This is a genomic window from Aquimarina algiphila (assembly GCF_007489275.1).
GTDB classification, from domain to species: domain Bacteria; phylum Bacteroidota; class Bacteroidia; order Flavobacteriales; family Flavobacteriaceae; genus Aquimarina; species Aquimarina algiphila.
Window position 1 is genome coordinate 1 of sequence record NZ_VLNR01000051.1, and the last position, 46,613, is coordinate 46,613.

Consider the following 46,613-nt stretch of genomic DNA (forward strand, 5'->3'; position numbering starts at 1 on the left):
TTTTAAAACCTTGAGTATTTTATCGTAATTTGCTTGAAAGTTGTGCATATGAATTATAGTGTCGTAACTACAATTTACTGCCTTTTAGCAGTTTGCGCAACTTTTTCTAAATGCACAACGGGTTAAATATTCTAATTTTTTATAAATACTTAAAACCTTGTTAATCTAGATTAGCAAGGTTTTTCTTTTTATATTTTTGCCAAAAATCAATCAGAATGAAAAATATACTTGTATTGGGATTGTTAATTTTGTTTTTATCCTCTTGTAAAACAGAAGTCAAAAAAGAAAAATCTTATGATGATAACGTAGAAGTAAGAGATCCAGAATTGGCAAAAGAAAGTGATAGAGAAAAAATTCGTACAACAGCAGAGGCCATTGCTGATGCTAATGGTCTACAAAAATGGAACAAAGTAAAAGAACTAAAATTTACTTTTAACATCGATCGTGATAGTAGCCATTATGCACGTTCATGGAGTTGGAAACCAAAAAATGATATGGTGACTTTAACTTCTGCTCAAGATACCATTACATATAACAGAACTCAGTTAGATAGCACTTCTATAAAGGCAGATCAAGGATTTATAAATGATAAATATTGGTTATTAGCCCCTTATAATTTGGTATGGGATGCTGCTAGCTTTACCTCAAAACACGAAGTAAAAGCAATTGCTCCTATCAGCAACACCGAAATGCAAAAGTTAACCATTGTATATAAAGATAAAGGAGGATATACACCTGGTGATGCCTATGACTTTTATTTTAAAGGAGATTTTATTATTAAAGAATGGGTCTTCAGACAAGGAAATACAGCAGAACCTTCTCTGATTACTTCATGGGAAGATTATCAAAATTTTAATGGAATTAAAATTGCTAAAACTCATAATCGTAAAGATGGAAATTGGAAACTTTACTTTACAGATGTAGCAGTTATTATGGAATAAAGCAACAACATAAAATTTATTAAAACCTCTCAAGTTATGACGTACTTGAGAGGTTTCTTTTATATGAACAATTACTATCTACTTTTTCAAAAACTTAATATTTTGAACTGTTGATGCTCCATAAAACTTTAAGAAATACAAACCTGTTTCATATGAACTCATATCTAGGTTTATACTTAAATCTTTTATAGAAATTGGCTGATCAACAATGGTTTTTCCTTGCATATCAAAAATTCTCATTTGATAATAATCATGTGTGTGTGATAACTTTATTTGCATCGTATTTAATACTGGATTTGGAAATACTAATATTTCACTTTCTAAATTATCACCCCCAAAATTTGTTAATCGAGACGTATTGCAATTACCGACAGTAAAGTTATGCTTGGCAGTTGCGGTATTATTCTCTCCTCCTGTCGGCAAGCTATACGTGTAGTAGAAATAAATCTGTTCTCCTTGATTAGCATTGATTTGAAAAGGAACATTAGGAGTAACTATGTACCCAGGGTATGGCCCAGTTTCTGAAGTACTATAATATAAAATACATACGGTAGATCCCATTCCTGTTATTTCGGGAACAAAAGTAAGCGTTGGGTTTACAGTTTCAACTGAAACTTCATAAGCATAATCGCCATTATCTGCACTACCTGAACAACCAGTTCCTCCTCCTGTTGTGTCTGAAGAAGCTTTAAATTCAGTATAGTTTATATTTAACCCTGCAGCATCAAATACAATTCGCAGTTCGTGTATTCCTGAACTAATTAAAATGTTATTTATCGTTATTGTTTCATAATTCTGCCATCCGTTTGTATTAGGTACAGATATAACTTCCGTAATGGAAACCCCATCTAGTTCTAGATGAAATTTACCATTGCCATTGGGGGAGGCAATACGGAAGTTAACATCATAAACATCTGAAGAAGCTGAAGCATCAATAGTATATGCTAGCCACTCTCCTGATTCGACCCATCCAACATTATACATTCCTGTTGTATCTCCAGTATTCTCTATATCTACATCTTCCTGTCTATAGGCTCCGCCAGTATTTCCTGTACTCGTATCATAATATCCCACACCTGCTCCGCCTTCTTTATAATCTTCTGCTTCTATAACACCGGGTATTGTTACATAAGATCCTGTGTTTTCATTTACACTAATAGATGTAGAACCAGAAACAGAACCACTAGTAGCAATAATGGTATGTATTCCCGTAGTTGATCCTGTATATATACCATTACTATCTATTGATCCTCCTGTAGTAGTCCAAGTAAAACTGGTCTCATAAGTATCTCCATTTTGATCAAATCCCTGCGCATCAAATTGTTCCGTTTGTCCCTGGTTTATTATTACGTTCTGGGGATTAACAACTATAGAAGTCAAAATTGGTGTTTGAGAAGCTATTTCTTTTGTCAATGATCTTAAATTATCTATATAAAAAACGTCTCCACTACTAGTATTAGGTCCAAACAAAAACACAACAGTATCTATCTGTGCATCTGTAACGATTAGATCTGGAGTGCTGGTTAATACGAACTCTAAACTATGCCAGCTATTTTGTTCTTTTACAGCAGCCTGATATACACTATGTCTACCAGCTGGATAGTTTGAAGGATTTGACAAATAGCTGGCTTCTAATTGCCAACTAATAATAGTTCCAACAGGGGCACTTGTATATACATCCATGGCAAACCTCTTTTCTTCAGAAACATATGCGCTTGCATCATTAATAAAATTCGTATCAAAAAATAATACATCATACAATTCAGAAGAATCTCTCTCATAACGACCTGCTTGAGAAGATCCATTAATTGTATTAGCTTCTGGATTCCCTATATTAGCAGTATAAGCACCTGTAGTGGTTGAATTAAGGGCTAGGTTGTCACTACCATTATAATCCTGAATCATCTCAGAGAATTTATAGGAAGGTGGTAATTTGGTTATACCATATCTAAAGTTATCGAAGTAATATGTCTCACTTGTATTCGAACCTGGATCAAAAAGTATCGAGATTTCGTTAATAGAAAAATTAGACGTTCCTGCATCTGGGGCTGAAGAATAACTAAATGCTATTGTATGCCATGTATTTTGTTCTTTAACAACTCCACTAAATTGACTATTTCTCCCTGCAGGAAAATCATTTTCAGAATTTGCCTGGTTTTCTAAGCTTAGAGAAATTTCAGTTCCGGCAGGAGCAGCTGTATACACATCCATAAAGAAAATATGTTCTCCTCTTATAAAAGGACCACTATTCTCAATCGCTGCTGTATTAAAACTTACCACGTCATAGGTTTCTGTCGAACCTCTAACATATTTTGCTGCATTTGTACTATTATTAATGCTATTGCTTCCTGGGTTTGTTACATTTTCTGTATACACTCCATTTTGAAAAAAATTCGTCAATTGATTTATGCCATCATAATTTGCTATAATAACTTCTTCTAACAACACCGCATCAGGTGCATCCATTTTTCTTATGTTATCAATATAAACGGTATGTCCTGTATAGCTATCGGGATCTATTAATAGCACAAGTTGATCTACTTCTAATGCTCCAACACTAGTATCTGGTCTATCAACCAATTCAAATTCTAGCGTTTCCCATTGATTTTTAGTAGTTGTCTTTGCTCTATATCTACTATGTCTCCCAGAGGGCCAATCTCCAGCAGAAAGTGTCCCGTTTTCTATTTGTAACATAAACTCTGTTCCGATTGGGGCATCGCTATACACATCCATCCAAATAGTTTTTTCTTTGGAAGTATATTCTAAAGCATTCCCTATATCTGAAGTAGTCATATATACCCCATCATACTGAGCTCCTGTAGCTCTCACATATTTACCCACGGTTGAAGAATTATTTACTGAATTTGGTTCTGGGTTGGCTACTGATTGGGTTAGTATTCCATCTGTTTTTGAGGTATATGTTAATTTTCGATTTCCCTCGAAATCATCATACACAAATTCTAAAATTTGTTCTGGATTTACAGAGACACTCATTTTATATTCGTTCTCTCCACAATTCGGAACATTTACATTGACTTTGACATCTCCTCCTGTAGTTCCCCAGTTCACCAAAATAGAGTTAGTACCCTGTCCTGAAATAATTGAAGCTCCGTTAGGCACTGACCAATTATATGATGCTCCGTTTGTTGCTGTTATACTATATGTTTTGTTAATTTCACCTTCATAAACTCTATTATCTCCTGTAAGTTGAGTATTAAAAGCTCCAGAATATACACGTACATAATCGACTTCCATCTGTGTAGGGTAATCTGCTGGAATGGGTGGAATATTACCTGTAAAAGGTGTTCCTACTCCTCCTACTGCTACATTTAGAATAATATACCAATCTCCATCTGCAAAAGGCCATGGATCTACTGTATTCGCAGGAGTAACCGTATGATATAACTGATCATCTACATACCATCTTATTTCATTAGGTTCCCACTCTACTGCGTATTCATGAAATCCTGCAGAAAGATCTAAGCCTGCATTATATTCTCTACCATTGTATTGCCATTCTCCATTAGAGTAGTGTACTGTTCCTCCTATGGTCGTAGGATTTTTATGTTCGGCTTCCATAATATCAATCTCGCCAGTAAATGGCCAATTACTTTGCTCGGGAAGCATCCAAAATGCTGGCCATATTCCACCTGCAGAAGGCAACTTAATGCTTGCTTCATACCTTCCATATTTAGAATTAAACTTACCTGAAGTAATTAGTTTTGAAGAAGTATATTGTTTTCCTCCAAAGGCTTCATTTTTTGTAGTAATTACCAAATTACCATTCTGAACAGTTGTATTTTCGGGTCTATACCATTGTTCTTCTGCATTTCCCCAACCACAAAGAGTAGGACATCCATCTCCATTATCAAAACTCCATTTACTAAGATCTACAGAATTACCAGAGAATTCATCACTAAATATAAGCTCTGAGCATTGCGTATATGTTTTACTCGTGAAAAAGATCAGAGTAATTAAGGTTATCATTGTTTTAAAAAAAGTGTTTCTTTTCATAATTGGATTTGTTTGTGTGTATTATTAAGTTTAATTCGTTCAAATTTTGACATGAAAACCTCTTTCTCATATAGAAAAGATATGTTCATGTTTAAGCCTATGATATCATCAATCATAGATATCATAAATTAATTGTATTGAAACCTTTTTTGTTTATCCCCTCAAAAAAGTTGCCCCGTATTTACACTTGTAAAAAGCATATGTCCTTGATGTAACTTAAGCCATATATGACGTTTCATATATTTTTATTAAATCACGATGTAGAGTTATTTTATATTTATTCTCACTTTAGTGTTATTTCCAGATTTTGATATAATCAATCTCAAATTGTTTTGGAAATATTGTATCGTCTACTTCTGGTCCTCCAAAATTTCCACCAATCGCAAGGTTTACTGGTAAATAAAAAGGTTTATTAAAAGGCCATGTTTTGTCATTTTTTATTTCTGGCGAAAATGTATAAACCAGTTTACTATCGATATAAAATTGAATTTCATCTTCTGTCCAAATCGATTTATAAACATGAAAACCTTCTTCTATAGTCTTATGTATTGTTTTTTTAGAATTAATAGTATTACCAAAACTTTCTTTTGTGTGTAATGAGGTATAAATTGTATGAGGTTCTTTACCCACATATTCCATAATATCTATTTCACCACAATTGGGCCATCCTTTTTCATCTATATCAGATCCTAACATCCATATTGCTGGCCATAGACCATGCCCCGTTGGTAATTTGGCCCTTACCTCAATAGTTCCGTATTGAAATTCTATCTTATCTTTGGTAGTTATCCTTCCTGATTGGTATATTTTTTTATCTTTTGTTGCTGTAATAATTAGATTACCATCATGAATTTTTATATTTTCTTGTGTATAAATTTGTCTTTCATTATTTCCCCAACCACAAAGGTTTGGACATCCATCTCCTAATTCATAATTCCAATAGGATTCATCCAATTGTTCCCCATCAAAATTTTCTTCCCAAATAATCGTATCAGAATTTCCACAGGAAATAAAAATTAAGAACAATATATACATGAGTTTTTTCATAAATTCTATCGTATTTCAAAATTAGTTTTAATGGTCTTATCAGAACTTCCTCCAACAAACACTTCGAATTCACCAGGTTCTACAACCCACTGATTGCTATTGTCATAAAATCCTAAATTTGTATTATCCAAAACAAAATTTACTGTTTTGGTTTCTCCGGGTTGTAGAGAAGTTATTTTAAAATCTTTTAATTCTTTTACAGGTCTGGTTATACTGGCAAAAAGATCTCTTATGTACAATTGTATTACTTCTTTACCCTCAATATCTCCTGAATTTGTTATGTCTACAGAAACTTCGATTTTTGGGGCTCCATGTGACGGGTTTACTTCATTTATTTTTAGATTTTCATATTTGAAAGTAGTATAACTTAGTCCATGACCAAAAGCATATAATGGTGTATTCTTCTGATCTGAGTAGTGTGACCAAAATACAATATCCGGATCTGGTTCAGTTGGTCTTCCTGTATTCTTATGATTATAATATATTGGGATTTGTCCAACATTTCTAGGAAAAGACATTGGTAATTTTCCACTTGGATTATAATCCCCATATAAAACTTGGGCGATTGCATTACCGCTTTGTGTTCCTAAATGCCAAGCTTCTACAATAGCAGGGATATGTTTATCTGCCCAAGTAATTGTTAATGGACGACCATTATTTAATACTAAAACGATATTCTTATTTACTTTAAAAACTTCTTCTAAAAGTTCTTGTTGAACACCTGGTAAACCTAACTCTGACCTACTTCTTCCTTCTCCGCTCTGAAATCCAATTTCACCTAAAACCATGACTACAACATCTGCTTGCTGTGCTACTTTTAGCGCTTCCCCAAACTCGCTTTTATCTGTAGTATTTATTTTTGTCTCGGTCACAAATGTTGTTTTTCCCATAGAAACATCAGCTCCTTTGGCATATACCACTGTATTCCCTTTATACTGATGCATTCCTTCTATTACAGATACTGCTGTATTATCATCTGCCGCAATTCTCCAACTTCCTAAAGGGCTATTTTTATCGCTGGCTAATGCTCCAATCAAAGCTATTTTTTGTCCTTCCTTTTTTAGAGGAAGTAATTGTTTATCATTCTTTAGAAGAACAATAGATTTCTTAGCCACATCCAAAACTGCTTCTTGGTTAGATATACTACCAATAACCTTTTTTTCTCTATCTTCATTACAGTATCTGTAAGGATCTTCAAATAACCCTAATTCATATTTTACTCTTAGAATTCTTCTAGCTGCATCACTTATCAACTCCTCTTTAACTTTACCTTCTTTTACCAGATTTGCTAAATGTTCTACATACAGATAAGATTCCATATCCATATCCGATCCCGCATTAGCTGCTATTTCTGTGGCATTTTTTCCATCTTTTGCATATCCATGTGCTATCATCTCTGTAATCGATCCCCAATCAGAAACTATAAATCCATTAAATTTCCAATCGTTTTTTAAGATATCCCGTTGTAGCATTTTATTTCCTGTTGCAGGAACTCCGTTAAGCTCATTAAAGGAATTCATAAATGTTCGTACTCCGGCCTCTTTTGCTGCTCTAAATGGTGGAAAAATAATATTATTCAATGTAGATGTTCCCACATCTACAGTATTATAATCTCTTCCTGATTCTGAGAATCCATATCCTGCAAAGTGTTTTGCGCAAGCAATGATTGTATGTTCTGCAGAAAGGTCTTCTCCTTGAAAGCCTCTTATTCTCGCCTCTGCAATTTTAGAACCCAAAAAAGGATCTTCTCCTGCTCCTTCCATTACACGCCCCCATCTTGCATCTCTAGAGATATCAACCATTGGTGCGAATGTCCAATTTATTCCTGCTGCAGAAGCTTCTTTTGCAGCTATTTCTGCTGATTTCCTAATCGCATCCATATCCCAACTTGCTGATTCTGCAAGTGGAATAGGACTCATTGTTTTATATCCATGAATTACGTCAAAACCAATAATCAAAGGAATTCCTAACCTTGATTCTTCCACGGCAATTTTCTGAACGGCTTTAACATCTTTAACTCCTCTTACATTAAGCATAGAACCGACCCAGCCTTTACGAAGATGTTCATATTTTTTTGCAGCAACTCCTTCTTCTGGTCTTGGTCCAGTGAGATCCCAAAAACCATTATATTGATTCATCTGCCCTATTTTTTCTTCTAAAGTCATGATAGAAAGTAGAGAATCTACTTTACTTTCAATAGTACTATCGATGACATCAGACTGAACATTAGAAGCTAAGATATCTGAACCTACTGTCGTTTGCTTGCAGCTGGTTAGAAACATAAAGGATACAATTCCTATAAAAAAAATAATATGGTCATTTTTCATTTCTGAAGCTAAAATTTTGATCTGATAACAAATTTTATGGGAAGGCTATCTGTGGTAAATAGCCTCCCAATCTTAAAACAATTAAAAAACAAAGTGTACATCAATACATTATTGATATACTCTTACATAATCTATTTCCATAGTTGATGAAGTAAATGCAGGATCTATAGTCCCTCCAAAATTTCCTCCCATGGCAACATTTAGAATTAAAAAGAAGTCCTTATTAAAAGGTAATCCGCTATTATTTGTAAACGTGTGAAAAAGTTGATCATCGACGTAAAACTTAATTTCTGTCGAAGACCATTCTACGCTATACTTGTGAAAAACACTGGAAGCATCACTAATTATCGTATTTTGAGTTATTGCATTTCCTCCAGAATTCCCGGGAAAATGCAGTGATGAAAATACTGTGTTTTGCTGATTCCCAACATGTTCCATAATATCGATCTCACCAGCTGCGGGCCATATATTAGTTTCGAAATCTGCACCTAACATCCATATTGCAGGCCATGTCCCTCCCCCAGAAGGCAATTTTGCACTTACTTCTACTTTACCATAGGTAAACTCAAATAAATCCTGAGATTTAATCCTCGCAGAAGTAAATGCTCCACCTCCCTCTGCTTTGGCAGTAATTTTAAGTACTCCTCCTTCTACAATGACATTACCGGGGTCATTAGTATATGATTGTGATTCATTATTTCCCCAACCATTATCTCCTGTGCCCAAATCATAAGACCAATTTGTAGCACTCGGGGCTCCATCTGTATTGAATTCATCTGACCAAACCAGAGTATCAAAAGGTGGTTCTGTAACATCTCCAGATGTTTCTGGAACAAAAGTATGGTACCATGCTAATTGACCTCCACCAAAATCTGCTGGTACATCCTGGATTCCACGAACTGTTAATTTATCTGAAGAAAGTTCTATGATCTCGTATTCCTCTACTCCTGACCAATAGGACAATGTACTATTTTCTACAGTCATTACTCTTTTTCCCTCATCATTTTCAAAAATCACAAAACTTGAGTTAGTGGCAATCTGATCAGTAATATCCCTGCACTCATCAACAAACTCTGCAGGAGTAGCACTAGGAAAAAACCCAGTGACTTCTGTCCAGTTAATAAACGTTTCATTATTATTCCCTGTGATTAATTCAAACCCATACATATCATTTGCATCATAACTAAATACCAATACGTCATCATACAAACAAGGGTTTAATGCGTTTGGTGATGCACTAAAAAATTCGGGGAAATCATTTGTTGTTGGTCCCACTCCAAAATGTCCGCCGACACCGCTATCCCAAATCCATCGTTTACTGCCATCACCGCCAATCATCTCTAGTGTTTCCTGATCTATAAACAGCCTTACATCCAAATCCAATTCTATCGTTTGTGAGGAAGAAGTTCCACCTGTACCAAAAGCAACCACTGTAATTAAAACAGTATATTGCCCAGATTGTGTAAATCTAAATGTTTGAGATTCGCCCGGCGTTGCTACTATTGGGTCACTATTTTGAGTAAAGAAAATATGGAAATTTAGTGCATTATCAGCTTGAGGAGTAATTGTAACATTACCGGTTTGCCCATCTTCTATTACGGCTTCAATTTGCAAATTAGAAGGAGAAACAATTGCTGTTAATACTGCATCATCATCCTGACAACCCATACATATCAAAAGGGCAATAACTGAGAATATATTTTTAAACTTATTCATACAATACAATTGTTAATTAATCTATCTGTTTTAAATCATCTATATAAAAGACTCCTGAAGTCGTACCTGGCCCATCTACAAAAATTACCATTGTAGCATATTGACCAGTTGGCACAAAAGGTTCTCCTACTCCTTGGCTTCCGTCAATAAAACTTTTTGTAGCATCTGTGGCAAAATCAAAACTTAATTCTTCCCAGCCTGTTCCTCCGTGATTAGCAATTACTTCATTTTGGCGTTCTCCACTAACTCCTCCCTCAAATTTTAGTAGGATCGGAACTGCAACATTTGCCCAAAATTTTATAGTAATCGTCTTATTGGTTCCACCAAAATCCACCGGAGTCTCTAAATTAAAGGCTCCTCCTTCAAAATTTACTCCAGCATTGGTGATTGCCCCTACTTTTGAAGCTTGGCTATTAACTCCAGAGAGGTCAGGGTTATCCAATACTTCATAACTGGCTCCATTAAAAGTTCCAAAATCATAAGTTACCAAACTACTATCAAATGTAATTGGAAGTTCTAGCAATGTTTGTTCACCTCCCGGTTGTTCTATATCATCTATATAAAAAGTCCCTGAAGTCGTACCTGGCCCATCTACAAAAATTACCATTGTAGCATATTGACCAGTTGGCACAAAAGGCTCTCCTACTCCTTGGCTTCCGTCAATAAAACTTTTTGTAGCATCTGTGGCAAAATCAAAACTTAATTCTTCCCAGCCTGTTCCTCCATGGTTAGCTACAACTTCATTTTGACGCTCTCCACTAACTCCTCCTTCAAATTTTAATAAAATCGGAACAGTAACATTTGACCAAAACTTCATAGTAATTGTCTTATTGGTCCCGCTAAAATCTACTGGAGTTCCTAAATTAAAAGATCCTCCCTCAAAATTCACTCCTGCATTAGTGATTGCTCCTACTTTTGATGCTTGGCTATTAACTCCTGAGAGTTCTGGATTATCCAATACTTCGAAACTAGCTCCATTAAAGGTTACAAATTGATAATTAACAGTAGGGCTATCAAATGTAATTGGAAGTACAATAGGATCGTTAGCTATTGGCACTGTAACTACTTGTGTTGACTCAATCGTAGCTATTCCTCCTCCTCTAGCAATTACTCTCACAGTGTAATCTCCAGGAGATTGATAAGTATGTTCTACAGTCTCTCCTGGCATTATTATAGTTGGGGTTTCATCGACCACATCACCAAAATACACATCAAATAAAGTGGCAAAATCTGCGCTAGCTCCAACAGTTATTATAGCTGGGTTTATAACACTTTGATCTATAGTTACAAGAAGATTTTCTGGTGCTCTAAAAGAAACTGTTACTTCCTGTAAAAACTCACTAATAAGACCTGTTGTCCCTACTCCAACAACTTTCACAGTATATGTTCCTTCAGAATATATATGCTCAGCAGTACCTCCTGGAAGTATTATAGTTGGTTCTTCATTTTCGACATCTCCAAAATAAATCTGAAATGACGATACCGACACCCCACTTGGAGTGATGGTCACAAGACCTGTATCATCTTGCGTTACATTAAAATTCGCAGTTACTTCAGTTGGTGGTGCTATTTCCTGAAAAACGATAGGGTCTTCATCCTCATTACATCCACTAAATATAAATGTTGCTACAATTACAAACACTAATGATTTTATAATTTTCATTGTCTTATTTTTTTGTTTAATACCCTGGATTTTGATTCCATCTATTTCCTGCCAATTGAATTTCTATCAATGGTATCGGAAAAACTTCATGTTTTCCTGTAGTAAACCCTTCTATTTCCTGTGCTGCACGACCTGTTCTTACTAAGTCAAAGAAATGATGTCCTTCTCCTACTAATTCTACTCTTCTCTCATTGTAAATTGCATCAGTTAATGCAGCACCTGTAGCAGTAATATCTGCTAACTGAGCTCTTGTTCTTACTCTATTAAGATATATCTGTGCCTGTATATCATCAGGTGTTGATTTTCGATTATGAGCTTCTGCTGCCATTAATAATACATCGGCAAATCGAATTGCTCTGTAGTTATTAGGATTGGTAAGATTAGCATCACCAGTATTTAGATCTCCTTGGCGCGCAATATATTTTCTATTATAATACCCTGTGTGTTCAAAACCTGTAGAAAAAGTGGCTCCTGTAGTTGCTGCCCAGGCATCGATATCTAAAATAGCAACATCTCTACGAATATCTCCAGCTTCAAAAGCATTAAAAACTTCTTCAGTTGGCACATTAAAACTAAAACCAGAGTCAAATACCGTTCCTGAATAGTTTCGTATCCCATTAAAACCTACAGCTACATTCCCTTCGCTACATTGCAGACAATCAAATCCTGCCCCTTCTTCGTCTGTATATTGCACTTCGAAAACAGATTCTATATTGTTTTCTCCTTCTTGTTCGAAAATAGAATTATAATCTACTACTAAATCATATGGTCCTGCTATTACTTGATCTAAAATTACTGCTGCTTCTGTAAATTTATCTTGAAACAAATATACTTTTCCTAATAATGCACGAGCAGCTCCCTGAGTTATACGACCAGCTTCTGCCTGAGTAACAGGTAAGTTATCTGAAGCAAATAAAAGATCTTCCTCTATCAATGCGTATACTTCTGCTTTTGGTGTTCTATCTATATCAAATTGTTCTCCGAATTGAATTCTCTTATCTATTGCTAAAGGAACGTCTCCAAACCATTTTACCAGTTCAAAATAATAATATGCTCTTAGAAAACGAGTCTGGGCAATTACTCCTTCTTTTCCAGAAAAATCAGTTTTATCCTGAAATTCCATAATATAATTTGTTCGGTTAACACCTGCATACATCCAACTCCAGATATCTCTTAACTGTTGATTGACTGGTGTGTGTATCATATCATCAATTTCTTGAATTCCTGGAGAATCTGTTGCACTTTCACCGCCCGCTAATGTGTTATCTGATGCAATCTCTCCTAGCATTACATTTAGATAAGTAGATTGTAATAAATCATATGCTGCTATTAAAGCATCTTGATATTCTTCTTCTGTATTGAAAAAATCTTCTGAGTTTGGGTCTTCAGAATCTACATCAACAAAATCATCACTGCATGAAATCATCAGTCCTAGTACTACAAAAAAGAGTATTGATTTTATATTTTTTTTCATGTTTTAAAATTTAAGATTTACACCTAACAAATATGTTCTTGGTACGGGATAGAACCCTTGATCTATTCCTCCTCCAATAGGTTCTCCTGATGAAGCTGAAGGGTCAAAACCTTTATATTCTGTAAAAGTATACAGGTTATTTATTGATGTATAGATCCTTAATTTATCCACTCCTATTGCATCCATAACTTCATCAGTAAATGTGTATCCGAATTGTATATTTTGGATTCTGAGATATGAACCATCTTCTACATAAAAACTTGAAAATAAAGTATTAGAGTTAGCACCTGTATTCACTCTAGGAAAAGTATTGGTAGTTCCTTCTCCTGTCCATCGATCCAAAAAACCATTCCTTCTATTTGTTAATGGTTGATCACGTTCATAATTTCGAACAATATCATTACCCAAAGAAGCAAATGCATAAGAAGAGAAATCAAAATTCTTATAGTTAAATCCTATATTTATTCCCATTGTTACGTCTGGTATAGGGTCTCCTATATCTGTTCTATCATCAGAATTAATTTGTCCATCTTCATTAACATCTACATACCTTAAATCTCCTGGAGCAGCATTTGGTTGTGTTGCATGAGCATCTACCTCGGCTTGATTTTGAAAAATACCATTGGTCTGTAATCCATAGAAATATCCAATAGGTTTTCCAACCTCCATTCTTGCCGGGAAATCCTGGCCCACCCCAAAAGATCCTCCTGGAATAAATCCATTTTGACTATCAACAAAAATTACTTCGTTTTGTAGTGTGGTAAAATTATAGCTGATATCAAATCTAAAATTATCAGATAGTTTATCATTATAGCTAATTCTAAATTCAAAACCCTGATTTTCTACTATACCTGCATTGATTACCGGAGGTTCTGATCCCGGAGCAGACGCTCCCAGAATACCTGATACCGGAGATACTACCAATAAATCTTCTGTACGTTTTTTAAAATAGTCGAAAGTAATGTCTATTTTATTTTTCCAAAACCGCGTATCGAGGCCAACATCTAATGTCTTTTGTTTTTCCCATTTAATTTCTGGGTTAGAAAGTGCTCCTATAGCTTCTCCAAAAACTAATTCATCATTAATCACATATGTTCCTTCCCCATCAAGAGTAGAAATAAATCTAAAGTCTGCTATCCTATCATTACCGATTATACCATAACTAGCTCTTAATTTCAGGAAATCTAACCAAGTATTATTCTCTAAAAAAGATTCATCAGAGATTACCCATCCCAATGAAGCCGACGGGAAATATCCAAATTTATTCTCTGGACCAAATTTAGTAGAACCATCTCGTCTGATTACAGCTGACAATAGATATTTGCCTTTAAAGTCATATTGTAGTCTAGAAAAATATGATAATAATCTAGCATCAAATGTATCCACTCCATTTACAAAATTATCTACAACATCAGATGCTTGTGAAATATTGGCATTAAAAAAAGAATTATCCGGTATGTCAAAACCTGTCAAACTTGTAAAATTTCCTGTGGTCTTAAACACAGACATTCCTAAAAGTATTTTCATATTATGATCTTCTAAAAATGTCTTGTCGTATGTTATAAAATTATCCCAGGTAAAATCTCTGAAAATATCTTCATCTTCTGTAACACTGCTTCGATCAACGTTAAATACTTTACCCGAGCCATAGAAAACTTCTGGAGAAAATCTTTTTTCTGATACTTCAGAATAGTTAAATTGAAATCTTGACTCTGCTTTAAAATTTTTCAAAAAATTATAGCTTAACCCTATCACACCACTAATTTTGTTTACTCGGGTTGTATTAAAGTTATTTGCTATTTGAGCTACAGGATTAATAACTTCATTCCCTAACCCTTCTGCTAATGTAAAATCTCCATTTCCATCTCTAACCGTTAAATTAGGTGCCATATTTAATGCATTAAATAATACAGAACCTAATGCATTTTCTGACAATGCTTTTCTATTGGTTTTTGTATAGATTGCGGAAGTAGATAATTTAAAATTTTTAAGAAATTCTAAATTATAATTTATCCTTCCTGTAAAACGATTAAAATTGGCCTCGTTTCTGCCAACAATTCCATCTTGTGTTAAATAAGATGTTCCTGCAGAATATGTAGAATTTTCTCCACCTCCTGAGGCATTAAAATTAACATTAGAAATTACTGCTGTTCTAAAAATCTCATCCTGCCAATCTGTTCCTTCACCTAAGTTTGATAAATTCGAAAATGGCGGTGTATTTCCTCCTGCAGCAAATGCTTCATTAACAATAGCTCCATATTCTGTTGCATTAAGTACTGGTATTTTTCTTGTAGTTTCCTGAAAACCGGTATAAGAATCAAATTCAAATTTTAATTCTTGATTTTTTCTTCCGGTTTTTGTTGTAATTAGAATTACTCCATTTGCTGCCCTAACACCATAAATACCAGCTGTAGCATCTTTTAAGACATTAATACTTTCTATATCATTAGGATTGATAACACTCAAATCTTCGATTACATTTCCATCCACTAAGATTAGTGGTCTACTATCTCCATTGGTACTTATTCCACGAATAGCAATTGTAGAATTACTTCCTGGTGCACCAGATTCTGATGTTATATTTACTCCCGCTACTTGACCTTGTAGTGCTTGCTCTACTCTAACTATATTAAGTTCTTCAATTGTTTCTGATCCTATAATAGAAACTGCTCCTGTAATTTCTTTTTTAGTTTGTGTTCCATAACCGATAACGACAACCTGTTCTAATGATTGGCTATCTTCTTCCATTACAATATTAATGACAGCCTCTTGTTTGACAGTTATCTCCTGTACTGAGAATCCGACATAAGAAAATACAATAACACTACCTACTGCAACATTGCTTAAAGAGTAATCTCCATTAAAATCTGTTACTGCTCCATTTGTTGTATTTTTTACAATGACATTAACCCCTGGTAATTCCAATCCATTAGGATCTTTTACTTTTCCCCTAATTTGAATTTCTTGTGCGTGAGTAACCGAAGTTAAAAACACAGCAATTAAGAAATATGCAATTTTCATAAATGTTTTTGTTTGATTTACTCAAATCTAAAGACAAACATTAAGAAAACGTTAATTCGCAACCACAACAAAAAACATACAGAAATCAATAAAGTTTAAAGAATTATGACAAATTTTAAAGAAAACCCTTGTAATAACAGGATATATTAACGATTTAACCTCTAGCAAATCGTTTAAAAAAAACTTAATTTTAATGTAACGCAAACGTTAGAGTATAGGTAATGTTGTGGTGATTTTAAGGAATGTTGTAGTGTTAAATCTCAAGGATGTAATTGACCAAACTCTCTTCATGTTGTAAATGAAGCTTTTTTCTAAGTCTATATCTCTTTATCTCTACACTTCTTACAGAAATATTTAATAATGGTGCTATTTCTTTAGAGGATAAATTAAGTCTTAAATAGGTACAAAATCTTAAATCGTGCGGAGTTAAATCCTTATGTTTAGCTTTGAGTTTCTTTAAAAAATCTTTATCCACATTATTGAAAGCCTCTTCAAAATGCTTCCAATCATCTTTATTATTTAAATTCCGATCTATAATCCTTTCTACATTTTTAAGCCCTCCATTTCCTGTTTCTGATTTCTGGAGTTCTTTTTTAATCGTATTTAAGATTTCATTCTTTTTGATAATACTCATAGTAGATGAAGCAAGTTCGCGGTTCTTACTTTCTATATCCTGAATAAGTTTTTCGTTATTCAACTTCATTATTTCTCCTTCACTCTCTAATTCTTTAAGCTCAAGTTGCTTTTTATTTTCTTCGACTAATTTCTGTTTCTGTTTGGTATAATAATGTTTGTATGCCCTATGCATTAATAACAACATAATTATTAAAAGCAAAGAGTAAATTACAATCGCCGATGTTGAAAAATACCAGGGTCTATCAATAATGAACTTATACTCCGCTACATTTACAGTTAATTCATTACCTGTTTTAGCTCTAACCATGAAAGTATAACTGCCAAATGGTAAATTCTCAAAAATAACACTCGAATTAGTGGTCCAATTATTCCAATCTTCGTAAAATCCGTCTAACTTATATTGGAATTTGGAAATTAAATATTTGTCATACTCTGGAATAGCATAAGCAAAAGAAATTGTATTTAGATTAGATTTAAAAACAGGTTGTTGTTCTAATAAGGATACATCACTAAATTCTTCTCCTTTGTATTTTACAGACACTTTATCTAATAAAATACGATGTTCTTTAAAATTGATTTTAGACAAATCTAAAATCATATACCCATTGGTTGTTCCTAACAAATATTTATCATTGTTGATATGTGTTATATTTTCAAATCCATACATTTCTTTTCGTAAAGATCTTGGAATTGGTATTTCGGTAATTCTTAAATCATCTGAAAACTGACTCTGAGAAATGTAACCAATATTATCTTGAGAAAAACTCCATAAACCCTGTGCATTATCTTTTATAAGTTTACCCGTATTGTCATTTTCACTACCTGAAATCTGGCTTACAATATTTTCTTTCTCAAATGTTTTTATATGTTTATCAAATGTAAAAACGCCTTGCTCATGTGCATATAGAATATCTCCTTTATATTTAATCACATTGGAATTTTTTCCTCTTTCTATTAAAGTATCTTTATTAATATTTAATATTTTGGAGAATTGCTCATCCATTTTTACTCTAAAAAGGCCTTTATATTCATGATTTATCCAAACCTCTTTATCATGTATTTCTACAAATCTGGCTGAATAGTCAAAGCCCTTTATCTTATGCTTAAAACTCCAACTATTATTTTTCTTCTCTAATAAACTGAGACCATTATACATACCTTGTAATAACCAATCCTGATGCCCAGAGATTGTTTTAAAATTCCAGGCTCCTGCCATCGAAGAAATTAATGTAGACGTATTATTATTTATAAGATAAGTTCCTGAGTCATGACCACAAAAAAGAGCATTGTCATATACAAAAAGACACCAAACTTGTCCATTTGTACCTTCAACAAATTTAAATTGTTCATCTGCACCTAATTTTTTATAGAACAATCCCTGATTGGTTCCCAAATAGAGAAAATCTTCAAAAACTACAGAGGTGTATACAGTACCAATCTCTCCTTTATCATCATTAAACCGACGTATTGGAGATTTTATATTTACGCAGTTAATGCCATTATCAAGTCCTAACCATATGTTTTCATCACTATCTTCAAACAATGATAAAACAGTGTTATTACTTAACCCTTTAGTTTGATTTATCTGATGTATTACTTCTCCTGTTGAAGAGAGATAAATAATACCTTTAGATATTGTTCCTAAAACAAAACTTTTATCTTTTAAACGTGTACCGCTATATACTTTTGAATTTTTTAATACCTCATATGCTGGGATATTCCATTTAGATATACTACCATAAGAATATTTATAAAAACCATTAGTACTCGTAAGCATTAGAATTCCGTCTGGAGTATCTGAAATATTAACTACTTTATCATTTCCAGAGATAGAAAAATCTGTTATAAGCTTCGGTTTTCCTTTCTCTATTTTAAAAATCCCTTGAGTCGTATCTTGATAATAAATTACTCCATTAACATTAAATAGATTAAGGATACCGACTTCTGATTCTATAATACTGATCTCCTCATTATCAGAATTATATAAATAAATCCTATTGAGTGATTGAAACAATACCCAATTTTCTTGATTTACTATATTCCAAAATTGTTCATCTTCGATCAAACGTTCTTTAATAGCATCGCTTAAGGAGGTATATTCTAATCCGCCAAAGTTATTTTTTTTCCAATACCCAAAATTCATATAAAAACCTGTATATATGCGATCATTGATCACATTTACAGACCTCATAACAGTTTCATTAGGGGTTGGGTACAAAGTCCAGCTCGAACCATTAAACTCTAACAAACCATTGTTATTACCTACATAAATGTATTTATTATCAGACTGAGAGACAGACCAATTCTGAGTTCCTCCACCATAAGTTTCTGGTAAATATTTTTCTATTGGCGGTAATTCTTGTGCAGATATTAGCGCTGAAAATAAAACTAAAAAGAATAAAAATATATTTTTCTGGTATTCCAAGTTACCTAAAATAGATATAAGTAGATATTACGATTAAGCATACAATCACACCTACTATCTTAGTATATCTCCAGGGAGTAATATCTACCTCCTTAGTATACTCTTGTTTATATGCCTCTTCTCTCGGATACAATTTACCAATTATTAACATTATAATTACATTTAGAATAAAAAGAATAGCCATTACATGAAGGAAGTGTGGAAAATCATCTTTCATTATTGTACTATTCAATATGATAAAAGTTATATAGAGTAGTGCTCCTAATACTATAGCAACGTTAGCTGCTATTGCGGGAACTTTTTTAGTTAAATACCCTACAACAATTATGGAAAGAATAGGAATACTATAACAACCATTTACTTGTTGTAAGTATTCGAAGATACTTCCTGCTTGAGCTAAAAAAGGTGCTACGAACATTGCTAAAACAGCTAGTAGAATTCCGAAGCTTTTTCCTGCTTTTACTATTTGTTTTTCATTAGCTTCTTTATTAAAATATTCTTTATAGATATCTATACCAAATAATGTTACAGAACTATTTAATGCACTATTAAACGAACTTAATATAGCTCCAAACAATACTGCAGCAAAGAAACCTACAAGTGAAAGAGGAAGTACTTTGCTTACTAATTTTGGATAAGCTTCATCTGCTGTAGCTAATTCTCCTTCAAAAAGATGAAAAGCAATAATCCCAGGTAACACAACAATAATTGGTCCTAATATCTTAATGAAAGAGCCCAATAATAAACCTTTTTGTCCCTCTTTAAGATTTTTAGCTCCTAATGCTCTCTGAATAATTGCTTGATTAGTTCCCCAATAAAATAATTGCACAAGCATCATTCCTGTAAATATAGTAGCAAAAGGAACAGAAGCATCTTTATTACCTATAACTTTAAATTTATCTGGATTTGTTGTTATCAAAGTACTAATCCCATCAAATACACTCCCTTCTCCTATCTCGATTAACCCAAAAACAGGAATCATAATACCCCCAACAAGTAGTCCAACCGCATTAATTGTATCAGAGACTGCAACTGCCTTTAATCCTCCAAAGATTGCATAAATCGCACCTATAATACCTATTCCAAATACACAAATCCAAATAGAAGCAGTTTTTGAAACTCCTAATATCGTTGGTACATCAAACATAGTTGTTATCGCAAGTGATCCCGTATATAGCACTACTGGCAAAAATACCACAACATATCCTGTTAAAAATAACCCTGATGTTAGCGCCTTTGTTGTTGTGTTATATCGTTGCTCAAGAAATTGCGGAACAGTGGTAATTCCTCCTTTTAGATATTTTGGCAACAGGAATACCGCTGTTATTACCATTGCGATAGCCGCCAGGGTTTCCCACGCCATTACAAGAATACCTTCTGTAAATGCTTGCCCGTTAAGTCCTACTATTTGTTCTGTCGATAGATTGGTGAGTAATAATGATCCAGCAATTACTGTTGCAGTAAGGCTACGCCCTCCCAGGAAATACCCATCTGATGATGTTTCATCGGTTTTTCTGGTAGCTATGTATGATACAATTGCAACTAACAGTGTAAATCCTACAAACGAAATAATACCCATATCAAAATTTTAGCGATTAGTTAATCGATAAAACTATTGGATATTACTTAAAAACTATTATGAATTAAATCAAAAAACGACGTTGTATAGTTTTTGTATAGGTATTTCGTTTTATTGATCATCTCTATACGATCCTATTCCACATAAATCTAGAAATAATCTAATCATAAAACACACTATCATTGGATTTTGTTTAAGCAACTATAATCTTTTGAATTAGAAAAACTAAACAAATTCTAATAGCAAACCTCTCTCCTTATTCTCTTTTATTTCTGTTTAGAAAAAATGTGATAATCATTGCAATGACGGCTGCCATTAACAATACTATAAAACTAAGCCGTAAGCTTTCTATTTTTGATAAGAATCCCAAAATAGGAGGACTAAGCAAAAAACCTAAATAACCAAAACCTGCTACAAATGAAATCCCTTGTGCAGCTGATATTCCTTTTGCTTTTCCGGCAAGTCTGAATAACTCAGGAACAATTACAGAAAAGCCTAATCCTACAAAACCAAATCCACTAATCGTGACTACTAATTGAGAACTTAAAATAGCGAAAAAGCCAAAGATGCTAATCAAACAACCTCCTATAATTATAGTGAATGATCCAAAACGTTTACTTATTGCATCACCAAAGAATCTTCCCAATGTCATCATTGCTGAAAATGTTACAAAACCAAATCCAGAAATTTTCTCTGAGGTAACGGCCACTACATCTTGAAGATATAATTTGCTCCAATGTTCTATTGCTCCTTCACTACCCATGATCAAAAAAGCAATAATAGTTAATCCAAAAAGCGGTCTTATGGATTTTAAAGAATATGATCGTTTTACTTCTTTATTTTCTTGCTTTCCTGCAATACCAAAAAATGCTCTAGCAGTTAAAAGATTAGTCATAACAACAAAAATTACGGCAAATGACATATGTATAACGGGCACTTCAATATAAGTTATTATAATACTGCCTATTCCCGCACCAATGACACCTCCTAAGCTAAAAAAACCATGTGACGCAGACATAAAATGCACCTCATCTTCTTGTTCTATACACGAAACCAAAGCATTCATTCCGACATCGGTAAGGCAAGCTGATAATCCTACAAAGAAAAGAGAAATACAAAGTAAAATATAATTAGGTACAATAACCGGGACTAAAAATAACATAGAAAAAGTTATAATTGCGAATAGTGTTACTCTACCAACACCTATTTTTTTTATCAATATTGATGATAAAGGGATCATTGTCAAAGTCCCTAAAGCAAAACAAAACAAGGCAATACCTAATTGAGCATCATCAATATTAAGCTTATCTTTTATGCCAGGTATATAAAGCACCCACGTACCTACGATAATGTTTAATGAGGCAAATACCCATGAGGGTCCAAAATATCTCAGTTTTGTAAGAATCAATTGTAGAGAATTCATTTGTTTGAGTTAAATATTGACAAACTCAAAAGTAAACAACGTGCTCATTTTATTTTTAAAACAAAATATTCAAATTATAAAACAAAATATTCCTTATACTAAAATCAAAGAAAATATTATGTTAATTTTGTTACATGAAAGTTTCTTATGAACAAATCTATCTTACCTCATCAAGCTCGGTTAAAATTGAAAGCTATACCCATAAATCGCAATGTGATAGTGTAAGCTGGCATTTACACCCAGAATATGAACTCGTGTTCATAAAAAGTGGAAAAGGAAGTATACAAATAGATTCTCATTTTGAAGAATATTCTGATGGACTACTAGTTTTTTTAGGCCCAAACATCCCTCATATGCCCTTTGGGAATAAACAATTTAAAAGTAATATGGAAGTAGTTATTCAATTTCCAAAAAGTTTTATTGATGAAAAACTAGCGCATTTTCCAGAATTTGATATGGTATTAAAATTGATAGAAAAATCTAACAACGGAATTTTATTTTCTCCAGAAACTCATAAAAAATTATCTCCTCTTTTTTTAAAATTCAATAAGCAAAACGCTACAGCACGACTACTTAATTTCATTACTATCCTACATCTACTTTCTATTTCTTCTGATCAACGAACAGTATTAAAAGAGAAGTTATCCCTTGATATCAATCAGCATACTTTTGAAAGAATTTCAAAAGTATATCAACATATAAATGATCATTATGCAGATGAAATACGCTCTGATGCTTTAGCAAAAGAATTAGGGCTCACTCCCAATTCTTTCTGTAGAATGTTTAAAACTATTACGCAAAGAAATTTTATAGACTTCTTAAATGAGTTTAGAGTAAAAAAAGCTCAGGAATATTTTGAACATCATGACACATCCATATCTGCAGTAATGTACCAATGTGGTTTTAATGACCCATCATATTTTGCAAAACAATTCAAAAAATATTCGGGGATGACACCATCGCAGTATTATAATCAAATATAGAAACACTTAAATTATGAATTCTTTTTATCCAGGATTCCTTGTTTTAATATTTGTCCGAATTCAAACATATCCTCATAAGAGCAATAGAAGGGTGCCGGTGCCAAACGAATTACATTAGGTTCTCGCCAATCTGTGATTACACCATTCTTCATTAAATATTCAAATAATGCTTTCCCTTCACCATGAAGAAAAACAGAAAGTTGTGTTGCACGCTCTTTTTGGGCTGAAGGTGTTATAATTTCGAAAGTACTGTCAACTTCTTTATCTATTTCTTTTAAAATAAACTCCAGATAGGATACAATACGATTACGTTTTTCAATTAATGCATCCATACCTACCTCATCAAATAATTCTAAAGAAGCTAAATATGGAGCTAAAGACAATACCGGAGCATTACTTAATTGCCATGCATCTGCATTTGGCATGGGTTCGAACTCTGGTTTCATAAGAAAACGAGTTTCTTTACTTGTCCCCCACCAACCTTCAAATCGAGGAATATCTTTCTTATTATGAAAACGTTCATGAACAAAGCATCCAGAAGCATTTCCCGGACCACTATTCATATACTTATAACTACACCAAGCTGCAAAATCCACATTCCAGTCATGTAATTCTAACTTTATATTTCCTGCTGCATGAGCAAGATCCCATCCAACAAAAGCTCCGATATCATGACCTGCTTTGGTAATGGTTTTCATATCAAACACCTGGCCTGTATAATAATTCACACCTCCAATCAAAATCAAAGCACATTCCTCTCCTACCGCTTCTATAGTTTTCAGAATATCTTCTGTTCTAAAGTTATGTTCTCCTGCTCTTTTTTTAATCTCTATAATAGCATCATCTGGATCATACCCATGAAATCTCACCTGGCTATTCAGCATATATTGATCACTCGGAAAAGCTTTTTCTTCGCAAATGATTTTATACCGTTTCCCTTTAGGTTGATAAAAAGAAACCATTAATAAATGAAGATTAACAGTTAAGGTATTCATCACTGTAATTTCTGCCTCGTTTGCTCCTACAATTTTACTTAGCGGTTTTGCTAGACGTTCGTGATAATCCCACCATGGTTTTTCAGCATAAAAATGTCCTTCTACTGCCAAATCTGCCCAATCTTTCATAATATCATCCACATACTTTTGGGTATTCTTAGGTTGGAGTCCAAGTGAATTACCAGTAAAGTATATCACTTGCTTGCCGTTAATTTTGGGAAAGAGAAACTGATCTCTATGTTCTCTTAACTTATCTTGTTGATCAAGTTGTAGAGCAAATTCTCGGGTATTTTCGAAATGCATAGTAGCCATTTTGAGTCAAAAATACATATTAGAATTAAGATTGCAGAACAGTACAGTAACATAATATCAAATCTTGGATCGTAGGCCCTATATCAACAGACTTTTTTTTATTTATAAACTATTCAAACCAAAATGAGTCTCATAAGCTTCTCACATCATTATCTACTGATTATCAAATGTCTAAAAAAATTGTATTTAGTAGGGTATAAACCTTGAATGTATAAAATAGGTATAGAAAATATACTTAAAACCTTTTTACATGAAAAAAGAACTTTTAGAAACTAGAAGGAGTAAAACAATTAATGAAAGGAACACAAAACCATCTCTTGACGTAGAATCCCTAAACCGGCATCAAGTTATGGCGATAGAGATGATATCGAGTGTTGTGGTGATGGCCCGGGTCAATGTGGTTCTGATTCTTAATATGTCAACAGGATATCAAGCAGAGACCAATACGTGTGTTTCTAGACTTATATAGTTTTAACGAAGTAAGGGTATTTATGATAACACAAATCCTGCTTTTTCATAAAATATTTCAAAATTATAATACCTTACCACTGCAAAATTCAAGAATACTATAACTTTGCAGTAAAATTCGAATTATGCATTTTATTCCGGAGGATCTTGACACCTATGTTGTAAATCATACACAGAAAGAACCTGAATTGCTACAACAGCTTACTCGAGAAACGTATCAAAAAATACTTCAACCCAGGATGTTAAGTGGGCCTTATCAAGGTAGGGTTTTAAGTATGTTATCAAAACTTATTTATCCTAAAAACATATTAGAAATTGGGACATACACTGGATATTCTGCATTATGTTTAATGGAAGGAATTCAACAGAATGGAGAATTACATACCATTGATATTAATGAAGAATTAGAAGATTTTCAAAGAAAATATTTTGACCTTTCTCCTTACGGAAAACAAATCTATCAATATATTGGTGATGCCACCAAAATTATTCCTGATCTGGATATGAAATTTGATTTGGTCTTTATAGATGCTGATAAACCAAATTATCCTGCTTATTTTGAATTAATCATTGGTAAAATGAATTCTGGAGGTGTTATTCTATCAGATAACGTCCTTTGGAGCGGCAAGGTTGTTGAAAAAGTAAATGAAGATGACCTTTCTACAAAAGCTCTTCTAAAGTATAATGCACTTTTGGTTGAAGATCATAGAATAGAGACCGTATTACTTCCCATACGAGATGGGTTAACAATTAGCAGGGTTTTATAGGTTAAAATATAATATTATTAAAAAAGAAAAGGTTAGAAAGAACATATCTCTCTAACCTTTTCTTTTTATTTTTGATTTCTATTTTTTACTGTACTGCTTTAAGTGCATCAATATTACCATAACCAAATTTACCATTACGGTTAGGATAAAATTCTCCTGCTCTTTTAAGCTTATCTAATACTTGCTCTCTGCTCATATTTGGATTGCGTGCCCATACCAAAGCAGCAATACCTGCAGTCATAGCAGTGGCAACAGAAGAACCTCCAACATATGCTTGTGATCCAGTATTAAAACCAAGTACAGGAACATTTCTATTAGAATCTCCAGCTCTTTGCATCACAATAGTAAAATCAATTTTACTTCCATCATGACAAATATTACAACGGTTATATCCATTATCTTTAATTCCAGTAACCGCTATGGTTTCAGACATACTAGCTGGAAATATAACTCCGTACCAATTAGTGAACGTGGTAGAAGTACCTCCTGCAGCAACAATCATTTTTCCTCTAGAATATGCATAGCGTACAGCATCTTTTACATTTCCAATAGACCAAGGATACCCTACCGACATAGAAATAATTTTAACATCCCCCCTATTTCCTAAATCTTTTAAAGCGTTACTAACTCCTTTACGCTCATGATAATCATTTAAAACGACATCTTCTGTTCCTCTATAAGCTACAAGGTTACAGTTATATGCCACTCCAACCGGCATAAAATCATTATTACGAGGTGATGCAATAGCAGATGCCATTTGAGTACCATGACCACATCTATCATTTGGGCCATCAATATTATTAGACCACCACCAAGGAGAATCGATAAAAGTTCCAAAACGTTGTACACTCCTTCCATTTGAAGCTCCATCGTTAAATCCATTACCTAATAAATTTTGGTTTGCAGAAATTCCAGTATCAATTAGACCTACAGTAATACCAGATCCTGTACTTAAGTTCCATGCTTGTGGAACCTTATGAATATCAAAATTCCAAGGTAATCTTGCATTGGGAGAAATTACTCTATAATCTCCGCTATTAATCGTTTGACCGCTTTGACCGCACCCAGCAGATTTTTGCTGATTAGAAGTTTCTTTTTCTAAATAAAAACCATAACCAATTGGATCTATATACCTAACATCATCCATGGCTTGTAATGCCTCTATAGTTTTTAAACTGGTAATTTTTACTTCAGTCACATTAAGTATATCATCAGCAGACACCACTACATTAGATTGTTTTGCACCTTCTAGAGCTCCAACAACATCATATATCTTGGTTCTTGCACTATTTAATCGTGCGGATTTTTTATTTGAAAAACTTTCTCCCTTATTTCCATATCCTACACTTGCAATATCGCCTCCTAATGCGATTGCACTTAAAAGAACATTTGCAGGTGCATTTTTCCAAACTATATCTCCATTTTGTTTTAATTCACTTTCCATATATGCATTGATTTCTTCTATGGATAGTAATTTTTGAAATTCTTGAGAAGTTGTATTAGAATCTACAATTTCGCTAGGGTCTTCTTTAGAGCAAGAGTATATAAAAATCAGCCCCAATACTAATAATGTAATTTTTTTCATTTTAGAATAAGATTATGAGTTTGTGTGTTAAAAATATACAAATGAAAAATCTGCAAAAATCACAGATAATTATCATTTACGTAATATCATTGCTAATATATTAAATAATCTCTAATTATTTGATAATTAAATTATCATATAGTTAACAAAAAACTCAATATTATGCTTGCATAGGACTAAAAAAATTAACAAACCTATAAGAAAATTCAATGTTTATGGGGGGTTTAAAGTATAGTGCTGAACAATAAGATTTATTCAAAAAAACATTTATTTTTTTGAATAAATACCAGAATATACAAGGAGAATTAGATAAAAAACAGGTTCTTAAGGAATTTTGATCTAAGGTTGACGTTTTATCGGACCTGTAATATCATCGATATCATCTTTTACTTTATCGATTTCTTTTTTAATATCAGTGGTAATAGATGATGTGATGTCTGTATCAAGACCATGCTTTTCTGCACTCTTGGTAATCTCGGTCTTAATATCATTTGTAGCATCTTTAACAACGCGCATTCCCTTACCTAATCCTCTTGCGATTTCGGGGATCTTATCTGCACCAAAGACCATTACTACTATAAATATAATAAAGGCTATTTCGGTTCCGCTAATAAATAAAGGTAATACTGTCATAACAATGCAAATATAGGCAATATTGTGTAAAAAAAAGCCATCTCTGAAGACTTCGGAGATGGCTTTTTTTTCTTTGGTAAAATAACTTATTGTCCTTTTACTTTATTTTTAAATTGTTCGAACTTCCCTAACTTATTCCTCTGAGGCCAGCTATTATTAGAAGTATCAATATCAGCTGTTTCTTGTTGTGGATCAACCACAATTTTAGAAATTTCTTTCTCAGAAGCTATAGCTCGTTTTACTACACTATCATTCTTTCTCCATATCTCTGCTGGGTAGGTAACTGTTTCCTTTGTTCCATCTTCGTATGTATACTCCACTATTAATGGCATAACAAGTCCTCCTGGTTTTTCAAAGGTAACTTCATAGAAAAACTTTGGGTTTTTCATATTCTTGCGCTCTTCAGGAGAGAAATTATCCATTACATATTGTTTTAATGCAACCGGATCTTCAATGATGCCTCCATTCTCTTTGATTCTTTTATAATCACTACTTCCTTCTTCAACCATAACAACAAGATTTGAAGGGTTTGCAAATCTTAAACTTCTGCTGGTTGCGGCAAATTTTTGTGATTCTAATGTAGGCACTTTAGAAACCACAAATTTCTTTACATCTCTTACTCCTATATCGGTATAATCTGTTGTATAAAACCATCCTCTCCAAAACCAATCTAAATCTACTGCCGAAGCATCTTCCATTGTTCTAAAGAAGTCTTCTGGTGTTGGATGTTTAAACATCCATCGTTGAGAATATGTTCTAAATGAATAATCAAAAAGGTCTCTTCCCATTACTGTTTCTCTCAATATATTTAATCCTGTAGCTGGTTTTGCATAAGCATTTGGACCAAACTGATGAATATTATTAGACTGAGACATTATAGGAGAAAGTCGGTTTTGATTTCCACTCATATAAGGTATAATTTTTTGCGCTGGTCCTCTACGAGACGGATATTTTTTGTCTGAACCTAATGCTGCAGGGTACCATTCTCCAAAATCCTGTTCTGCAACATATTGCACAAAAGTATTAAGACCTTCATCCATCCATGTCCATTGACGTTCATCACTATTCACGATCATAGGAAAAAAGTTATGTCCAACTTCATGTATAATAACACTCATCATTCCATATTTTGTGCGGTCACTATAGTTCCCATTTTTATCTGGTCTTCCATAGTTCCAACAAATCATTGGATACTCCATTCCTTGATTCTTTGCATGTACAGAGATAGCTTTATGATATGGGTAATCAAAAGTCATACGACTATATGATTTTAATGTACTGGCAACTACTTTTGTTGACCATTCTTCCCATAAAGGGTTTCCTTCTTTTGGGTACATCGAAACTGCCATAATATCTTTTCCACCAATTTTGACGGCCATTATATCCCATATGAATCGTCTGGAGGTAGCGAACCCAAAATCACGAACGTTTTCTGCTTTTAACTTCCAAGTATTCTTCTTTTCAGAGAATGTTTTTTCTTTTGCTATTGCTTCTTTTTGAGTTACAATAACTACAGGTTTATTATATGACTTCTTTGCTTTTTCATAGCGATTCATCATATCTTTTGTAAAGACCTCTTTTCTATTTACTAACACTCCCGTTCCGTCCAAAATATGGTCTGCAGGAACAGTAATATTCACTTCAAAATCACCAAAAGGCAATGCAAATTCTCCTCTTCCCCAAAATTGGTGATTTTGCCATCCCTCAACATCATTATAAACTGCCATTCTAGGATAAAATTGAGCAATTACATAAGCTCTGTTTCCATCTTCAAATTCTTCATACCCTGATCTACCTCTTCCATTAACATGGTCATTTATATTATACCACCAATCAATTGAAAACACAAATTTACTCCCTGGCGCTAAATGTTCTGGCATTTCTACTCGCATCATAGTACGATTAATCGTATACTTAAGTGGATTGCCGTTTACATCTTTTACAGAGGTAATGTTAAATCCTCCATCAAAAGGTTCTGCAAAATATTGGGTTACAAAACCCTTTTGCGAACTTGCGGGATCAACTCCACCACCATTGATTAATGGTGTTTTAGAGTCTTTTGCACGCATATTCTGATCTAACTGTACCCAAAGAAATTCTAAATGATCAGGAGAATTATTGGTGTACGTAATCGTTTCTTTACCAGAAAGTTTTTTGTTTTTATCATCAAGCTCGATGTCCATTTTATAATCGGCTTGCTGCTGATAATATGCAGAACCAGGAGCTCCTGAAGCAGTTCTGTACATATTTGGAGTAGCAAACTCATCGTACATCTGTTTGAATTTGTTCTCATTAGTATGCCCTAATTCTCGAACATTTTTAGTCTCTTCTTGATTTTGAGCGTATGATACACCCGATATCCAAAAAGTCACTGAAAGGACTAAAAGTATCTTTTTCATTGTAATGATTTTGAGTTAAATGTTAAGATTTGCAAAGTAATTGTTTTTTAAAAGCTTAGTAATTTATTTACTAAACTTTAACATCCCAATCTCCCGTTCTTTCTCAAGAATAAGACTTTTTCTCTTTTTTCCTTTTCTTACATGAACAATATTTTGTTGTTCTTCAAAAAGGTCCATTAAGACTTGATTTGTGATTTCAATCGTATCTAAAGATGTAATATTTTCTATTTCTAAGTAACAAATGATAAGATCATCTTCATATTCTTTCCCTAAAAAAGTAAACGATACTTCTTTTTGGTTTACTACAAAAGTTAATTTCTTATGAAGATATATATCTAAATATTTATCTACTTGAGGATCTTCTTTATCTTTATCCAAAATAACCGATGCGTCATATCTTTCTTTAATAAGATCTTCTATATCATCAATAAAAATCCTTGATATCACTTGTAATGAGCTCTGTTCTTGATTGTATTCTATCTGGGTTACACTAACATAAAATTTATGCACATCTGTAAAAGAAGAAGTCAATGGAACCGATATCATTAATAAAAGAAATACTATGATTTTATTCATTTTTTCTATAAACTTTTAAAATAAGGTGGAATTTATATAAAGAATCTATATAAATGTATTTACATAAATCATTACCCCCTATTCTTATGATCTAAATTTGTAAAACGATAAATGTAATTAATTTTAATGTTTTGAATATAAAAATTATGCCAAACTTAAAATCTTCTAAAACAAGGATCTAATAAAGTGCTTTCTAATCTAATGCAACTCTTTATGTTTTTTGTAAGATTTTGCCTTTTTCTGAAAAAATTCTAATAATGTAAGTCGTTTAGAATTTTCAAGGAGATTATTAAAATAATCATCTTTTGCACAGTAGTATACAAAATCAGTAATCAACTCTTCTGGTAATGCCAATTCCTCTACAAAAAATGTTGTACTAAAGGTAGTTGTGCCTTTTTGCACTATCTGTTGTAAATCTTCTAAGGCTTTAATTTTCTTTAGTTTCTTGAGTGTACCATTTAAATAATTTAAAGGTCTATCCAAAATTCCTGATTTCGCCGTATAGATTCTTCTTTCTGTTTTTGTCGGTTGTGGTTTATCACTAAAAGGAAGTCCCAATATCTGGTTATCAACAAAAGGTTGCAATTCGACAGCGCCTACATCTTTATCAAGATGACCAGAAAGTTCAATATTACTTACTTTTACTTGTTCTAACAACTGCACTACCGGATATAAAACAACAGATATTCTTTGTTCTTTGTCAAGTTGTTCTAAAGTAACAACAATAGATCGAGTTTGGTACTGTACTGATGAAAAAACAATAGAATCTCCTACACTTGCAGGCATCTCAAAAAAACCATTTTCATCATTAGTAGTTCCTATCGCTTTAGTATAATTTACAATATTAATTGCATACCCTTGAATCGAATCGGCTATGATTTTTCCCTTTAAGGTTTCTGACTGACCAAAAATTTGAATTGAAGTAAGTAGTAAAAAAGATAGTATATATTTAACCATATTGTATTATCAAAACAATCTTTTCTTAAGTACATAAGGTAAAGATCAACAATACAAAGACGTTATATTTTCAAGAAAATTACAAAAGATAAAAAATTAGTATGATTATTGTCTCTCACGATATATTTTACTTTGATATACCAAAAATTGTAATAAATCCAGTTCTTTTCCTGACTCAAAATATCTATTGCTTAGCCCATTATCTTCTGCAAAAAAGATAAAATCATTAATTTGATCCATTTCTAGAGCTAAGAAATCTTTAAAAAACTCATCATTGTACATATCTCTGACTTTTACATCAATATCAGAAGGTAATTTTTTCTTTTTGGATTTTTCTTTAGTGTTATAAACCAGTTTAAAAAGATTAACAAAATTTAATCCATTAATCATCCCGTCTTCTAAAAACACTTTATTTTCTAATGTAGATTGCTGATCTTGAGTAAAATCATAGTCAATATCATTAATTCTTGAAGAAGTTTCATCTGCAACCTTCCCTATACCACTTTTAGTAAATCCAATTTTTTTAACATCAACCGATACATTACCCAATAAGTCATATGGTGTTACTACTACTTCTTCAAGTTGGTTTACAGATTCATTAAGAAACACGTTCAATTTCCTATTATCAACTACTCCTTTATCCACTAATATCACAAAATGTTGATATTGCATAGCTACTACTTCAATTCTATCATTAATACCAACATTAATCTTAAATTCTCCGTTTTTAGTACTAATTGTACCTTTATTACTACTACGATTATAAATAACCACACCTTCTACATCATCACCAATAGGTGCACTAATCTTTCCTTCAATCATAACTCGGGAAGTAGTAATTTGTGCTTTCGAAACACTAATAATAAAACAAACAAAAAATATAGACAACTTTATTTTCATAATAGACAAGGTTAATTTATTTATTAAGATACTACATTTTTTTTATCTTCCTCAAAGATTTAAATATAAGAAAACGTTAAACTACCTTTACTAAAAAAAACAATGAGAAACTGTATCATAGCAAGCACTTCCACACTTTACGGAAGCGAACCTTTGGAGTATTTAAAAGAAGCTTTAACTGACTTATACTCAGACACTGAAGAAATACTTTTTATTCCGTATGCCCGTCCAGGCGGAATTTCGCATGATGAATATACTATTGGAGTTAATAACATTTTTAAAAAAATAAATAAAAGAATTGTTAGCATACATATGTTTTCTGATACTAATGAAGCATTAAAAAGTGCTAAAGGAATTTTTACGGGAGGAGGAAATACTTTTTTGTTAGTAGATCAACTCTATAGAAACAACGTAATAAAACCCTTAACAGAAGCTATACAATCAGGGACACCTTATTTAGGAACTAGTGCTGGAAGCAATATTTGTGGACTTACCATGCAAACCACTAATGATATGCCTATAGTTCATCCCCCCAGTCTTAAAACACTTGGAATCTTTCCTTTTAATATAAATGCTCACTATCTTGATCCTGATCCTAACTCTACACATAAAGGAGAAACCAGAGAAACAAGAATCAAAGAATTTCACAACTTGAACCCCCAGCCAGTTGTCGGATTGCGTGAGGGTAGTTGGTTGAGAGTTAAAAATAACGATATCACTTTAGAAGGAAACCTAAAAGCCAGAGTTTTTGAACAGAATAAAACACCATATGAAATAACTTCTGGAAGCTCATTATCAGAATTAAACTAAAATCAGATTGTGGAATATCAACATATACTTAATACCATAGCATCAGAACTTTCCTCAATACAATCAACTGGAAAAGTAGCTTCATATATCCCCGAATTAGCAAAAATAGAGTATGAAAAATTTGGGATGCACCTGTACTGTATCAATTCAGGACATTATAATCTAGGAGATAGTGAAGAACGATTCTCTATCCAAAGTATTTCAAAAGTATTTGCTCTCACAAGAGCAATGTCTTTATTAGATGATGAATTATTTAAGCGAGTTGATGTAGAACCGTCTGGAGATCCCTTTAATTCTCTAATACAATTAGAGTATGAAAACGGAATTCCAAGAAATCCTTTTATCAATGCAGGAGCGCTAGTTATTTCTGATATTTTAATTTCACAATTAAAAGATCCAAAAAAGGATTTTCTTGATTTTATACATAATATAACAGGAAATTCTAATATTGGAATTAATTCAAAAGTTTTTGAATCTGAAAAGAAATATAGTTATCGTAACGCTTCTTTACTTAATCTCATGAAGTCTTTTGGTAATATAAAAAATGATATTGAGATCGTACTCGATTTTTATATTTATCAATGTGCCATAGAAATGTCTTGTAAAGAGTTATCAATTGCGTTTATGATGTACGCCAATGGAGGTAAGCGAATATCTGACGATGAGCAAATACTATCACCCAGAAAAGTAAAACGTATTAATGCTATTATGCAAACTTGTGGTTTTTATGATGAAGCTGGCGAGTTTAGTTTTAGAGTGGGTTTACCAGGCAAGAGTGGTGTTGGTGGAGGAATAGCAGCTGTGCATCCAGGGCAATATGCTGTCACTGTATGGAGTCCTCCTCTCAACCCTAAAGGAAATTCTGAACTGGGCATGTATGCCTTAGAAAGGCTTACAACTTTAACGGGGTTATCAATTTTTTAAAGAGCTAAATTTGTAGTATTTCCTAAAACAAGTAATTTTATACATAATGAACTTCTAAAAACTTACATTTTTGAATATATCCAAAAAAAAGAAAACGCTTTATTTTAGTATTGTAATGATTGTTATCACTACAATAACGTATCTCAATCATTTTAATAATTCTTTTCACTTTGATGATATTCATACTATTACCGAAAATCCTAACATAAGAGACTTAAAAAATATCCCATCATTTTTTAAAGACGGAACCACCATAAGTTCTCTAGCTCAAAATCAAACTTACAGACCTGTAGTAACTACATCTCTAGCCTTTGATTATTGGCTCGGTAACGGATATAATGTGTTTTATTTTCACCTTACTTCATTTATTCTATTCCTTTTACAAGGTATTCTTATCTTTTTATTTGTCCATAGAATACTCAACTTATCACTAGACAACACCTATAATTTCTATGTCGCTTCTGGAATAACATTATGGTATATGATACATCCAGTAATGGCAGAAACCATAAACTACATTATTGCGAGGTCTGATTTACAATCCACTTTTTTTGTAGTACTGGCATTTGTTATTTATCAATACTCTTCTATTGCAAAAAAATATTATTTGTATCTGATTCCTGTAGCTATAGGAGCTTTGGCAAAACCTACAGCTATTATGTTTGCTCCTTTATTTTTAAGTTATGTACTACTTTTTGAAGAAAAAGTAAATTTCTTTACTTTATTTTCTTCAAAATCCTTTAACAAAACTGTTAGAGCAATAGTAAAATCTATCCCATCAATAATTTTCTGTACGCTTTTATATATCTTCCATCATATAATGACTCCAGACACTTTTACTACTGGATCATCAGAAACGTTCAACTATCTTATTACGCAACCGTTCGTAATTTTTCATTACTTCACAAGTATTTTTCTTCCTACAAATCTCAGTGCAGATACAGATTGGAAAGCTTTACAAACAATTTGGTCATACCAATATTTTATAGGTCTGTTATTTTTATCCATAGCGGTATATATTATATGGATTACTTCTAGAAAAGAAAAACATCATCCAATTTGTTTTGGATTATTATGGTTTTTCATTGCACTTGCTCCAACTTCTAGTTTTATTCCACTGGCAGAAGTAATGAATGATCATCGTATGTTTTTTCCTTATATAGGATTAATACTTAGTGTAGGTTGGTCTTGTAATTTACTTCTTCAACATCTTAGTAATAAATATCATTTTCGATCTTCGTATCTCCTTATTCCCCTGCTAGTACTATTGGCTATCTATGCCTTTGGGACTTACTTGAGAAATGAAGTATGGGATAATGATCAAAGTCTATGGAAAGATGTCACTATTAAAAGTCCAAAAAACCCAAGAGGATTAATGAACTATGGGATTATAAAAATGGAAGCAGGAGAGCATGACATTGCCGAAGAATACTTTAAAAAATCTCTAAAAATAGCACCTGATTATCCTTTTTTACACATAAATCTCGGAGTATTAAATAATATAAAAGGAAACAGTTTAATTGCTGAAGAGTATTTTAAAAAAGCCATAGAATATGGAGGTAATTATTATCATTCATGGTTTCATTATGGGAAGTTTTTATGGGAAAAGTCCAGAAATGAGGAGTCTATTGATAAATTATCTAAGTCATTAAAATTATCTCCTTCAAATATAGAAATACGAATGTTACTTATGGAAAACTATCTGAAGTTAGAAGATTGGAAAAATCTAAATACAATAGCCTCAAGTACCCTAGAAATGGATAAAAATAATAAAAGAGTTCAGTACTTTTTATTAGCAAGTGTCGAAAAAAATGGCGTGCTTGATATGGAAGAAAAAGAAATCATAAATAATCCCACACCCGAAAAGTACTTTACTCTTAGTTTTAAATATTACCAAAAAAAGCAATATCTTAAATCCATATCTATTGCCGAAAAAGCCATAGCTTTAAATCCTAATTATGCCGAAGCTTACAATAATATTTGTAGCGCATATAATATTCTGGGGAATTATGACAAAGCCATTGAAGCTTGTAAGAAAGCAATACAATTAGCTCCAAATTACCAACTAGCAAAAAATAATCTTGATGATATTCTTAATCGAAAAAATAAAATTGAGTATCAAATCGAACTTCTAAAAAAAGATAACAGCGAAGCCAATTATTTAAATTTAAGTGTTTTATACTACAATAACGGATTGTTTGAAAGATGTATAAAAGTAGCTGAAGAAGGAATCATACAACATCCTAATTCTGATAAATTATATAATAACATTTGTAGTGGATATAATGCTTTAAAAAAATGGGACAAGGCTATTGAAGCCGGTAAAAAAGGATTAACTCTTAATCCCGACAATCAACTTTTAAAAAATAACTTCGAGGTAGCTTTAAAAAATATACAACAATAACATAGAGTCTCTTACTAACAATAGATAAGAATTTAATAAGCATCAAAATCTAAAGCATTAAATTGTATTTTGGAAAAATCAAACTTCCTACCCTTATCAGTAAGGTCTTTAAAAATTAAATTAAGTGGAGACGGTCTCATTTTTAAAGGAATATCAAAATAAAAAGATTTTTTCCAATGAATTGAATTATCAATACCTATCCATAGTTTAAAAGGCCTTAAATTTAAAGTATTCGTTGAGTTATCAGCAATATTATAGCTTTGATCAAAATCTTTAAGAATTGCCTGTATACCAAAACGATCTGTTGGAGCTAAAATTCTATTATTTTTAATTTTATAATGTAATTCAGGATTAGATATACGCCATTGCACAGTTTCCTCATCCCAAATTCTTTGATAATCTAGATCACAATCCTCTTTTGTACGTATAATTTTACCCCAACCTAGTTTAGCATCAAGCATTCTTATAAGTTGAAAATCCAATTTCTTTAAAAAACCTGGCGTGCTTTGAGCATTAGCAACTCCGATTACAAAACTAAACCCCTTATCAGCTGCTTCTTTATAACTCTCACTTGCAAGCCTGGGAAATAGTCTTTTCCCTCTATGTTCAGGATGCGTTGCTGTATTTAATGATAATAATCCTTTCTCTTCTTTACCAAAAATTTTGGCTTTTATTGGCATCAAGGCATAATGAGCAGCTAATGTGGTTCCTGCATATGCATTATAACCCATCATTTTCCCAACCGGGTTATCAATATATTGCCAAGAAATAAAAGCTTCTGTGTATTTCTTAGCATGAGGAAAAGTAATTCTTAACAGATCTGTAACTTCCTTAATCGATGTCTTGTCCGTTTGAATAGGCAAAAAATTGTAGCTCATCTATTTTCTGTATTATATTTCAAATCCTCTTGATAGTTTTTTAATTGTATTTCTATCACTTTTTGATCCCTATATGCTTCGCTTATATAGAAGTCTATTTTCTTTTCGTTATTAAAATACTAAAATCTTTAATTTTACTTTATTAAAAAAATAGAGATCATTCTCTATTCATCTCCTTATTTTTATTGTTGTAAACGTTCTATATAACTTTTGTACGTGATTATTTTTGAATCATATTGATCCATAATTGTATGGAGTCTTGGAAATACTTTCTTTCGGTTAAAATACATTAATCTATTATAAATCCAATTATCATTAATCTCAGGATGCATAAACTTTTCCTGATCTGTATCAATGTCATACGGATGAAAATAACTAGTCACTGCTCTGTTTTGTTTATAATGAAAATCAAAACTATTTTTAATTAAAAAAAAAGGTAAAAACCTAAAATATATACCTCCAGAAAATGGTACTTTAAAGAATGATCCTTTTCTTAAACTTACCGGTATCTCCCATAAATCATCATTCATTTTTCTTGGATTTTCACCAAATTCTTTCCAACCGTATAAAGGGTTTTTTGCAGGAAGTACCGAACTAGAATATTTAAATCCCAAATCTGTTAAGACATCAAAGACCCATTGTACATCTTTAGTAATAGAGTACGTTGGTGCTCTGTATCCTATTAATTCTGTTGCTCCAGCTTTATATAGATTTTCCATATTTTGCTGTAGATCAATTCTAAACTCTTCTTTACTTTGAATTGTTACGGGAATATGCTTGTTTGAGTGACATGCAATTTCATGTCCTTCGGCAACAATAGTTTTAATAAGATCTGGGTAATATTTTGGAATATCTCCAACAGTAAAAAATGTAGCTTTTGCCTTATAAAAATTTAAAAAGATAAGATATTGTTCTACTAATTTTTCAACACTTGGCTTATATTTTAATCCATCATTAACACGCAAACGAACATCTTCTAAGTCAATACTAAACAAAAAAATATTTTCTTTTTTATCAAACTTCATTATTCGTCAATTATACTCATATTTTTCAAAAAAACAGTTCGACTATTTTTGGTTATATTCAAAGTTAATTTTTTAAATATTTCTGTTTTGAAATAAATTATTGATTTTTTCTAAGAGCAGATAGTTGTTCCGCTATTAGCCCTAAAAGAAAAATTAATAACCCGGTAAGAATTAAAGTACTTGCTCCGATACTAATACCTTTACCCTGAAAGAAAAAGTTAGCTCCCCAAAAAACACCAAATACAAAAAAAAAGGCTGAAATAGGTAAGAAAATCCTTGCTGGATTAAACAAAATAATGATATTAATAATCTCCATAATGGTTTCGAAGGCTGTCCTTATACCAATAGTACTAGTCCCTCCCATTCGTTTCTTAATTTGTATTGGTTCTTCAATAACCAAATGTCGATTACTCACAAAAGTTAAGGTGATAATATCACTAAAAGACATTGTATCCGGAGTAAGTTTTAGATATTTATTGACCAATTCTGTATCATAAATCTTCATTCCCGAGTTGATATCATAAACTGATAATTTCATTAACATTTTTGCTACAAAGCGAATAATTCCTTTACCCACCTTCCTAAATGCAGAAGCTGACATTTGTCCTTTTCTACTCCCAATAACCAAATCCGCATCTGTTTCTAATATTTTTGCAAACAGATTATCCACATCACTTAAATAATGTTGACCATCAGCATCTATGGTTATAACATAATCTGTAATGCATTTTTCAATACCACTTTTAATAGCACCTCCATACCCCTTATTTACTTTATGAGTAATTACTGTAAGTATCGAAGTAGTTGCAGCATGTGTTTTCAAAATTTCACCAGTCTTATCCTTAGAACCATCATTAACTAAAATAAGTGAATACTCATTATTAATACAATGATCAATAACCTCGGGTAAAAATATTTTTAATGATTCTTCTTCATTATAAACGGGCATTACAATGGTTAATGTCTTACTCATCGAGTATATTTTTAAAACAATATAAACATACTAAATTTATCTTTAGTCTTGGTCATAAGAATAAAAAAGACATTTTTTCCCAAAACTTCTTTACCTTGTGCATAGTAAAATTTAAAAAGAATGAATGATCTTATTAATCAGCTAAATCTTAATTTTGACGAAAACTTCTCGATTCTAAATTATGTAATTAATATACTTATCTGTGGAGTATTACTTTTCTTCCTGAAAATTATTTATGTGCGATATGGAACAGCAATATCCAATAGATCTCAATTATCAAAAGTTCTGATTTTAGTTGGCATAACTACTTTTATTATTATTTCAATTGTAAAATCGTCACTAGCTCTTTCTTTAGGCCTGGTAGGCGCGCTCTCTATTATTAGGTTTCGAACGGCCATAAAAGAACCTGAAGAACTAGGCTATTTCTTTATTGCTATTTCAATTGGATTAGGATTAGGAGCTAATCAATTGTTACCTACAGTTATCGGTTTTGGAATACTTATTTTAATTGTAGTTTTACTTAATAAGAATAAATTAGGCAACTCTTTTTCTCAAAACTTACTCATACGTCTACAATGTAAAAATGACGATAAATCCAAAATTACAGATCAAATTAGTACTATAGTTTCTGAACATTCTAATCAAGTTGATCTAAAGAGAATAAAATATGCTAATGAGGAAATCAACTTTAATTTTTCAATAAATATATCCTCAATTGAGAAGATAAAAGCAATACATGATAGCCTATCCAAAATAGACAATAGTATTGATGTTACATTTCTAAGTAATGAAATATAATATAGAGTGTTGACGGGATAAAACTTGTTTTTTTATGAATATCAAAAAGGTTCAAAATAAAAAATCTGATTTAATCATAATGCCAATTGTATTTTTTGCATTATTTATAGCCAGTTTAATATTTCAAAAAAAGAATGCTTTACCTGATAATCAAAAAATCTTACACAATACAGAAATCCCTACTACTACCCTTAACAAAGAAGAAATAGTAGAAATGATCAATAAGAGTATTAACAAAATACACTCCAACCCAGAGTTTTCAATTTATTATAAAGAAAATCAAGGTGTCCCAAAACTATATTATGTATACAAGGACAGTTTAACAAATAGGCAATTAAATGACGCCTTTTTCATACATATTTTCCCAAAAGATGAACAGGCATTATTGAAATTACAGAAGTATAATTACATAAACATTGATTTCTTCGATTTCAATCCAATTAAAATAAAAACAAACACTGAAACTTATTTTGTTTTCAGAGGTGTTTTTTTTCATAAAACATTATCCGAATTTTTAGAGCCTAATAAAGTAAAATTCTTCAACACAGGTAGGTTTTCAAGTAATCAAGGAAGATCCTATCAAGTAAATGGAATCAATTTTGAAAATCTATCCTCTGCGAATATTTCTAACACATTAGAAAAAATAACGATCTCTTTAACTCAAAAGAATTTTGAGAAAATAAAATCAAGACGAAATGAAGCATTAAAAAGTAAAATTTTAATAAAAAAAGAAGATGATTTCGTTTCATCCAAAGTTTCATACAATACTACTAAGAATATAAAATCTAAAGTTAGATTAAAAGGGGATTGGACAGACCATTTGGATGATGAAAAAAAATGGTCTTTCAGAGTAATTCTTGAAGATGACAACACTACTATAAGAGGGATGAGTAAATTCTCTATCCAGCACCCAAAAGTTAGAAATTATGAATGGGAATGGTTATTCCAAAAAGTGATTAAAAATAATGACTTAATTGGATTACGATATGATTTTGTCAATATAGACATAGAAGTTAAAGATAAAGATAATACTCAAACAATTCCTTTAGGAATTATGGCAATTGAAGAATCTTTTGATAAAAGATTAATAGAGAATAACAGGAGAAGAGAAGGTATTATTTTATCTTTTGAGGAATCTTTGCTCTGGGAAGATCGAAAAAAATCGTACGACCTAAAATTGAACGTCAATTCATGGAGCAAAAACTTACAGGAAACACAAAATTTACCTATTAAAGTTTTTGATGAATCAAGAGTACTTTCTGACCCTGTATTATTAAAACAGTTTAATGTTGCCAAAAACCTATTAGAAGGTCTTAAAAAAGGAAAATTAAAAATCTCAGAAGTATTTGATATTGATAAATTAACAACCTTTGTGGCGTTAATAAATTTATTTGGAGGACAACATGGGTTAATAGATCATAATCTAAGGGTTTATTTTAATCCTGTTACAAATAAACTAGAACCTGTTTGCTTTGACTCTCATCCTGGTTCAAGAATAAATCAGATTACCAACTATCCCTTCTCTCAAGGAGATATGGTTTATACTCAAAAACTGTTAGAAAAGTTTGAAATAATTAGCAATGAAAAATTTATTAAAAATTTTATTAATAAGTTCGATAACGACCTTAATACAATATTTAAAAATTTAAAAACAGAATTAAAAACAACCGTAGATCTTTCAATTCTTGATTATAACAGTAATTTCATTAAAAAACAAATAAACCCTTCTGATGCAATTATTTCTAATTTATTGAATATTGACAAAAAAGAAATACAGGTAGATATTAGCAATCTATCTAATTTTCCTGTTATTATTAATAGTTTAGAACATATTGACGGAAAAAGGTTAAGTTCTTCTTTTTCTTCTGACCTAATCATCTATCCAAATGAGAAGAAGCTCATTACTTTTAATATAAAAGATGCCTTTAATAATGCCTTCGTTTCAAAAAAGAACAAAAAAGGGGGATTTCGCTACCCTAAGGATGTAAAAAAAATGAAAGTAAAATATAAGTTCCCAGGTATTTCATTTTCCAGAAAGAATAATATCATCCCTTTTGCATCAAATCAAAATGAAACACTTGAGATTATTAATACTTATAAAAAATCATTTGTTACCAACTACACTAATTTTGAGTTTATAAAAGTAAAAAACAACATACTTACAATACCTAGAGGGAATTATAAATTAAATAAAACCTTAGTCATTCCAAAAGATCATAAAGTTTTTATCGAAAAAGGAGTCTCTATAGATATGACAAATGGAGCATCCATCATTTCATATTCACCAATCATATGTAGAGGAACAAAGGATTTTCCTATCCAATTTTTTTCATCTAATAATTCTAGTGGAGGAATTTTTATTACAAACACTAAAGAGAAATCAACATTAAACCATTGTCACTTTACAAGCCTTTCTAATCCAACCTCAAAGTTATGGGCGCTATCTGGGGCAATAAATTTTAATGAAACTATTGTCGAAATATCTAACTCAGTTTTCCAAAATAATAGATCAGAAGATGGGTTAAATATTATTAGATCCAAATTTGTAATTGATTCTACAGTTTTTAAAAATACATTATCAGATGCATTTGATGGAGATTTTGTAGAAGGAAAAATTCTAAATAGCTCATTTTTAAACAACGGAAATGATGGTATTGATGTATCAGGCTCAAGTATTTTCTTAAAAGATATAGTAATTAACAATTCTTCCGACAAAGCAATAAGTGCTGGAGAATCAAGTACAATCACAGGAATGAACATCAATGTTTCTGAAGGAGAAATTGGTATTGTAAGTAAAGATTTATCGAGTATTTCATTGCAAAATGTTAACGTATCAAATACAAAATTAGGATTATCATCTTTTCAAAAAAAATCAGAATATGGAACAGGATCAATTGATATTTCAATGTTAACATTAAAGAACAATGAATTAGACTACCTTGTTGAAAACGGTTCTCAGCTTTTAATAGATAAAGCCCCGGTCAAAACGGTATCTAATAAAGTAATAGATCAAATGTATGGTAAAAAATATGGAAAAAGCAGTAAGTGAAAATTTTCATAAACCACTCTTTCACAATCTGAGATATGAAAGAAAATTTATATTTCAAAATATAGACCTAAATGATCTAATACAAACTATTGTTTATACAAACAATTTTTGTTTTGAAGAAATCTACTCAAAAAGAGCTGTCAATAATATATATTTTGATGATAATAATTATACATTCTATAAACAGAACGTTTCTGGAGATGGGATAAGAGAAAAATATAGACTCCGGTGGTACAATAGTACTCCTTCAATAATAAAATCACCAATCATCGAAATAAAAAAGAAAATTGGAGAAGTTGGAGATAAGTTTTCTCTTAAAATGCCTTCTTTTGAAAGTAATATAGAATCATTAAGTATAGATCAGATCAATTCCCAAATCATAGAAGCATTAAAAGAAACAAAAAACGAAGAATTGATTTTTAAGCTTCATAGTCTATTCCCAACACTGTCCAACTCATATGAAAGACGATATTTTCTTTCCTCTTGTGAAAAGTTTAGGATTACTTTGGATTTTAATATGATTTTTTTTAATCCCAATAATTATAATGATTACCATTTGATTGATAATGAGATTATTTTAGAACTCAAATACAATAAGGAATACGATAATGAATCTAGGGCTATAACTCAACAAATTAACTCTCGATTATCTAAAAACTCAAAATACGTAAGAGGTATTGAGATAATTCATTCTTAACTTATGAAAAATAAAAGGTCTTTCGAACCAGTTAAGTCCAAAATATGTCTTTTGACCATCATCTTGTCTTTAGTATGTATTTTTTTTACCATCACATGTGCTGCCCCAAAAAAAGGAATTCTTAATTCCCGATCAAATTACATTTACTTGTCACATACTAGATTACAAACAAATGACAGTATATTTAAGAAAATCTATGATATAAATATGAATCTATACGATATGACATTATTAGGTGGAGACTTGGGAGTTTCAACATTTAAAGATTCAATAATATATCACCTCGATAAAGTCTTTGACTTAAGAAATAAAAATACGTTGTGGAGTATTGGCAATCATGACAATACATCAAATGAAAATTTTAAGAGATTCACAAACAAAAATAAGTTTCATTATTATGTAAAAGATGAAACTACTTTTATAACGATTAATTCTCAAGACAGTTTAAGTTCTATAGTTGGTAAACAAAAAAAAGAGTTTTTTAATATCTTAAATACTTTACGGACCAAAAATGTTGTCATCCTTTCTCATAAATTAATTTTTATGGATCAACACCCTATAATGGACAGTCAAATTAATCAGGTCTGTAATGGCCCTAAAGGAATTTGCGATTACTGTCATAATTCAAATAATTTTCAATCCGAAATATATCCAAAACTATTACAGATCAAAAAATCTGGTAAAAACATCATTTGGATTGGAGGTGATCTGGGAGCAAAAGCTTCAAAATTTGAATATGTAGATAAGAATGGAGTAATTTTCTTAGGGAATAGCTTTTGGTTTATGAATAACAATAACCACCTCCTACTTCTTTCTAATTATAAAAACGAAATCAATTACAAATTTATAGCAATAGATACTTTAATAAAACATCAAAGCTCAAAATACATTAATTCCCTTTTTTCCAATTAATTACTAGATAAGATATATGATAAAAATAAAAAAGCCTCACTTAATAGTGAGGCTTTTGAGCGGGAGACCGGGTTCGAACCGGCGACATTCAGCTTGGAAGGCTGACGCTCTACCAACTGAGCTACTCCCGCTTTTGCGATGGCAAATGTATTAGATTTCTTTGAAAAAAAAAACTAAATACTTTTTTTAAAATAAATAATTCATTTTTTAACAAAAATCAAAGGTTATAACTTAACAAACGTGTGTTTTATCGGTAAAAATTGTTTTTTATCGAAAAAATTGTATATTTGCTTAGTTAATTGAATTTTAATAGTTTATCAAATTATATTTATATTAGAATCCAATTCGTGGATTCTGTAAATATTAAAAAACTATGGTAAACCCATATATAGAATAAGTTATAAGCCTCAAATAAAACCAAAATATGAAGATAAAATTACCCCTGATAATCTTATTTTTATCTTTAGTAACTGCACAAGCGCAGGTTAAGGTTGGAGACAACCCTAACCAAATCGATGCATTTTCTATTTTAGAATTAGAAAGTGCAGATAAAGCATTTGTACTTACCAGAGTTACTACATCGCAAATGAATGCTATTACTCCTTTCAACGGAGCATTAGTATACAACACCACTGATAATTGTATTTTTCAATATAATAATGATAGTTGGAGCAGTCTTTGTTCAGGCAATGATAATCAACAATTATCTTTCAATTCAACAACAAACATATTAACCCTTGAGGACGGCGGATTCGTCGACCTATCTTCTCTGCTATCAGCTGGACCACAGGGACCAACTGGAGCAACTGGAGCACAAGGACCAACAGGAAATACAGGTGCGCAAGGACCGACAGGTGCTACTGGAGCAACCGGAGCGCAAGGACCAACAGGAAATACAGGTGCACAAGGACCAACAGGAAACACAGGTGCGCAAGGGCCGACAGGTGCTACTGGAGCAACTGGTGCACAAGGACCAACAGGTGCCACTGGAGCAACTGGAGCACAAGGACCAACAGGAAATACAGGTGCGCAAGGACCAACTGGTGCTACTGGAGCAACCGGAGCGCAAGGACCAACAGGAAATACAGGTGCGCAAGGGCCGACAGGTGCTACTGGAGCAACTGGTGCACAAGGACCAACAGGTGCCACTGGAGCAACTGGAGCACAAGGACCAACAGGAAATACAGGTGCGCAAGGACCGACAGGTGCTACTGGAGCAACCGGTGCACAGGGACCAACTGGTGCTACTGGAGCAACCGGAGCGCAAGGACCAACAGGAAATACAGGTGCACAAGGACCAAC

The 46,613-nt window shown here is 32.2% G+C and carries 31 protein-coding genes and 1 tRNA gene; 11 read left to right on the forward strand and 21 right to left on the reverse strand.

Annotated elements, in window-relative coordinates; genetic code table 11:
- Positions 1-215: 215 nt before the first annotated feature.
- Positions 216-941, forward strand: a complete 726-nt coding sequence (locus FOF46_RS20825; protein ID WP_109434717.1) for a hypothetical protein — start codon at positions 216-218, stop codon at positions 939-941.
- 78 nt (positions 942-1,019) lie between these two features.
- On the opposite strand, the gene FOF46_RS20830 is transcribed toward FOF46_RS20825, so the two are convergent.
- The 10 genes from FOF46_RS20830 to FOF46_RS20875 all read right to left on the reverse strand — a co-directional run bounded on the left by FOF46_RS20830 (position 1,020) and on the right by FOF46_RS20875 (position 22,266).
- The gene (locus tag FOF46_RS20830) at positions 1,020-4,955 is read right to left on the reverse strand and encodes a family 16 glycosylhydrolase (RefSeq protein ID WP_143917780.1); all 3,936 of its coding nucleotides are present in this window, start codon (positions 4,953-4,955) and stop codon (positions 1,020-1,022) included.
- Positions 4,956-5,249: 294 nt separating this feature from the next.
- The gene (locus FOF46_RS20835) at positions 5,250-6,002 is read right to left on the reverse strand and encodes a glycoside hydrolase family 16 protein (RefSeq protein WP_143917781.1); all 753 of its coding nucleotides are present in this window, start codon (positions 6,000-6,002) and stop codon (positions 5,250-5,252) included.
- 5 nt (positions 6,003-6,007) lie between these two features.
- Positions 6,008-8,329, reverse strand: coding sequence for a beta-glucosidase BglX (gene bglX / locus FOF46_RS20840; RefSeq protein WP_143917782.1), 2,322 nt, complete (start codon positions 8,327-8,329; stop codon positions 6,008-6,010).
- Between the two features lie 108 nt (positions 8,330-8,437).
- Positions 8,438-10,045 (reverse strand): glycoside hydrolase family 16 protein, encoded by a 1,608-nt coding sequence (locus FOF46_RS20845; protein WP_143917783.1) that lies wholly within the window; start codon positions 10,043-10,045, stop codon positions 8,438-8,440.
- Between the two features lie 16 nt (positions 10,046-10,061).
- Positions 10,062-11,708, reverse strand: a complete 1,647-nt coding sequence (locus FOF46_RS20850) for a PKD domain-containing protein (protein ID WP_143917784.1) — start codon at positions 11,706-11,708, stop codon at positions 10,062-10,064.
- 16 nt (positions 11,709-11,724) lie between these two features.
- The gene (locus FOF46_RS20855; RefSeq protein WP_143917785.1) at positions 11,725-13,182 is read right to left on the reverse strand and encodes a RagB/SusD family nutrient uptake outer membrane protein; all 1,458 of its coding nucleotides are present in this window, start codon (positions 13,180-13,182) and stop codon (positions 11,725-11,727) included.
- 3 nt (positions 13,183-13,185) lie between these two features.
- Positions 13,186-16,203: a SusC/RagA family TonB-linked outer membrane protein gene (locus FOF46_RS20860; protein ID WP_143917786.1), complete on the reverse strand. Its 3,018-nt coding sequence runs from the start codon at positions 16,201-16,203 to the stop codon at positions 13,186-13,188.
- A gap of 253 nt (positions 16,204-16,456) precedes the next feature.
- Entirely contained in the window at positions 16,457-19,264 is a 2,808-nt protein-coding gene (locus FOF46_RS20865) for a helix-turn-helix and ligand-binding sensor domain-containing protein (RefSeq protein ID WP_244299693.1), read from the reverse strand.
- A gap of 1 nt (position 19,265) precedes the next feature.
- The gene (locus FOF46_RS20870; RefSeq protein ID WP_143917787.1) at positions 19,266-20,843 is read right to left on the reverse strand and encodes a solute:sodium symporter family transporter; all 1,578 of its coding nucleotides are present in this window, start codon (positions 20,841-20,843) and stop codon (positions 19,266-19,268) included.
- A gap of 256 nt (positions 20,844-21,099) precedes the next feature.
- Positions 21,100-22,266 (reverse strand): MFS transporter, encoded by a 1,167-nt coding sequence (locus FOF46_RS20875; protein ID WP_143917788.1) that lies wholly within the window; start codon positions 22,264-22,266, stop codon positions 21,100-21,102.
- A gap of 134 nt (positions 22,267-22,400) precedes the next feature.
- Between FOF46_RS20875 and FOF46_RS20880 the strand changes: the two genes are divergently transcribed.
- A complete protein-coding gene (locus FOF46_RS20880; protein ID WP_143917789.1) occupies positions 22,401-23,249 on the forward strand; it encodes an AraC family transcriptional regulator in 849 nt (282 codons plus the stop codon).
- Positions 23,250-23,260: 11 nt separating this feature from the next.
- On the opposite strand, the gene kynU is transcribed toward FOF46_RS20880, so the two are convergent.
- Positions 23,261-24,547 (reverse strand): kynureninase, encoded by a 1,287-nt coding sequence (kynU, locus tag FOF46_RS20885; RefSeq protein ID WP_143917790.1) that lies wholly within the window; start codon positions 24,545-24,547, stop codon positions 23,261-23,263.
- Positions 24,548-25,149: 602 nt separating this feature from the next.
- Between kynU and FOF46_RS20890 the strand changes: the two genes are divergently transcribed.
- The gene (locus tag FOF46_RS20890; protein ID WP_109434705.1) at positions 25,150-25,791 is read left to right on the forward strand and encodes an O-methyltransferase; all 642 of its coding nucleotides are present in this window, start codon (positions 25,150-25,152) and stop codon (positions 25,789-25,791) included.
- An 85-nt stretch (positions 25,792-25,876) separates the two neighbouring features.
- Here the strand turns inward: FOF46_RS20890 and FOF46_RS20895 are convergent, their stop codons facing one another.
- The 6 genes from FOF46_RS20895 to FOF46_RS20920 all read right to left on the reverse strand — a co-directional run bounded on the left by FOF46_RS20895 (position 25,877) and on the right by FOF46_RS20920 (position 32,841).
- On the reverse strand, positions 25,877-27,376 hold the full coding sequence (locus FOF46_RS20895) for a S8 family peptidase (RefSeq protein WP_109434704.1): 1,500 nt from the start codon (positions 27,374-27,376) through the stop codon (positions 25,877-25,879).
- Between the two features lie 339 nt (positions 27,377-27,715).
- Positions 27,716-28,009: a Sec-independent protein translocase subunit TatA/TatB gene (locus FOF46_RS20900; RefSeq protein WP_109434703.1), complete on the reverse strand. Its 294-nt coding sequence runs from the start codon at positions 28,007-28,009 to the stop codon at positions 27,716-27,718.
- Positions 28,010-28,095: 86 nt separating this feature from the next.
- Positions 28,096-30,408, reverse strand: coding sequence for a M1 family metallopeptidase (locus FOF46_RS20905; protein WP_143917791.1), 2,313 nt, complete (start codon positions 30,406-30,408; stop codon positions 28,096-28,098).
- A gap of 63 nt (positions 30,409-30,471) precedes the next feature.
- Complete coding sequence (locus tag FOF46_RS20910) at positions 30,472-30,984, reverse strand: DUF6702 family protein (RefSeq protein WP_109434701.1); 513 nt, start codon at positions 30,982-30,984, stop codon at positions 30,472-30,474.
- 198 nt (positions 30,985-31,182) lie between these two features.
- On the reverse strand, positions 31,183-31,941 hold the full coding sequence (locus tag FOF46_RS20915) for a peptidase associated/transthyretin-like domain-containing protein (RefSeq protein ID WP_109434700.1): 759 nt from the start codon (positions 31,939-31,941) through the stop codon (positions 31,183-31,185).
- Positions 31,942-32,046: 105 nt separating this feature from the next.
- Positions 32,047-32,841 carry a peptidase associated/transthyretin-like domain-containing protein gene (locus tag FOF46_RS20920; RefSeq protein WP_109434699.1) on the reverse strand — a complete coding sequence of 265 codons (795 nt, stop codon included), beginning with the start codon at positions 32,839-32,841 and terminating at the stop codon, positions 32,047-32,049.
- 102 nt (positions 32,842-32,943) lie between these two features.
- On the opposite strand from FOF46_RS20920, the gene pepE reads away from it, so the two are divergent.
- The 3 genes from pepE (at position 32,944) to FOF46_RS20935 (ending at position 36,979) form a co-directional block, all read left to right on the forward strand.
- Positions 32,944-33,651, forward strand: a complete 708-nt coding sequence (gene pepE / locus FOF46_RS20925; RefSeq protein WP_143917792.1) for a dipeptidase PepE — start codon at positions 32,944-32,946, stop codon at positions 33,649-33,651.
- 9 nt (positions 33,652-33,660) lie between these two features.
- On the forward strand, positions 33,661-34,575 hold the full coding sequence (locus tag FOF46_RS20930) for a glutaminase (RefSeq protein ID WP_109434697.1): 915 nt from the start codon (positions 33,661-33,663) through the stop codon (positions 34,573-34,575).
- Positions 34,576-34,645: 70 nt separating this feature from the next.
- Positions 34,646-36,979, forward strand: coding sequence for a tetratricopeptide repeat protein (locus FOF46_RS20935; protein ID WP_143917793.1), 2,334 nt, complete (start codon positions 34,646-34,648; stop codon positions 36,977-36,979).
- Positions 36,980-37,011: 32 nt separating this feature from the next.
- Here FOF46_RS20935 and FOF46_RS20940 read toward each other — a convergent pair whose 3' ends face one another.
- From FOF46_RS20940 to FOF46_RS20950, 3 genes are all read right to left on the reverse strand, one after another.
- Positions 37,012-37,857: a GNAT family N-acetyltransferase gene (locus FOF46_RS20940; RefSeq protein ID WP_143917794.1), complete on the reverse strand. Its 846-nt coding sequence runs from the start codon at positions 37,855-37,857 to the stop codon at positions 37,012-37,014.
- Between the two features lie 182 nt (positions 37,858-38,039).
- Positions 38,040-38,882, reverse strand: a complete 843-nt coding sequence (locus tag FOF46_RS20945; protein WP_143917795.1) for a polysaccharide deacetylase family protein — start codon at positions 38,880-38,882, stop codon at positions 38,040-38,042.
- A gap of 97 nt (positions 38,883-38,979) precedes the next feature.
- Complete coding sequence (locus FOF46_RS20950) at positions 38,980-39,855, reverse strand: glycosyltransferase family 2 protein (RefSeq protein ID WP_109434693.1); 876 nt, start codon at positions 39,853-39,855, stop codon at positions 38,980-38,982.
- A gap of 120 nt (positions 39,856-39,975) precedes the next feature.
- Here FOF46_RS20950 and FOF46_RS20955 point away from each other — a divergent pair, with 120 nt between their 5' ends.
- The 4 genes from FOF46_RS20955 to FOF46_RS20970 all read left to right on the forward strand — a co-directional run bounded on the left by FOF46_RS20955 (position 39,976) and on the right by FOF46_RS20970 (position 45,311).
- Positions 39,976-40,653: a DUF4956 domain-containing protein gene (locus tag FOF46_RS20955; protein ID WP_143917796.1), complete on the forward strand. Its 678-nt coding sequence runs from the start codon at positions 39,976-39,978 to the stop codon at positions 40,651-40,653.
- 34 nt (positions 40,654-40,687) lie between these two features.
- Positions 40,688-43,702: a hypothetical protein gene (locus FOF46_RS20960; RefSeq protein ID WP_143917797.1), complete on the forward strand. Its 3,015-nt coding sequence runs from the start codon at positions 40,688-40,690 to the stop codon at positions 43,700-43,702.
- Positions 43,683-44,399, forward strand: a complete 717-nt coding sequence (locus tag FOF46_RS20965) for a polyphosphate polymerase domain-containing protein (RefSeq protein WP_160114050.1) — start codon at positions 43,683-43,685, stop codon at positions 44,397-44,399. Before FOF46_RS20960 ends, FOF46_RS20965 begins: the two co-directional genes overlap by 20 nt.
- 222 nt (positions 44,400-44,621) lie before the next feature.
- Entirely contained in the window at positions 44,622-45,311 is a 690-nt protein-coding gene (locus tag FOF46_RS20970) for a hypothetical protein (protein WP_143917798.1), read from the forward strand.
- A gap of 58 nt (positions 45,312-45,369) precedes the next feature.
- On the opposite strand, the gene FOF46_RS20975 is transcribed toward FOF46_RS20970, so the two are convergent.
- Positions 45,370-45,442: transfer RNA gene (locus FOF46_RS20975), tRNA-Gly, on the reverse strand.
- A 293-nt stretch (positions 45,443-45,735) separates the two neighbouring features.
- Between FOF46_RS20975 and FOF46_RS32365 the strand changes: the two genes are divergently transcribed.
- The coding region (locus FOF46_RS32365; protein ID WP_478209724.1) for a collagen-like domain-containing protein at positions 45,736-46,613 on the forward strand (878 nt) is incomplete at its 3' end.

What these genes read in the sequence shown, in the direction of transcription:
- FOF46_RS20915 (WP_109434700.1), bottom strand. Translation starts at nt 31,941, where the DNA reads ATGGTTAAATATATACTATCTTTTTTACTACTTACTTCAATTCAAATT.
- FOF46_RS20945 (WP_143917795.1), bottom strand. Translation starts at nt 38,882, where the DNA reads ATGAAGTTTGATAAAAAAGAAAATATTTTTTTGTTTAGTATTGACTTA.
- FOF46_RS20830 (WP_143917780.1), bottom strand. Translation starts at nt 4,955, where the DNA reads ATGAAAAGAAACACTTTTTTTAAAACAATGATAACCTTAATTACTCTG.
- bglX (WP_143917782.1), bottom strand. Translation starts at nt 8,329, where the DNA reads ATGAAAAATGACCATATTATTTTTTTTATAGGAATTGTATCCTTTATG.
- FOF46_RS20920 (WP_109434699.1), bottom strand. Translation starts at nt 32,841, where the DNA reads ATGAAAATAAAGTTGTCTATATTTTTTGTTTGTTTTATTATTAGTGTT.
- FOF46_RS20835 (WP_143917781.1), bottom strand. Translation starts at nt 6,002, where the DNA reads ATGAAAAAACTCATGTATATATTGTTCTTAATTTTTATTTCCTGTGGA.
- FOF46_RS20880 (WP_143917789.1), top strand. Translation starts at nt 22,401, where the DNA reads ATGAAAGTTTCTTATGAACAAATCTATCTTACCTCATCAAGCTCGGTT.
- kynU (WP_143917790.1), bottom strand. Translation starts at nt 24,547, where the DNA reads ATGCATTTCGAAAATACCCGAGAATTTGCTCTACAACTTGATCAACAA.
- FOF46_RS20910 (WP_109434701.1), bottom strand. Translation starts at nt 30,984, where the DNA reads ATGAATAAAATCATAGTATTTCTTTTATTAATGATATCGGTTCCATTG.
- FOF46_RS20875 (WP_143917788.1), bottom strand. Translation starts at nt 22,266, where the DNA reads ATGAATTCTCTACAATTGATTCTTACAAAACTGAGATATTTTGGACCC.
- FOF46_RS20965 (WP_160114050.1), top strand. Translation starts at nt 43,683, where the DNA reads ATGGAAAAAGCAGTAAGTGAAAATTTTCATAAACCACTCTTTCACAAT.
- FOF46_RS20970 (WP_143917798.1), top strand. Translation starts at nt 44,622, where the DNA reads ATGACATTATTAGGTGGAGACTTGGGAGTTTCAACATTTAAAGATTCA.
- FOF46_RS20940 (WP_143917794.1), bottom strand. Translation starts at nt 37,857, where the DNA reads ATGAGCTACAATTTTTTGCCTATTCAAACGGACAAGACATCGATTAAG.
- FOF46_RS20950 (WP_109434693.1), bottom strand. Translation starts at nt 39,855, where the DNA reads ATGAGTAAGACATTAACCATTGTAATGCCCGTTTATAATGAAGAAGAA.
- FOF46_RS20855 (WP_143917785.1), bottom strand. Translation starts at nt 13,182, where the DNA reads ATGAAAAAAAATATAAAATCAATACTCTTTTTTGTAGTACTAGGACTG.
- FOF46_RS20955 (WP_143917796.1), top strand. Translation starts at nt 39,976, where the DNA reads ATGAATGATCTTATTAATCAGCTAAATCTTAATTTTGACGAAAACTTC.
- FOF46_RS20905 (WP_143917791.1), bottom strand. Translation starts at nt 30,408, where the DNA reads ATGAAAAAGATACTTTTAGTCCTTTCAGTGACTTTTTGGATATCGGGT.
- FOF46_RS20900 (WP_109434703.1), bottom strand. Translation starts at nt 28,009, where the DNA reads ATGACAGTATTACCTTTATTTATTAGCGGAACCGAAATAGCCTTTATT.
- pepE (WP_143917792.1), top strand. Translation starts at nt 32,944, where the DNA reads ATGAGAAACTGTATCATAGCAAGCACTTCCACACTTTACGGAAGCGAA.
- FOF46_RS20895 (WP_109434704.1), bottom strand. Translation starts at nt 27,376, where the DNA reads ATGAAAAAAATTACATTATTAGTATTGGGGCTGATTTTTATATACTCT.
- FOF46_RS20845 (WP_143917783.1), bottom strand. Translation starts at nt 10,045, where the DNA reads ATGAATAAGTTTAAAAATATATTCTCAGTTATTGCCCTTTTGATATGT.
- FOF46_RS20825 (WP_109434717.1), top strand. Translation starts at nt 216, where the DNA reads ATGAAAAATATACTTGTATTGGGATTGTTAATTTTGTTTTTATCCTCT.
- FOF46_RS20960 (WP_143917797.1), top strand. Translation starts at nt 40,688, where the DNA reads ATGAATATCAAAAAGGTTCAAAATAAAAAATCTGATTTAATCATAATG.
- FOF46_RS20870 (WP_143917787.1), bottom strand. Translation starts at nt 20,843, where the DNA reads ATGGGTATTATTTCGTTTGTAGGATTTACACTGTTAGTTGCAATTGTA.
- FOF46_RS20860 (WP_143917786.1), bottom strand. Translation starts at nt 16,203, where the DNA reads ATGAAAATTGCATATTTCTTAATTGCTGTGTTTTTAACTTCGGTTACT.
- FOF46_RS20850 (WP_143917784.1), bottom strand. Translation starts at nt 11,708, where the DNA reads ATGAAAATTATAAAATCATTAGTGTTTGTAATTGTAGCAACATTTATA.
- FOF46_RS20890 (WP_109434705.1), top strand. Translation starts at nt 25,150, where the DNA reads ATGCATTTTATTCCGGAGGATCTTGACACCTATGTTGTAAATCATACA.